We start from the raw sequence: 57,671 nt of genomic DNA on the forward strand, positions 1-57,671 counted from the left end.
GCAGCGCCGCCTGCCCGCCCCAGAACCCATCGGGATCCTCCACCGACGCCCGGTACAGGCGCTCGTAGTCCGCGGCGGTCGTCCCGAAAGAATCGTCGGCGGCGGCACGGGTGCCGGCATCGATGCCCATTGTCACGTCCATTTCCTCCTCTGGCGCGATCCGTGGCGTGCGCCCTGCGGCGCATCTGTTTGCGGCGGATCATACACCCGTTGAGAAAATTCGCTCACAACTATCTGTTTTACGCGTATTTTTTTGTAAATTATTTTCGGGAATACCAGTGAAGCTGAAAACTTCGTGACAACCCAGGCCCCGGCGCGGCGCTTTCCCGCCCCGGCCGGCGACGCTTCGGAACCGTCCCGCCCGATGCGCCGGCGCACGGGGCGGGTGGCGAAGTGAGATTGGCGCGCGCGCCCGGCGCCGGCCGCTAGCGCGGCTCGCCGGCGATCGCGGCGGCCATGCCGTCCGTCAGCATCACCGACAGCCTTGACACCACCGCGGCGCGCCAGCCCGGATCGCCCGCGAGCGGCGCCGGGATCAGGTCCGGCAGCGCGAGCAGCCGGTCGGCGATGTCGCCGGCGCTCGCCGCGCCGGCCAGCCGCTGGCGCAGCGCCTGTTCGCGGGGATCGCGCAGCTCGTAGGAGGTGCCGTCGTCGGCCCGGCCCAGCGCGTAGCGCATCCAGGCGGCGGTGGCGAAGGCGAAGCTGTCCAGCGGCTGGCCGGCGCGCAGCGCGTCGCAGGCGGGCGCCCAGATCCGCTGCGGCAGCTTCTCGGTGCCGTCCATCGCGATCTGCCAGGTCTCGTGCGCCAGATGCGGGTTGGCGAAGCGCTTCAGCAGGTCATCGGCGTAGGTATCCGGATCCACCCCCGGCACCGGGTCCAGGGTGGCGGCGGCGGCCGCCATGTGGCGCGCGACCAGCGCCGCCAGCGCCGCGTCGCCCATCACGTCGCGCACCAGCGCATGGCCGGCCAGGAACCCGGCATAGGCCAGCAGCGAGTGCGCGCCGTTCAGCATCCGCAGCTTCAGCGCCTCGTACGGGCGCACGTCGTCGACGAAGATCGCGCCGCCTGCCTGCCACGCCGGGCGGCCGGTGGGGAAGCGGTCCTCGACCACCCACTGGCGGAACGCCTCGGTCTCGACCGCGGCGGCGTCGTGCACGCCCAGCATCCGCTGCGCCAGCGCCAGCGTGCCGGCGCCGCGCGCCGGGGTGATCCGGTCGACCATGGTCGAGGGGAAGGCGACGTCGCACGCGATGTGGTCGGCAAGCTTGGGCAGCGTGGCGCGGGCGAAATCGACCAGCAGCGCGCGCAGCATCCGCCCGTTCTCGGGCAGGTTGTCGCAGCACAGCACGGTGAACGGCGGCACCCCGGCCGCGCGCCGGTCGGCCAGCGCCCGCACCAGCAGCCCGGCGACGCCCTGCGGGTGCCGCGGGTCCGCCAGGTCCGCGGCGATCGCCGGGTGGGCGCGGTCGATGCCGCCGCCGGCGCGGTCGATGCCGTAGGCCTTCTCGGTGACGGTCAGCGACACGATCCGCGTCGCCGGCGCGCGCAGCGCCGCAAGTACCGCCGCGCGGTCGCGGGACAGCGCCAGCGCGGCGGCCAGCGCGCCGATCACCCGGGCGCGGGTGCCGTCGACGCTGCGTTCGAGCACGGCATAGCGGCAATCCTGCGGCGCCAGCTCCTGCGCCGCGGTCGCGCTGCGCAGGCTGACGCCGGTGATGCGCCAGTCGCCGCCGGAGGCGGCCAGCGCGTCGTCGGTATAGACCGCCTGATGCGCCTTGTGGAACGCGCCGAGGCCGAGGTGGACGATGCCGCTGCCGTGCGCCTGCGGATCGTAGCCGGGCCCGGCGACGCCGTCGGGCAGCTGCGTCGCCGCCGTCAGCCGCCCGGTCACGCGCCGACCCTCGGCGCCAGCGCGGCGATCACGCCGCGCAGTTCGGCCAGCCCCTTCAGGCGCCCGATCGCCGGGTAGCCGGGCTGCGCCTGCCGCTTCAGATCGTCGAGGATGTCCTGACCGTGGTCGGGGCGGAACGGGATCGAGACATCGGCGCGGCCCGCGGCCCGGCGCCGGGCCTCCTCGTGCAGCGCGGCGTCGACCAGCGCCACCATGTCGGTGTCGCCGCCCAGGTGCTCGGCCTCGTAGAACGAGCCGCGGATGTCGCCGGTCTCGCGCGTGACATTGCGCAGGTGCAGGAAATGCACCCGGTCGCCCAGCCGCCGCATCATTCCCGGCAGGTCGTTGTCGGGCCGCGCCCCGAGCGAGCCGGAGCACAGGGTGATGCCGTTGGCGGGGCGGTCGACCGCGTCCATCACCGCCTTGTAATGCGCCTCGGTCGACATGATCCGCGGCAGGCCCAGCAGCGGCACCGGCGGATCGTCCGGGTGGCAGCACAGCCGCAGGCCCAGCGCCTCGGCGTGCGGCACCACCTGCTCGAGGAAGTCGACCAGGTGGGCGCGCAGCTGCTGTTCGGTGATCGCGGCGTATTCGGCCAGATGCGCGCGCACGTCCGCGAGGGTGAAATGCTCGGCCGCGCCGGGCAGGCCGAAGACGACGTTGCGCGCCAGTTGCGACCGGCGCGCGTCGTCCATCGCGGCGAAACGCTCGGCCGCCGCGGCGCGCAGCGCGTCGTCGTAGTCGTCGGCCGCGCCGGGCCGCTCGAGGATGTGCAGGTCGAACGCGGCGAAGTCGGTCAGGTCGAACCGCATGCAGGTGGCGCCGTTCGGCAGCCGCCAGGCAAGGTCGGTGCGGGTCCAGTCCAGCACCGGCATGAAGTTGTAGCAGATCACCTCGATCCCGGCGGCGGCTAGGTTGCTCAGGCTGTCGCGGTAGCTGGCGACATGGGCGCGCCAGTCGCCCTTCTGCTTCTTGATGTCCTCGGACACCGGCAGGCTTTCCACCACCTCCCACGCCAGGCCCGAGGGCGCGCCGTCCGGCAGCCGCGCCACCTCGGCCTGGCGGCGGGCGATCTCGTCCCGGGTCCAGACCGCCCCGGTGGGAACGTGGTGCAGGGCCGAGACGATCCCTTCGACGCCCGCCTGTGCCGTGTCGCGGATCGTCACGTTGTCCTGCGGACCGAACCAGCGCCAAGTCTGTCTCATCTCATTCCCTCCCAGAGTCGCCGACACGCGCCCTGCATAGCACTTCCTGTCGTTGCCGACTAGTATGGAAGTATGGTAATGCCGGTTGCGGGAGGAGGGCGAATCATGACCGGAACAACACAGGCGGGCTGGGCACTGGACCCGGCCGCATCGATCGCCCCGCAGATCTGCCGCATCCTGCGCGAACGCATCATCCACAACGACCTGAAGCCCGGCAACCGGATCTCGGAGTCCGAGATCGCGCGCACCTACCGGGTCAGCCGGCAGCCGGTGCGCGAGGCGTTCATCAAGCTGGCCCAACAGGGGTTGCTGGCGGTGCTGCCGCAGCGCGGCACGATCGTGTCGAAGATCGCCTATGCCGCGGTGCTGGACGCGCGCTTCCTGCGCGAGGCGATCGAGGCGGACATCGCCCGGATCCTGGCGGTGCAGGCCGACCCGGCGCTGGTCGCCGACCTGCGCCGCCAGCTGGACGAGCAGCGCGAGGTCGCGCGCAGCGCGCCGCTGGAGTTCATCCAGCTGGACGACCGCTTTCACCGCACCATGGCCGACGCCGCCAGCAAGGGCGGCGCCTGGAAGCTGATCGAGGGGCTGAAATCCCAGATGGACCGGGTGCGATACCTGTCTCTGGGCAAGTTCCCGGTCGACAAGCTGGTCGACCAGCACGCGGCGGTGGTGGACCGCATCGCCGCCGGCGACATCGCCGGGGTCGACGCCGCGATCCGCACCCACCTGCGCGAGGTCCTGAGCGATCTGCCGCGGATCGTGCAGGCGAACCCGGATTTCTTCGAGCTGCCGGAAGGGGGCGTGCCCCAGCCGGTCAATGCACCTGTCCAAGGAGGAATGGACCGATGACACTCAACTGGAAACGTTCGGCGATCGCCATCGCGGTCGCGGCGGCACTCGGCGCCCCGGTCGCGGCGCAGGAGCTGACGCTGAAGCTGGGCCACCTGGCGAACGAGGACAACCCCTGGCACCTGGCCTCGGTCCGGTTCGGCGAGGAGCTGTCGGCGCTGACCGACGGCCGCATCGCCGTCGAGGTGTTCCCCAACGAATCGCTGGGCAAGGAAATCGACCTGATCAACGGCATGCAGCTGGGCACCGTCGACATGACCATCACCGGCGAGTCGCTGCAGAACTGGGCGCCGATGGCGGCGCTGCTGGCGGTGCCCTACGCCTATGCCTCGATCGAGCACATGGACGAGGTTGCCGGCGGCGAGATCGGCGACCGGATCGAGGCGCAGATCATCGAGAAGGCGCAGATCCGTCCGATCGCCTTCTTCGCCCGCGGCCCGCGCGAGCTGACCTCGAACCGGCCGATCGCCTCGCCGGACGATCTGGCCGGGCTGAAGATGCGGGTGCCCAACGTGCCGCTGTTCGTCGACGTCTGGTCCGCGCTGGGCGCGCAGCCGACGCCGATGGCGTTCTCGGAGGTGTTCACCTCGCTGCAGAACGGCACCATCGACGCGCAGGAGAACCCGCTGGCGCTGATCCGCTCGGCCAGCTTCAACGAGGTGCAGAGCCACGTGAACCTGACCGACCACGTCCGCTCGTGGATCTACCTGACGATCTCGGAGCAGACCTGGGGCCGGCTGTCCGAGGACGACCGCGCCGCCGTCATGGAGGCCGCCGCCCGCGCCCAGGCCTACGAGCGCGAGCTGTTCAACGACAGCATCGAGCAGGACCGCGCCTATCTCGAGGAGCAGGGCATGACCTTCGTCGAGGTCGACGGCCCCGCCTTCGCCGCCAGGGCGAAGGACGCCGTGCTGAACAACGTCAACGACGAGATCAAGCCGATCGTCGAAGAGCTGTTCGCCGCGCAGAACTGACGGCCAGACCGTCGCACCGATCCCCGGCACCGCGCGGCGGCGCGGTGCCGGGCCTTGTCGAATTCCGGAGGGCACCGTGAAGTTTGCCAATCGAGCCATCCAGGTCGTCGTCCTTGCCGCGCGGATCGGAACCGGCGTCTCGTTCGCGGTGCTGATCGGCGCCGTGCTGATCCAGGTGGTCGGCCGCTCGGCCGGCGCCTCGCCGGTCTGGACCGAGGAGCTGACGCGCTTCGCGCTGCTGTTCACCGTCGCCTTCGGCGCCGGGCTGTCGCTGCGCACCGGCGATCTGGTGAACGTCGACGTGATCTGCGAGTCGCTGCCCGGCCGCGCGCCGTGGATGCTGCGCCTGCTGGCCGCCGTCACCACCGCGGCGATCTCGATCTACCTGCTGCCGTTCGCCTGGAAGTTCGTCGCCATCGGCCGGATGCAGACCTCGCCGGCGCTGGGCCTGCGCATGGACTACGCGCATTTCACCATCCTGCTGATGCTGGCGCTGCTGGCGGTGTTCGGCGCGCTGCGCGCGCTGGGAATGCTCGCCGGCGTCGAGGACGGCACCCCCGCAACCCGCGAAGAGGGCTGACCATGGATGTCGCCGTACTGTTCCTGACCTTCGTCGCCGGGCTGGCGCTGGGCATTCCGGTGGCGATCACGCTGGCGGTGTCGTCGCTGGCCTACCTGCTGCTGGCCGGGATCCCGCCGGTGGTCATGCCGCAGAAGATGTACGCCGGCATGGACGTGTTCGTGCTGCTGTCGATCCCCGGCTTCATCCTGGCCGGAAACCTGATGAACCAGGGCGGCATCACCACCCGCATCATCCGCTTCGCGAACTCGCTGGTGGGCTGGATCCGCGGCGGGCTGGGGCTGACCAACATCGCCGCCTCGATGCTGTTCGGCGGCATCACCGGCACCGCGGTGGCCGACGCCGCCTCGATCGGCGGGGTGATGATCCCGGGCATGAAGAAGGCGGGCTACCCGGCCGACTTCTCGGCCGCGGTCACCGCCGCCTCGTCCACCGTCGGGCCGATCATCCCGCCGTCGGTGCCGATGATCATCGTCGGCGCGCTGTCGGGCATCTCGGTCGGGCGGATGTTCCTGGCCGGCGCCGTGCCCGGCATCCTGATGGGCGTGGCGATGATGATCACCTGCTTCGTCATCTCGGCGCGCCGCAACTATCCGCGCCAGGACTGGCAGGGCGCCGGCGAGGTGGTGCGCGCCTTCGGCGGCGCGGTCTGGGCGCTGGCGATGACCTTCCTGATCATCTACGGCCTGCTCAGCGGCCTGGCCACGCCGACCGAGACCGCCGTCGTCGCCTCGGTCTACGCGCTGCTGGTCGGCGCGTTCATCTACCGCGAGCTGCCGCTGCGCAAGGTGCCGACGATCCTGGTCGACAGCGCGGTCTCGGCCGCCGGGATCCTGGCGCTGGTCGGCTTCGCCAACGTCTTCGGCTGGATCCTGGTGTCCGAGCGCATCCCCCAGGCGATCGCCGACGGCGTGCTGTCGTTCACCGACAACAGGTTCCTTGTGATCCTGATCATCAACCTGCTGCTGCTGTTCGTCGGCATGTTCATGGAAACGATCGCCGCGCTGATCATCCTGTTCGTGCCGCTGCTGTCGCTGGCGCAGGCGGTGGGCATCGACCCGCTGCACTTCGCCACCTTCGCCGTGCTGAACCTGATGATCGGCCTGACCACGCCGCCGGTGGGGGTGTGCCTGTTCGTCTGCGCCGGCATCGCCCGGCTGCCGCTGGCGCCGGTGGTGGTGGCGATCCTGCCGTTCCTTCTGACCAACATCCTCGTGCTGCTGCTGGTATCCTACTTCCCGCCGCTGGCGACGTGGCTGCCGTCGGTCCTCGCACCCTAGGAGATCATCGTGGAAACCCGAATCTGCCGCCTGTACGCAGCGAACGACATCCGGATCGAGGCCCAGCCGCTGGCCGACCCCGGCCCCGGCGAGGTGCTGGTGGCGGTCGGCGCGGGCGGGATCTGCGGCTCGGACCTGCACTATTTCCAGGACGGCGGCTTCGGCCCGATACGGGTGCGCGAGCCGATCATCCTGGGGCACGAGGCCGCGGGCCGGGTGCTGGCCTGCGGCGCCGGCGTCGCCGGTCCGGCCCCCGGTACGCTGGTGGCGATCAACCCCAGCCGGCCCTGCGGCGCCTGCCGCTACTGCGCCGAGGGGCTGACGACGCATTGCCTGGAGATGCGGTTCGCGGGCTCGGCGATGCGGCTGCCGCACGAGCAGGGGCTGTTCCGCGAGCGGATCGTCGTCGACGCGGCGCAGTGCCATGCCTTCGGCCCCGGCACCGAACCCCGCGAGGCCGCCTGCGCCGAGCCGCTGGCGGTGTGCCTGCATGCCCGGCGCATGGCCGGGGATCTGCGCGGCAGGCGCGTGCTGGTCACCGGCGCCGGCCCGATCGGCGCGCTGTGCACCGCGGTCGCGGCCGAGGCCGGGGCGCAGGAGGTGGTGACCACCGACCTGCAGGACCTGCCGCTGGACATCGCCCGGCGGATGGGCGCGGGCCGCACCGTCAACGTCGCCCGCGACGGCGCGGCGATGGCGGCGTTCGCCGCCGACAAGGGCCATTTCGACGTGGCGTTCGAATGCTCCGCCGCGGCCCCGGCGATTCGCGGCGCGATCGCCGCGCTGCGCCCGCAGGGCCGGCTGGTGCAGGTCGGCGTCACCGGCGACGTGCCGCTGCCGGTCAACGCGCTGGTCGGCAAGGAGATCACCTACCAGGGCACGCAGCGGTTCCTGCCGGAGGATTTCGCCGAGGCGGTGGCGATGATCGCCGCCCGCCGGATCGACGTCCGCCCGATGGTCACCGGCAGCTACCCGCTGGAGGCCGCGGCAGAGGCGTTCGCCTGCGCCGGCGACCGCAGCCGTGCGGTCAAGGTGCACCTGAGTTTCGGCGCCGACTGACCGCCGCGACCGGGGTCTAGGCCGTGAACGCGCTGCGGAACGCCTCCAGCGCCGCCTCGACATCGCCCGAGGCGAAGGCCTCCATCGCCACCGGACCGTCGTAGCCCATCGCCGCCAGCGCCCGGGCGATGCCGGCATAATTGATCTCGCCGGTGCCGGGCTCGCACCGGCCCGGCACGTCGGCGACCTGGATCTCGCCGATCCACGGCAGGCAGGCCCGGCACAGTTCGATCAGGTTCCCCTCGCCGATCTGCGCGTGATAGAGGTCGAGGTTCAGCCGCAGCCGCGGGCGGTCGACCGCGGCCACCAGCGTCAGCGTCTCTTCGGCGCGGGCGAAAGGCACGCCGGCGTGCTCGACCGGCAGGTTCAGGTTCTCCAGCGTGAACACCACGTCCAGTTCCTCGGCCAGATCGCAGATCCGGTTCAGCGTATCGCGCGCCTTCAGCCACTTGCGCGGCGTCGCGACCTCGGCCAGCACCGGCCGGCCGCCATCGCCAAGGCCGGTGCCGTGCAGGTTTAGCCGGGCGACGCCCAGCCGCCGGCCGACCGCGGCGGTCTCGCGCGCCGAGGCCAGCAGCATCCCCGCGCCCTCGTCATCGGCCAGCCGGCCCTGCAGGTAGCCGTTCATGATCGAGAAGGTCGCGCCGGATCGCTCCAGCTTGTCCAGATCGTGCGCCGGCCAGTTCCACAGGCCGACCTGGAACCCCATGTCGCGCAGCTTCGCGCAGCGCCACTCGATCGGCTTGTCCTGCCAGATCATCTCGGCGCAGGCGGCAAGGGTGAAGGCCATGGCTCAGGCTCCCGTCATGACTGGGGTCAGCTTGACCGGGCGGCCCTCGGCCACCGAGCGGTTCGCGGCCTCGGCCAGCGCCAGCGCGTTCACCCCGTCCTGGACCGTCGCCGGCACCGGCGTGCCGTCGACGCAGGCATCGACGAAGGCCGACCATTCGATCGCATAGGCGCGCATGTAGCGTTCGAGGAAGAAATACACCGGCTTGGCCGACACCACCCCGGCGGCGGTGGACCTGACCACGGTGTTCTCAAGCTCGTTCTCGGCGGCCAGCATGCCGTCCGCGCCCAGCACCTCGACCCGCTGGTCGTAGCCGTAGGGCGCGCGGCGCGAGTTGCGGATCGTGGCCAGGCGGCCGTCGGCGTAGCTCAGCACGACGACGGCGGTGTCGACATCGCCGGCGGCGCCGATCTCGGGATCGACCAGGCACGAGCCGTGCGCCATCACCGTTTCCGGCATCCCGAACAGGAACGCGCACATGTCGAAGTCGTGGATCATCATGTCGCGGTACAGCCCGCCCGAGACCTTGATGTAGCTGACCGGCGGCGGCGCCGGATCGTAGGAAGTGACGGCCAGCAGCTCGCCCCGGCCGATCTCGCCCGCGTCCAGCGCCGCCTTCACCGCCGCGAAGTTCGGATCGAAGCGGCGGTTGAAGCCCATCATCACCGGCTTGTCATGGGACGCCGCGACCGCGCGGACCTGCAGCGCGCGCTCCAGCGACAGGTCGATCGGCTTTTCGCAGAAGATCGCCTTGCCGGCCCTCACCCCGGCCTCGATCAGATCGGCGTGGGTGTTGGTCGACGAGGCGACGAGGATCGCGTCGATGGCCGGATCCTGCAGGATCTCGTCGGCCGTGCGGGCGTCGATGCCATGCTCGCGGGCCAGCGCCGCGGCGGCGTCGGTCATCACGTCGGTGACGGCCACCAGCTCGGACCGCGGGTCCGTCTTGATCGAGGCGGCGTGCACCTTGCCGATGCGGCCCGCGCCGAAGAGAGCGATTTTCATGGGTTTTCCTTTCACAGATACGCGCGCGGACCGATATCGCCGCCGCGGGACCGGGCGGTATCGCCGGCACCTGGACGACATCGAATCCCCGCCATGTGGAATATTTGTTCCATTTTGGTGATGCGCCGTTATAGTGCGCCTGTCAAGGCAGGAGACAGGAATGAGCGACCATCCCCACGCTCAGGAAGCGCCAGGCAGTGTGTCCGAACTGCTCGAAAGACTGGACGGCGCGATCGACAGCTTTCCCAAGCGCCTGAAGCAATGCGCCAGTTTCACCCGGCGCCATCTGCACCTGATCGCGGTATCGACCGTGTCGGAGATGGCGAAGGCCTGCGACGTGGCGCCGTCGGTCTACATGCGGTTCTGCCAGGCGCTCGGGTTCTCGGGCTACGCCGAACTGCAAGGCCTGTTCCGCGCCCGCTTTGCCGAGTTCCGGCCGGACTACGAGGTGCGCCTCGCCAGCCTGCACGAGGACGGCGCGATCGCCACCAGCCGGCTGCTGACGGATTTCGCCGAGGCGGGTCACAAGTCCCTGCTTTCCATTGCAAACACGGTGACGAGCGATGTTCTGGACCGGATCGCGCGCGGCATGGCGTCGGCGCGGGTGGTGCACCTGGTGGGGCTGCGCCGCGCGTTCGCGGTGGTCAGCAACATGTCGTACCTGCTGGACAAGTTGGGGGTGCCGGCGAACCTGCACTACGGCGCCGGAATGCTGAACGCCCACGGCGCGATCTTTCCCGGCGACGTGCTGTTCGCGGTGACCTTCGCGCCGTTCTCGGACGAGACCGTGCGGCTTGCCGAGGCCGCCGCCAAACGTGGCATCACGGTCTACGGGCTGACCGATTCCGAGCATTGCCCGGTGGCCGAATGGGCGACCGAGATGCTGATCGCGCGCGAGGACGAGGTAGCGGGGTTCCGCGCCCTGAACGCCGCGATCACCCTGACCACGACGCTGGCGGTCTCGATCCGCACGCTGCAGCAACAGAGTTGACAGAGGCCGTGATTCGCAAATAATGGAATAAACGTTCCAAAACCTCGGCTCAGGGGCGCTGGAACGCGCGCCCGGCCGAAACCGGGCTCCGCGACGGGGGGCCTGCCCCCGCAAAGAAGGTCAAAGGGAGGTACCATGACCAGATTCTTCAAGACGGCCGCGTTCGCAGCCGCGATCGGCTTCGCAACGCCGGCCCTTGCGCAGAACATCATCGTTGTCAGCCACGGCCAGGCGAACGACCCGTTCTGGTCGGTGGTCAAGAACGGCGTCGACGAGGCCGCCAGGCAGACCGGTGCCGACGTGGACTACCGCGCGCCGGAAACCTTCGACATGGTGGCGATGAGCCAGCTGATCGACGCCGCCGTGAACCAGGAGCCCGACGGGCTGGTGGTGTCGATCCCCGATGCCGACGCGCTCGGGCCCTCGATCGAGCGGGCCGTGTCGGCCGGCATCCCGGTGATCTCGATGAACTCCGGTTCGGACGTCGCCGCCGAACTGGGCGCCGAGCTTCATGTCGGCCAGTCCGAGTTCGACGCGGGCAAGGCCGCCGGCGAGCGGCTTGCCGAAATGGGCGGCACCAACGCCCTGTGCGTGAACCAGGAAGTCGGCAATGTTTCCCTCGACCTGCGCTGCTCGGGCTTCGAGGAAGGCTTCGGCGGCGCCGTGACGGTCCTGCCCACGTCGAACGATCCGAGCGAGATCGAATCCAAGGTCGCGGCGGCGCTCGCCTCGGACGAGAGCGTCGACACGATCATGGCGCTGGGCGCCAGCACCGCCGGCGAGCCTTCGGTTGCCGCGGCGAAGAACTCGGGCCGCGATATCCTTGTCGCGTCGTTCGATCTGTCCGCCAGCTTCCTTGAATCCATCGTCGCGGGCGACGCCGCCTTCGCCATCGACCAGCAGCAGTTCCTGCAGGGCTACCTGCCGGTCGTGTTCCTGGCGATGAACGCGAGATACGGCCTGGTGCCCGGCGGCGACGTGCCCTCCGGCCCCAACCTCGTCACCCAGGAGAAGGCAGAGCAGGTCATCGATCTGTCGGCTCAGGGCATCCGCTAAGCCGCGAGACGATTCGCAGCGAGACTGGGGGGCCGTGGTGTGTGACCGCGCCACGGCCCCTTTGCATCCGCAGGTCCGGGAGAACCAAAATGACGGATACCACGCCTCAAGCCGTCGTCGACGAGCGGCTCAAGTCCGAAAGCTTCGGCGCGCGCCTGATGAAGCGCCCGGAACTGGGCGCCATCGCCGGGGTCATCCTGGTCACGATCTTCTTTCTGATCACCGCCGATCCGGCGATGTTCACCTTGTCGGGGATCATCAACTTCATGACCCCGGCGGCGCAGCTGGGCATCCTGGCGATCGGCGCCGCCATGCTGATGATCGGCGGCGAGTTCGACCTGTCGATCGGATCGATGGTGGCGTTCTCGGGCCTGTTCTTCGCCGCCGCCACCGTGACCTTCGGCATGCCGCTGATCGTGGCGATCCCGGCGACGTTCCTGTTCTCGGCGGCCGTCGGCTCGCTGAACGGTTTCATCGTGATCCGCTCGGGCCTGCCTTCGTTCATCGTCACGCTGGCGTTCCTGTTCATCCTGCGCGGCCTGTCGCTGGTCGGGCTGAAGCTGGCCACCGGCGGCTCGACGCAGCTGCGCGGGGTGCGCGACGCGATCGAGGGCGACTGGCTGGCGCCGATCTTCTCGGGCGACGCGTTCGGCGGGATGTTCGCCTGGCTGGCAGAGAGGGGCCTGGTCGAGACCTTCAACAACGGCGCGCCGAAGGTGCCGGGCCTGCCGATCGAGATCGTCTGGTTCGTGATCATCGCGCTGCTGGCGACCTGGGTGCTGCTGCGCACGCCGGCCGGCAACTGGATCTTCGCCGCCGGCGGGGACGCGAACGCGGCGACCAACTCGGGCGTGCCGGTGCGCAGGGTCAAGATCTCGCTGTTCATGGTCACCGCCTGCTGCGCGGCGCTGGTCGCGATCATCACCGTGATGGACGCGGGCTCGACCGACGCGCGGCGCGGGTTCCAGAAGGAGTTCGAGGCGATCATCGCCGCGGTCATCGGCGGCTGCCTGCTGACCGGCGGCTACGGCTCGGCGGTCGGCGCGTTCTTCGGCGCGATCATCTTCGGCATGGTGGTGATCGGACTGACCTACACCGGTTTCGACCAGGACTGGTTCCAGGTGTTCCTGGGCGGCATGCTGCTGATCGCGGTGCTGTTCAACAACGCCATCCGCAAACGCGTCACCGGGGAGCGCTGAGATGACCGACGACACCAAGTTCCACCACGGCGACGCGCCCGAGACCGCGCCCATCGTCGAGATGAAGAACATCGAGAAGCATTTCGGCAACATCATCGCGCTGGCCGGCGTCAGCTTCGACGTGCGGCCGGGCGAGTGCCACTGCCTGCTGGGCGACAACGGCGCCGGCAAGTCGACCTTCATCAAGACCATGTCCGGCGTGCACAAGCCGACCAAGGGTGAGATCCACTTCGAGGGCAGGCCGATGTCCTTCGACAGCCCGCGCGACGCGATGGAGGCCGGCATCGCCACCGTGTTTCAGGACCTGGCGATGATCCCGCTGATGAGCGTGACCCGGAACTTCTTCATGGGGCGCGAGCCGACGAAAGGTTCGGGGCCGTTCAAGCGCATGGACGTCGACCGGATGAACCAGACCACGATGGACGGGATGCGCAGCATGGGCATCAACCTGCGCGCGCCCGACCAGGCCGTGGGCACGCTGTCGGGCGGCGAGCGGCAGACCGTCGCCATCGCCCGCGCGGTGCATTTCGGCGCCAAGGTGCTGATCCTGGACGAGCCGACCTCGGCGCTGGGGGTGCGGCAGACCTCGAACGTGCTGGCGACCATCGACAAGGTGCGCAAGCAGGGCATCGGCGTGGTCTTCATCAGCCACAACGTGCGCCACGCGCTGGCGGTGGGAGACCGGTTCACCGTGCTGAACCGCGGCAAGACGCTGGGCACGGCGAAGCGCGGCGACATCTCGCCCGAAGAGTTGCAGGACCTGATGGCCGGCGGGCAGGAAATGGCGCAGCTCGAAGGCTCGCTGGGAGGGACCGTGTGATGAGCAGGCCGCTCGATCTGATCACCATCGGCCGCAGCTCCGTGGACCTGTACGGTGCGCAGATCGGCGGCCGGCTCGAGGACATGGGCGCGTTCGACAAGTACATCGGCGGCAGCCCGACCAACATCGCCTGCGGCACCGCGCGGCTGGGGCTGAAGTCGGCGGTGATCACCGGCGTCGGCGACGAGCACATGGGCCGCTTCATCCGCGAGCAGCTGGCGCGCGAGGGCGTCGATACCCGCGGCGTCAAGACCGACCCCGAGCGGCTGACGGCGCTGGTCCTGCTGGGGATCCGCGACCAGGAGCAGTTTCCGCTGATCTTCTATCGCGAGAACTGCGCCGACATGGGCCTGACCGTCGACGACATCGACCCGGAGTTCATCCGCCAGGCGCGTGCCGTGGTCGCCACCGGCACGCATCTGAGCCACCCGCAGGTCGAGACCGCCACCATCAAGGCGCTGGAGATCGCGCGCGCGGCGGGGATGCAGACCGCGCTCGACATCGACTACCGGCCCAACCTGTGGGGCGTCGCCGGTCACGGCGAGGGCGAAAGCCGGTTCGTGGAAAGCGAGCGGGTGACGGCCAAGCTGCAGTCGACGCTGCACCTGTTCGACCTGATCGTCGGCACCGAGGAGGAGTTCCACATCGCCGGCGGCTCGACCGACACGCTGGCGGCGCTGCGCGCGGTGCGCAAGGTCTCGGGCGCGGCGCTGGTCTGCAAGCGCGGCGCCAGGGGCGCGGTGGCGTTCACCGGCGACATCCCCGACAGCCTCGACCGGGGCGAGGCCGGCGAGGGCTTTCCGATCGAGGTGTTCAACGTGCTGGGCGCCGGCGACGGCTTCATGTCGGGGCTGCTGAAGGGCTGGCTCGATGGCGAGGACTGGCCGACGGCGCTGAAATACGCCAACGCCTGCGGTGCCTTCGCCGTCTCGCGCCACGGCTGCACCCCGGCGTATCCGTCCTGGGAGGAGCTGCAGTTCTTCTTCGCGCGCGGCATCACGCGGCCCGACCTGCGCAACGACGCGGAACTGGAACAGGTGCACTGGGCGACGAACCGCACCGGCGACTGGTCGACGATGCGGGTGTTCGCCTTCGACCACCGGGTGCAGATGGAACAGATGGACGGCGCCACCCCCGAGACGATCGGCCGTTTCAAGCAGCTGTGCCTGGACGCTGCGCTGAAGATCGGCGACGGCGCGCCCGGCTACGGCATCCTGTGCGACGGCCGGCTGGGCCGCGATGCGCTGTACAGGGCCGAGGGCACCGGGCTGTGGATCGGCCGGCCGGTCGAATGGCCCGGCTCGCGCCCGCTGACGCTGGAGCCGCAGCTGGGCCCGGACTATGGCGGCCTGCGCGAGTGGCCGCGCGACCAGGTGGTGAAATGCCTGTGCTTCTGCCATCCCGACGACGACGCCGGGATGTGGCAGGCGCAGGAACAGACCGTGCTGCGGCTGTTCCACGCGGCGCGCCGGAACAGCCTCGAGTTCCTGCTCGAGGTCATCCCCTCGAAGTGCGGGCCGGTCGCGGACGACACCACCGCGCGGGTGATCCGGCGGTTCTACGACCTGGGCGTCCGCCCCGACTGGTGGAAGCTGGAGCCGTTCACCACCGACGCCGCCTGGCAGCAGGCGGTCGATGCCATCGAGAGCAACGATCCGCGCACCCGCGGCATCGTGGTGCTGGGTCTCGACGCCTCGGAGGAGGAACTGGCGGCCAGCTTCGCACGCGCCGCCCGGCAGCCGCTGGTCAAGGGCTTTGCCGTCGGCCGCACGATCTTCGGGCAGGCCGCGCGCGACTGGCTGGCGGGCCGGATCAGCGACCGGGACGCCGTGCGGACGATGGGCGACAACTTTGCGCGGCTGTGCCGCATCTGGGACGAGGCCCGGGCGCGGGCCGGGAGGGAAGCGGCATGAGCAACACGATCCGCCTGACTGCCGCGCAGGCGATGGTCAGATGGCTGTCGGTGCAGACGACCGAGGACGGCGCGCGCTACATCGACGGGGTCTGGGCGATCTTCGGTCACGGCAACGTCGCCGGGCTGGGCGAGGCGCTGCACGGCATCGGCGACGCGCTGCCGACCTGGCGCGGCCAGAACGAGCAGACCATGGCCCACGCCGCCATCGCCTATGCCAAGGCCAGCAAGCGGCGCCGGGCGATGGCGGTGACCTCGTCGATCGGCCCCGGCGCCACCAACATGGTCACCGCCGCGGCGCTGGCGCATGTGAACCGCCTGCCGGTGCTGCTGATCCCCGGCGACGTGTTCGCGAACCGCCGCCCCGACCCGGTGCTGCAGCAGGTCGAGGATTTCGACGACGGCATCGTCAGCGCCAACGACTGCTTCCGGCCCGTCAGCCGCTATTTCGACCGGATCTCGCGGCCCGAACACCTGCTGACCGCGCTGCCGCGGGCGCTGCAGACGATGACCGACCCGGCGAAGTGCGGCCCGGTCACCCTTTCATTCTGCCAGGACGTGCAGGCCGAGGCCCATGACTACCCGGAAAGCTTCTTCGCGCCGCAGGTGTGGAAGATCCGCCGCCCGCAGCCGGACTCGGAGGAGCTGGAGGCGGTGCGCGCCGCGCTCGAGGCGGCCGAGCGGCCGGTGATCGTCGCCGGCGGCGGGGCGATCTACTCGGGCGCCGAGCAAACGCTGCTGGACTTCGCGCAGGCGCACAACATCCCGCTGTGCGAGACCCAGGCCGGCAAGGGCGCCGTCGACTGGCAGGCCGAGCTGAACCTCGGCTCGCCCGGCGTGACCGGCGGCGACGCGGCGAACGCGGCGCTGGCCGAGGCCGACCTGGTGCTGGGCGTCGGCACCCGGTTCCAGGACTTCACCACCGGCTCGTGGACCGCGTTCGCCAACCCGAAGCGCACGCTGGTGTCGATCAACGTCACCGGCTACGACGCCGGCAAGCACGGCGCGCTGCCGCTGGTGGCCGACGCGAAGGCGGCGCTGGAACGGCTTGGCGCGGCGCTGGGCGACCGGCGCTGGCCCGGCCGCGACAGCGCCGCCCGCGCCACATGGTACGCGGCGACGGACGCGGTCATGGCCGCGCCCGACACCGCCGGCCTGCCCACCGACGCGCAGGTGATCGGCGCCGTGCAGCGCCAGGCGACGCCGCGGACGGTGGTGATGTGCGCCGCCGGCACGATGCCCGGCGCGCTGCACACGCTGTGGCGGTCGGCGCCGGGCGGCTATCACATGGAGTACGGCTTTTCCTGCATGGGCTACGAGCTTGCCGGCGCGATGGGGATCAAGCTGGCGCGGCCGGACGCCGACGTGGTCTGCTTCGTCGGCGACGGCAGCTACATGATGGCGAACTCGGAACTGGCCACCGCGGTGATGCGCCGGGTGCCGTTCACCGTGGTGCTGACCGACAACCGCGGCTTCGGCTGCATCAACCGGCTGCAGATCGGAACCGGCGGCGCCGAGTTCAACAACATGTACGCGTCCAGCAATGTAAAGGCGCAGCCCGAGATCGACTTCGTGGCGCACGCCGCCGCGATGGGCGCGCACGCGGTGAAGGCCGCCGACATCTCCGACCTGGAAGCGCAGATCGAAAGCGCCCGCGGCCGGGACATTCCGTCGGTCATCGTCATCGACACCGACGCCGGTCCCGGCACCGGCGCCGGCGGGCACTGGTGGGACGTGGCGGTGCCGCAGGTCTCGGACCGGGCGCAGGTGCAGGATGCCCGGGAAACCTATGACCAGCAGACCGCCCTGCAGCGCATCGACTGAGGATCAAATGAGCGTAAAGATCGGCATTTCCCTGATCGCCTGGCAGAACGACGACCTGCCCGACCTGACCGCCGCCTTCACCACCGAGCAGGCGATGGAGGACGCCGCCCGCATCGGCTATGCCGGCGTCGAGCGCGGCCGCCGGATGCCCGCCGACACCGACGGGCTGCGCGCCTATCTCGACCGCTATGGCGTGGCGCTGTGCGGCGGCTGGTGCTCGGGCAGCCTGATGACCGCCACGCTGGAGGACGAGAAGGCCGCCGTTCGCCGCCAGGTCGAGCAGTTCGTGGCGCTGGACGCGCCCTGCGTGGTCTACGCCGAGTGCTCGAACACCGTCCAGGGCGACCTGTCGACGCCGGTCAACGCCCGGCCCAAGCTGTCGCGGGACGAGGTGCAGGCCTATGCCGCCCGGCTGTCGGAGCTGGCCAAATGGATGGCGGACAAGAGCATGACCCTGGCCTACCACCACCACATGGGCTCGATGATCGAGGACCAGGACGACATCGACTGGCTGATGGAGGGCAGCGCCCCCGAGGTCACCCTGCTTTACGACACCGGCCATCTGCACTTCGGCGGCGGCGACGTGCTGGGCACGCTCGACAAGTGGGGCGACCGCGTGCGCCACGTGCATTTCAAGGACGTGCGCGCGCCGGTCGCGCGCGCGGTCCGCGCCGGGAACCGCAGCTTCCTCGACGGCGTGCGCGACGGCGTCTTCACCGTGCCCGGCGATCCGGAAGGCTGCATCGACTTCCAGGCGGTCACCGACAAGCTGAAGCGGATAGGCTATGCCGGCTGGATCGTGGTCGAGGCCGAGCAGGACCCGGCCAAGGCGCCGCCCTTCGCCTACTCGAAGATGGGTTACGACCATATCGTCGAGATCTGCGGCCGCTCCGGCCTTGCCATCGACAACTGAGGAGACCCCGATGCCCGACCTTCTGCGCAAGCCGTTCGGCACCCACGGCAAGGTCCACGAGATCACGCCGCAGAGCGCCGGCTGGCGGCATGTCGGCTTCTCGCTCTACCGGCTGCGCGCGGGCGAGACCGCGGCCGAGGCGACCGGAAGCCGCGAGGTGATCCTGGTCATGGTCGAGGGCAAGGCCGCGATCCGCGGCGCGGGCCGCGACTGGGGCGTGCTGGGCGAGCGCATGGACGTGTTCGAGAAGACGCCGCCGCACTGTCTGTACCTGCCGAACGGCACCGAATGGGACGCCACCGCCGAGACCGATTGCGTGCTGGCGGTGTGTTCCGCCCCCGGCAAGGGCGGCCATTCGGCGCGCGCTATCGGCCCCGGCGGGATCACCCTGACGGAACGCGGCAAGGGCACGAACACGCGCCACATCAACAACATCGCGATGGAACACGAGGACTACGCCGACAGCCTGCTGGTGACCGAAGTGTTCACCCCGGCGGGGCACTGGTCGTCCTATCCCAGCCACCGCCACGACGAGGACGACTACCCGCGCATCACCTACCTGGAGGAGACCTACTACCACCGGCTGAACCCGGCCTCGGGGTTCGGCGTGCAACGGGTCTACACCGACGACGGCGCGCTGGACGAGACCATGGCGGTCGCCGACGGCGACGTCGTGCTGGTGCCCCGCGGCCACCATCCCTGCGGCGCGCCTTACGGCTTCGAGATGTACTATCTCAACGTGATGGCCGGTCCGCTGCGCAAGTGGCGCTTCGTTCCCGCGCCCGAGGTCGCGTGGATCATGGACCGCGACGGCTGATCTTGCCGCGCCGGACCGAGCGGGCCCCGCCCGCCTTCTCCATGGCGTCCGAAATCAAGGTGCTGCACGGCCTGGCAGGGCAGCACCGCGCCTTGCCGCCCTGGGTTCGGCTACTCCGGGCTTTCCGCAGACAAGACGCGGACCGGCAGGGAAGTCGCGATCGGGGCAAACGCTCGCATCATTGACACCGGCACCCCGTCCCGCGGGGACCCCGGCGTTCAGATCCCGGCGGCGCGCAGCAGCTGCGTCAGCCGCATGACCCTTCGGGCCAGCGACCGGGCGGCTTCGCGGTCGAGCCGGTGGGCCAGGTCCGGCGCCGTGCTGCCAAGCCGTTCGGGATCGACCGTCAGCACCTCGGACGGCTCGTCCGCGATCAGCCAGGCGGTCCGCTCGACCGAGGCGTAGTGGGCGATCTCGCCGACAAGGGCGCCGGGGCGGAACCGGGCCACGGTCTGACGGGTGCCGTCGGTGCCGTCGATCTCGGCCCGGAGTTGGCCGGCCAGAAGAATCGAGAGATCGGACGAGGAGCCGCCCTTCTCCACCAGCTCCTCGCCCGGAGCGAGAACGATGCGGCGGACGGCGCGCCCCGGCGCCCGCGACAGCGCTTCGGCCAGCTCGAAGGCTTCGTTGCTGTCGGTGGCCCGGCCCTCCAGCAACTCGGTCTCGAGCTCCTGCAGAGCGGTGTCGAGGTCGGCCCGGAGCACGGGGCGCGCATCGACCGCGGTGGTGCGGAGGTATTGCGCCTCGACCGCCGGGGCGAGGCCGGTAAACATCAGCCCCACCTCGCGCCGCCGCGCGTCCTCAACGATCTTCGCCAGCGAATAGGCCGCCGAGGTGTCCAGCCCGTCGACGCGCGAGAAATCGACGATGATCCGCTCGGGCACCGGCTCGGCCAGGAGTTCCTGCCGTATGCGCTCGCGCAGGCGGTTCGCAGTGCCGAAGAACAGGTAGCCGCTGAGTTCGAGGATTGCCGTGCGGGCGCCGGCCTGCCTCAGAACCTCGTTCTCCGCGTCGGACCGCTCCACACGCGAGCGGCGCGTGGAGGCGACCGACCGCAGCCGGACGACATCCCTGCGGGCGTAGGAGACGATGAAGATCAGGAAGGCCGCCAGCAGACCGAACGCGAGCGCCTGCAGGAAGCCGAGCATCGCCGCCACGAGAAGGATCATGACGACGATGGCGAACTCGTGCGGCAGCATGCGCCGCCACTGGTCGACCAGATATTGCAGCATCAGGTCGAAGCCGAGAAAGGCGATGATCAGCCCCGCCAGACCGGCCGGCACATAGGACAGGAAATCCGCGCCGAACAGGAAGGTGATCGCGCACCCCAGCAGGATCGCCGCCGCCGGCAGGACCGAGGGCAGCCGGAATCTGACCGCAAGCATCGTCACCGACATGTAGGTGTAGCCGGGAAGTCCGCCGCCCGCCACGGCGGCAAGATTGGCCGCGCCGGTGCCGCGAAGTTCGCGGTCGATGTCCACCTCGCGCCCGATGATCTGTTCCAGCCCGGTGGCATGAAGCAGCGTTCCCAGCACCGTGAGACAGGCGACGGCGGCGATCGTGGTGGCCTGACCGGCCACCGCCGACCAGTCGACCGGCGCCGCAGCCACGGCGGTGAAGGCGCTGGCGAAGTTCTCGGCCTCGAACGGGCCGATCAGCAGCCCGGCCTGCTGCGCCTCGCCGAGCGGTATCCGCAGCAAGGCGAGTGCGCCGTAGAACGCCGCGGTGCCGAGCAGAAGCGCGCCGGGCAGCAGCAGGTCGGTCGGACGCGCCCGCGCCAGCAGGATCATCGCCAGCGCCGCCGCGAACCAGGGCACCCAGCGGGCGGGCTGGCCCGGGTCGAAGAGCGTGGCCACGCTCCAGATGGACATGGTCTGCCCCGTCAGGATCGTCAGCGCCCCCATGACGAGCATATAGCCGCCCGAGGCGAGGAAACCCGCAATCACCGGATAGGGCATGAACCTGACGAGGTAGCCCAGTCTCAACGTGCCGATGGTGAGGGTCAGCAGCCCGCCGACCACGGTGCAGACGACGATCAGCGCGACGATGGTCGGAAACATCGCCGCCGGTTCGCCCTGCCATTCCGCCGCGATCTGGCCCGCGCCGACGGCGATCAGCACCACCGTGACATCCTGGGGCAGTATCACCGTGCCCCGGTAACTCGACGCGATCGAGCCCACGACACACAGCAGGATGGCGCCGAGCAGGGCAAAGCCCACGCCCGGGGCGAAGACCGCTTCCGGCGCCTGGGCGTAGATGATGGAGACGAGCGAAAGCGTGAAGCCAACGGCAAGCACCGCCACGATGAACATGCCCGACAGGATGGAAATCAGTCTCACCGGCCGCGGCTCCTTCGGCGGGGAAAGGTTACGCCTCGGACATGTCCGGCCGGGTCTCGCGGATGTGCCGCGGCACGTAGCCGGGATCGTCGGGGTCGGGATGCTCGCTGTGGTGCTTCTCGTAGGTTCCGCAGATCATCTTCGACAGCATCTGGCCCTGGCGAAGCACCTCCTCGTGCAGGCCGGCACCGATGGTCCAGCCGCCGGTGAAATAGAGATTGTTCGTGCCCTGGACGGACTGCAGCGCCGACTGCCCGATGAGGTTGTCGTAGGACAGCGTGTTGTGGCGCAGGAAGGCGCTCGCCATCACCTTTCGCTGCATTCCGCCCCAGTCCCACATCTGCCGGACATCCTCGTTCGGGACCGGCGTGATCGGGCAGAGCGACACGAAGGGCGGCCCGTCGTCGTTGCGGCCCTGGTGCATGTTGGCGACGTAGTTGATGACATAGGGACGCAACTGCTGACGGTCGGGCGGATTGATGACGATGTTGTAGGTCGAGCGCTGGCCCCGGACCGGCATCACGTCCTCGAAGTCGTGCACCACCGAAAGCGAGTCGGAATATCGGAACCTGCTTGCCACGCCCGCCGCCAGGTTGGTCGCGCCACCGGCGATCACGGCGCCGACGCTTTCGGCGTAGACCGCCGAGATCACCACGTCGAAGCTGCCGAAATTCCCGCCCCCGTGCATGGGCAGCACCGTCCAGGTGCCGCCGTCGAACCGGGCCATAGCCTCGGCCCCCGGTCTGAGCTCGACCCTGGCGACGTTCCGCAGATACTGCTCCAGCGCGTGGATCCAGGACGAGGCCCCGTTCTGGAAATACATCCGCGTCGTCGATCGTCCCGCGGTGTCGCGGGCGGCCGCCGTCTCGCGGTCACCCAGACCTTCCTGCAGGTGGTAGTACTTCATCACCCCGTAGATCGGCATGCCGCCGGGCCCGCGGTCGTCGATGTAGTACATGTTCTGGATACGCGCCTTCAGGTTCCACAGCGCGAATTGCTCCGTGAACCCCTGGTCGGCGATGAATTCGTCCACCGTCATCCGGAAATACTTCGGCTCGGTCAGAACCTTGTAGGCCACGTCCTCGAACTGCTTGAACTGGCGCTTGAAACTTTCGAGATAGGGCTTGTCCGGGTTCTCGTCCGGGTTCTGAAGCTCTTTCATCGTGTAGCTGACATCGCTTCCGAAACCGGGCGGGACATAGAAGGTGGTGGTGTCCAGGAGCGGCGCGTACGCCACCGGGTAGTTCCTGGCCTTGAGCTCGGACAGGATCGCGTCGAAGGTCGTGTAGGTCTTCTTGTTGAAGTCGTTGACCCCCAGATCGGCGAACGGCTTTTCCCAGACCTTGTCGCCGAGATAGGCGGTCAGGGCGTTGCCACCGAAATGCTGGTTCTTCTCGAACACCGTGCACTGGCACGTCGACCCGTCGGCGGCCTGTTGCCCCTGCAGGAAATACGCCGCGCCAAGACCGGCAGCCCCGCCGCCGATGATCGCGATTCTCTTCATGGCCATGATCAACGTCCCCCCTGTCTCCTCGGCGCGTCTTTCGCCTTGCGAGACTAAAACCCCCGCTTGCGCAACCTCCGGATGGGAACCAACTGACCCCCGTTGGAAACGTAAATCAAGGACTTAGTCGGCAGGCGCCGCAGGCGGGCGCGGCCGCTCGCGGCGCTTCGGGCGGGTTGCTCGGGGCCTGGAAAAACCGCCCGACCTGCCTGTCTGCCCCGATTTCGCCTGCGGTGCGCGGCGATTGCCGATAAGATCCGCCGGTGGCCGCAGCCTGGTGGCGAAGGTGAAGATGAAGACGCTCGAGCACAATCCGCTTCCCTATGCCTCGGTCGCCGAGCTGCTCGATGGTCTGGGACTGCTTGGCTATGCCGACATCTTTGCGGAAAACGACATCGAGCTCGATATCCTTCCCGAACTGACCGACCGGGATCTGAAGGAACTCGGCATCCGCTCGCTCGGTCACCGGCGCCGGCTTCTGCGGGAAATCGGCGCCGCGTTCGGCACCGGGCCTGCTGTCCCGGACGGCGATGCACCGCCCACCCCCGACGAAGCCGAAAACGCCCCCTGGAAACGCCAGGTCACCGTCCTATTCGCGGATCTTTCCAACTTCACCAAGCTGACCGAGGGCATGGCGGGGGAGGATGCGCTCGCCATGGTGCGCGAATTCTACGGCGTGGTCGATCCGATCGTCGAGCAGTTCGGCGGCAAGGTGGAAAATCACATGGGCGATTGCACGCTCGCGGTGTTCGGCCTTCACAGCACCACCGGACACGACAGCCTGCGCGCGGTTCGCGCCGCGGAACGGATCTCGGCGGCGTTCCGCGGCCGAACCTCGGCCACCGGCGCGCCGCTCGGCGTGCATGTGGGCGTCGCCAGCGGTCACGTGGTGATCCTGGGGTCGCAGGTCGGCAGCCTGAGCGACGGCTCCTACACGCTTACGGGGGCGTCGCTGAACCTTGCCTCGCGGCTCGCCGACGCCGCGGACGACGGCGAAGTGCTCATCTCGGACGACATCTACCGTACCCTCGCCGATCATGTCGACGTCACGGTGCGCGACGGCCTGCGGCTGCGCGGCATCGAGGGGCCGGTCCGGGCCTGGCTGCTGGCGCGGACGACGGACCCTGCCGTGCCGCGCATCTTCGTCGGGCGAAGCGCCGAGCTGCAGTCACTCCGGCGCGCGCTCGACCGCACCAAGCAGGACTCGCGCGGCAAGGTGGTCTGTGTCGCCGGAGAGGCCGGCATGGGCAAGTCGAGCCTGTGCCGATGGTTCCTGAGCGACGGCGCGGCCGGCGGCGTGCCGGTCCACGAGGCCCTGGTGCTGGACTATGGCGCCGGCCACAAGTCGCATGCGGTCCGGGAACTGGCCCGCTCCTTCCTCGGCCGGCCCGACCGGGAGACGATGCAGGACGCGATCGAGACCTGGCTGGAGGCAGGCAAAGCCGAGCCCGAGGTCCGGCTCGGCCTGTACCACCTCGCCGGCGCGGCGTTGCCCGCCCCTCTCGTCAAGCTGGACGACGCGCTCGGCACCGCCGGGCGGGACGCGGCGATGCGCGCCGCGCTTGGGATGCTGGCCGCGCGGCACGCGGATCGCGGCCCGGTCATCGTGTTCCTGGAGGATCTGCACTGGGCCGATGCCCGCGTCCGTGATGCCGTCCGCGATCTTGCGCAGGTGGCCCGGACCCGCCCGCTTCTGCTTCTGCTGACGACACGGTTCCAGCAGAGCCGGATCGACGAGCAGCTGCGCGCCAAGCTGGGCCGGGAGGGCGTCGAGACGCTCGAGCTTTCCGCGCTCGACCAATCCGAGGCCGAAACGCTGGCGCAGTCGCTGGCCGACAGGGTGTCCGCCGACCTGGTCGCCACCTGTCTCGACCGCGCGCAGGGCCACCCGCTGTTCCTGCGCCAGCTGATGGCGCACCTGAGCGCCGGGCCGTCCGACGCGGTGCCGAACTCGATCGAGGGGTTGGTGCAGTCCCGGCTCGACCAGATCCCTGCGGTCGACCGGCAGGCGCTGCGGGCCGCATCGGTGCTTGGCCAACGGTTCTCGGTCGACGCGGTGCGTTGGCTGCTGGGAGACGACGGCTACGCGATGGACGGCCTGGTGGCCGCCGATCTGGTCCAGCCGATGGGCAAGGAATACCTGTTCGCGCACGCGCTGATCCGCGACAGCGCCTACCGGCTGCTGGTGCGGGAACGGCGCCAGGCGCTGCACGCCGCGGCCGCCGTCTGGTTCAAGGACACCGATCCCGACCTGCACGCCGTTCACCTGGACCGCGCCGGCGATCCGGGGGCTGCCGCTGCCTATCTGGAGGCCTGCCGCGCCATGTTCGCCGCCAACCGCCCCGACATGGCGCGCAAGCTTGCGCTGGCGGGCCGGCGTCTCAAGCCCGCCCGCCCGATCCGCGCGGCGCTGGAACTGGAGCTTGGCCGGCTGGCGCTCGACGCCGGCGACGCGAACGCCTCGCTCGGTGCCTTCGGCGAGGCGCTCCGACTTGCCGGGTCGGCCGGCGACGTGGTCACCGCCATGATCGGACAGGTCCAGGCCATGCGCGTGATCGACCGGATCGACCAGGCCCTCGCGGTGCTGGACGACGCCCAGGCGATCGCCGAGGCCGAAGGAATCGACGCCGCGCTGGCACAGATCCACTACCTGCGCGGAAGCCTCTATTTTCCCCGAGGCAACATCGACGGCTGCCGCGCCGAGCATGCCCGCGCCGTGGCCTTCGCCCGCTCCTGCGGCAGCGCGGAATTCGAAGCGCAGGCCCGCAGCGGTCTCGGCGACGCGGCCTACGCCGCGGGCCGCATGCGCACCGCGCACGCCGAGTTCACCCGCTGCCTCGAGCTTGCCCGCCGCCACGAGCTCGGACGGATCGAGGCGGCCAATCTCTTCATGCTCGGCACCGTCCGCATCTACCTGAACGAGACCGAGGCCGCGCTGGCCGACGCGCTGAACTCCGCCGAGATCGCCGTACAGACCCGCGCGCAGCGTCCCGAGATCGTCTCGCGGCTCACCGCGGGCTGGGTCCTGATCTCGATGGGCCGGCTGGCCGAGGCGCACCGCGAGATCACCCGCGGGCTGGAGATATCGGGTGCGCTGGGGGCACGGCGGTTCGATCTCTTCCTGCAGGAAAGCCTCGCACGGGTGCTGTTCCTGCAGGGGGACCGCGCGGCGGCCGGGGCGCTGATCGCCGAGACGGTGGACGGGGCGCTCGACCAGGCGCGGACCTTCATCGGACCCTGGGTGCTCGGCACCGCGGCCAGGCTGAGCCGGGATCCGGACAAGCGCCGGTCCTGGCTGGATCAGGGCGAGACGATCCTCGCGGAGGGATGCGTCGGCCACAATGCATTCCGCTTCCGGCACGCGGCCATCGAGGTCGCGCTGCAGGACCGCGATCCGCAGGCCCTGCATCGACAGGCCGATGCCCTTGCGGCCTACACCCGGGGCGAGCCCGTCCCCTGGTCGGATTTCCACATCGCGCGCGCCCGCGTGCTCGCCAGGGTATTCGAGACGGGCGGCGCGGACGGGGAGACCGCGCAGGAGCTCGGACGTCTGGCCGGCATCGCCCGGTCCGCCCGTTTCGAGGGACTCGCGGCGGACCTCGCGGCCCGGGCGGGGAACTGACGGATCGCGTCGTCAGTCTCGGCGTCTTTCCGTCGTGCGGTTCAGCTCGCATATCGTGCCTGGCGATTGGTGCCATCCCCTTTCACGAAGCGGAAAAATTGCAAGTCGAAACCGGCGAGTATTGGGGTCTGATGCGCGCCTGCGAACTGCAGATGTGGCAGGCGTTATGCGGATCGAGTGAACTGATGCGGTGGATGCCCCCACCCGACGGCATCGAGTGTGCCATAACGGTTTCATAGGAACCAACACGAGGGAGGCATCCATGTCAGAGATTAGCATATTGGCGATTGATCTTGCCAAGGGCAGTTTTCAAGTTTGCGGCGTCAAAGCGGACGGCGCTGTTATTTTTAACAGGTCGGTGTCGCGAACACGGCTATATCAGCTCTTGGCGGAGCAAACGCATTGTGTCGTGGCGATGGAGGCCTGTGCGACGTCCCATCACTGGGGGCGGGTTGCTCAGTCTCATGGGCACGAGGCGCGCCTGATCCCTGCGGCCTATGTGAAGCCGTTCGTGAAACGCCAGAAGAATGACCGCGCTGACGCCGAGGCGATAGCCGAAGCGGCCAGCCGCCCCAGCATGCGTATTGTGGCGGTGAAGAGCGCTGAGAAACAGGGGCGCGCTGTCGCCTTCCGGACGCACCAGTGTTTTGTGCGTCAGCGGACTCAGTTGATCAACGCGTTGAGGGGACATCTGGCCGAGTTCGGCCTCGTGGCACCAAAAGGTCCGGCAAGCTTGAAGCTTCTGGAAAAGGCGCTCGCACAGCCTGATGTGGATTTGCCCGCCCCAGTGCGCGAGATGGGCGTGCTCTACCTTGACCAGATCGGTCGCCTGACCGAGCTTGTCGAGCAGCTGGCTGACGAGCTTGAGCGCGCCTCAAAGACCGATGATGAGTTGCGGCGGCTCTGCACGGTGCCGGGCATTGGGCCGATCACTGCCGGTGCCGTTGCCGCCTTCGCGCCGGATCTTTCGACATTCGACAGCGGGCGCAATTTTGCCGCGTGGCTGGGATTGGTGCCGCGACAACGATCCACCGGGGGCAAGGCCCGGCTCGGAGCTGTCAGCAAGATGGGACAATGCGACATTCGCAAGCTCCTGATTGTTGGCGCCATGAGCGTGATCCGATGGGTCGTGCGCAAGGGTGGCAGCGCCAATCTCTGGCTGGCCAACCTGGTTGCGCGCAAACCTCGGATGGTGGCGGCAGTGGCACTGGCAAACAAGATGGCCCGCATGATTTGGGCGATGACAACGAAACAGAAGAATTACAGAATGGCGTGACCCTGATCTGACAAGACAGGGAAGCGGCATGGCCGCAAGGCCTGGGCAAGGTGATCGACCGACGGAGTAAGCGATACGGACTTCAAAGTTCAAGGTAGGGATACCCAGTCCCGGGGCTCGAGCGTTATAGCTCTCTGAACCGATGTGGGCCTCGCCTTCCGAACAGCATACCGGCCCGTGGCGTCAGACAAGCCACATCATGAGGCCTGACACACGACCGATTGAAACCCAGCCCAACCGTCGAAAAATCAGCTTGCAAAACCGGGGGCATCCACACACGCCCCGGATTTGCCGGAGGCTCCAACTCCTGCGCCTCACGGAAGTCGAGGCCACAACTTCACTCGACCGAAGCAAGAACTCTGGCGCTCCGATTCCGCTCAAACTAGAATGGCTGGCAATGTGACAAGAACGACGGATCTCATCAGATGGATGACGGGTTCCAAGCAGAACCAATGACCGCCCTGGATGTCGAACTCGCGCAGTCGATCTTTCCCATCGCACGGAGCGACAGACGAAAGCACAGCGATCTCTTTCGCAAATTCATCGCGGAGCATCGGCTGAAGGACGACAAGGTCTTCTACGACGCATTGCTGCAAATCATGGCCTCGGGCGATTACGCACCGCTGCGGTCATACGACAGTCGGATGACCCGATCGAAGCACCGGAGCAAGACTTTCGGTTTCCGGGCGCTGCGTTGGCTGCATAATCAATCGAATGGAGAACTGGTCATCGAGCGGATCCTCGATCTGCCGGAAGATCATTTCCCGTTCGGTACCGCGGAGCGCGAGGTGCATATGCTTTATCTCGGTCTCCTCGAGACAGAGACATCCGCGGAGTCCGCCTCGACTGCGGAGGAGGCTCCGGCAGACGCACCACCTGCGTGGACGGAGCTCGCTCACGAGCTGGCCGAGGGCGCGCAAAAGCTGGACCGGCCCGAGGTCGACGCCGCCGAGCGGCTGGTCGCGTTGGCCGAGGCGCTGGCAGAGGCCTGCCGCGCTGCCGCCGAGGCCGAGATGGTGCGGGAGAAGATCGCTGCGCGGGCTGCCAACCTGCGTGACCGCCTTGTCGCGCTCGGCCTGGATCTTTCCGATGCCTGGCTGAAGGATCCCGATACCGAGCGCCTCGACAACATCGATGCGGCGCTTTCGGCACTGGAACGCGCCCGCCAGGCAGCATCGGCGGCAGAGGATGTCTTTGCGGCGGCGGATCGCGAAGTTCGCGCGGCAGCGGAAGCGCAGGACTACATGCGTCTTCAGGACCTTTCGCCGCACGCAGCCGAGGCGAAGTGCCAGTTGCGGGCCGCTGGCGCCGCCGAGGACAAGGCGGTTTCGGCGCTGGCTGCACTTCTGCGCCAGGATGGGACCGACGGCGGCTCGGAAGACATCGGCACAGAACCGACGCCGGCGACGATCGGCGCCGGCACGCAAGACGCGGGCATGGAAGCCGCAACCGGATCGGAGTCGGAAGTGGCGACGGCGGGATACGAACCGGATGTCCCAGTGCAGCAGGCGACCGATCCGGACGGTGATGAGGCTTCCGCTGACGGGTGCGAGCCGGAAATCAGGGAAGAGATGGCTTCGGAGCCCGAAGAAGACTCCCTACGGAACAGCATCGGAGACGGGCACGACGACCGGTCCGCGCCAGATCCGGCCATTTTCCGCGAAGCCGGTTCGGCACAAGATGTCTCGCCGAAGGCGACGCCTTTGTCCCCGGATGGTTCGCCAGACCCAGGGGACGCGGATCCGGAGGCGCTGCTCGCCCAGCACATCGCCGCGGGCGATATCGCCTTCGCCTGGCATCTGGCGCGACTGCGGCAGATGCCGGTGCCGGCACCGATCCTTCGGGCGCTGGCGATACTCTCCGCAGTGCAGCAGGCCGAGGACATGGCCGATCCGAGACGCAGCAGCGCATTGGCCGAGCTGGCGGCCGCCCTGCAAGAGGCCGCCGACCCTGTTGCGGCGGCACGGCTCGCCATGGCTGCGTTGTTGCGCCCGGCGCTGTTCGATCCCGATCATGGGGCCCGCGGACTCCTCGGGAACCTCCTCGGGCAGGCGGGACTCGAGGCGCAGGCCCCGCTCATCGAGGCGCTCGGAAACCTCGGATATGACGTGCGGCTGTCGGCTGGCCTCCTGGCCGAGCTAGCGGGAGCCCGTCCGCCCTTTGCCGAACCGGCGATGCGAGAGCGGGTTGCCGGCTGGCTGGCCGAAGCCCGCCACCGAAAGACCGGGCATCAACCGACCTATGCAATCTTCCATCGCGAACTGCACTCAGAGGGCGAGATCGGCTGCGTCGTGGAAGCGGCTATCGCCGGATCGGCGAATGCGGAAGCACTTGCAAGCGAATTGATAAACCGTCTTTCGCACGATCGGGGCGCTCAGGAGGCCTTCGTTTCTCAAGCCGAACGCAGCAGCGGCCGGCCGCGGCGCGACCGGATCGAGGGGATGGCCCTCGATTGGTTCTGTCGCGGCATACAGGAGGCCTGCGACCAGCTCTCCGACTGGCTTGAGGCCAAGCGTCAGGACGCGCGACAAACGCAGGATCATAGCCGCGAGCCGTTGCTGCGCGAGCTTGGCCTCTTGCGCAAGGCGCTCGATGCCAGCGTCGGAGAACCGCCCCAAGGCGGCGGCCGGCTCGCTGAAGCCGCCTATCTCGCTTTGGCTGCAAAGCTCGATGACCTTCGCGCTCTTGTCGACGGCCGGGCCGAAGTTTCGGTGGCGCCGCGCTTGCGTGACCTGCTCGAGGCGCCTCTGCTGCGGCTTCCCGGCGGCTGCCAGGACTGGACGGAAGAGGGCGACCCCGCTTTCGACGTCGAACGCGCGGCACGCGACACCTCGCTTGCCGCCGCTCTTCTCCGGCCAGCGTGCATTGCGCGGGACGATGCCGCCGCTTTCGACGCGCGGATCTCGGAGCGGGCAACCCTCGCCGCGCACAGCCTGCTGGAACGCCAGAAGCGAAGTGGAAGTGATGCGGGACAGCGGGTCGCCCGTGAGCAGCAGCTAGGTGAAGCGATCGACGCTGCCCGCCAGCAGGCGCGCGAGCGTGTGGCGCGTCTCCGCCAGTCGTTGACGACGATCGGGTATCTGGACCTCGACGCCGCGACCGCGCTGCCCGCCGATCTGTCGCGGCTCGCCATCATCGAGACCGCTCTCGTCGCACCGGTGGGCGGCGACGCGCCGGCCTTGCCGGCGATGAACAGCTTCCGGCTGCCGGACCTGCCGCCCGATTTTCCCGAACTCGATGCCGTTCTTGCCGAGATGGAAGATCGGCGAGACCAGCTGCAGGCGCAAATATCCAGGCGTCAACAGCTTGAGCTGGAACGGTTGACAGCCTCTCCCCACGGCCAGTCGGCGCGCGCGCTTCTCGCGGCGTTCGACCGGCTCGATCCTGTGACCGCCGACGACGCGATCGCCGAGATCAAGGCAGGTCGGGAAGTTCCGATGCCGGAGGCCCAGGCTCCGGACGTATTCTCCCGCTTCTTCCCGGATTTCGTCGCGAAGATCGCCGCTTCTCCCGAGGAGACGAAGCGCGGGCGGATCCTGACGGCCCTGGAAACGCGCGGCGCGGCCGGGCCGCTCGACCTGGAATGCATTGACGAGCGGCGCGCCCGCAGGCTGAAGCAGCTTCTGGAAGCATGGGCCCAGGGCGAGAACAGCCTGCGCCAGAGCCAGCCTCCGCGGCTGCGCGAGACCCTGGCCAAGGTTTTCGAACTGATCGGGTTCAGCGGCATTCGCATCGCTGAAGGTCGCGAAGCACTGCCCGCTCGGCTGCGGCTGTTGACGATGCAATGCGATGTGCCGCGCCGGGCGGACGGCTTTCTTCCTTCCACCTTCGGAAGTGCCCCGCGCGGACGTTACCACCTGCTTGCGGCGCGGGCGGATGTTTCGACCGACCAACTGTTGCGCCAGATCGGCAGCGAGGCCCCCGACGCCCCGTGGATCGTCGTGCTGTTCGGCCGGCTCGACGTCAAGGAGCGCTATCGCCTGGCGCGGCAGATGAGAGCCGAGGCGCGAACGGCTGTGGTTCTCGAAGAAACGCTTCTGCTCTTCGCCGGCCTCGAGAGCGACGATCCGTTCGCGACGTTCTTCGATTGCGCAATGCCATTTGCATGGCAGCAACCGTACACGATCAGTCCGGGTCAGATTCCGCCCGAGATATTTTTCGGCCGCGAGGCCGAGATCGACAAGATCGTTTCCCGTAATGCCGAGGGCTGCCTGATCTACGGCGGCCGGCAATTGGGCAAGTCCGTTCTTCTCAACCATGTCCGCGGTGAACGGAACCGCCCGGAGCGCGGCGAGCTGGCGCTCTATCTCGACATCAGGTCAGTCGGTGGACCCGGTGTACCGCCCGAAGGGGTCTGGCAATCGCTTGCGCATGAACTGCGCGCGACCGGGGCTTTCCATCAGTTGGAGCCTGAGGCCCGGAAACTGCTCGCAACGATCGAGGCCTGGCTTGACAGCGACCCGGCACGACGGCTTCTCGTGATGTTCGACGAGGCTGACAACTTCCTGCGTGCGGAGCATGCCGCCGGCTATCCCCACCTCCTGCCGCTCAAGGGGCTCATGGAGCGGACCGAACGGCGCTTCAAGGTTGTTTTCGCAGGCCTGCACAACGTGCGCCGGATGGCGCACGCGCCAAACTCGCCGCTGCCGCATCTCGGCGAGCCGATCTGCATCGGGCCCATGAACCAGAGCCCTGCGAACCGCGCCGCACTTCGGCGGCTTGCAGTAGAGCCGATGCGGTCTGCCGGCCTCGACTATTCGGATCCCGGCCTGGCGTCGGACATGCTGGCAAGGATGAACTACTATCCGTCCCTGGTGCAGGTCTTTGGTAGGCAGATCGTGGAAAGCTTCGGCCGGCGTCCGCGCGCGGGCGATGACGGGCCGCGCTGGAAACTGGACCGGGAAAGCCTTTTCGAAGGTGCCGCGGCGGAACGCATCGCCGACCAGATCCGCGACCGCTTTCAGCTGACCCTGAACCTCGATGTCCGTTACGACTGCATCGCCCGCTCGATCGCGTTGCATCCCGCATTGCTCGTCACCGATCTACCACCGGAACTGGCAATCCAAGTGGACCCGTTGTCCCTGAGTTGGCGGACCGGCTTGCGCCGGGGCGATCGGGTGATCTGGGCGGAAGAGCATCTTCCGGCAACGCGCGAAGGTTTGGCCGCCGACCTAGCTGTGGCGATCGCCGTCGAACTGTGCGGCTGGCGACTCGACCTTGCGGCGGCATTGGTCCAAGCAGGCCTCGAAGATCTTGCGGCGCCGGTCGCATGGCTATCGCGGCGGGCCGAGGCCCCGATCGCCGGGCTGGAGCCTCCATGCCCATTGGCCGTTCTCGCCGACAATGGATGCAACGACCTCCACCAGCGTTTGTGGAAAGCGCAGCTGGCGGCACTTTTTCCCGAGATCGAGAACCGGCGCCTTGGGATCGTATCGACCCACCGAAGCCGACTGCGGCTTGACGATCACCTGCGCTGCCTGGGTGTCGCCTCGATCGAAGAGATCGAACTGGGCGCGCTCCGCTACCAGTTGCGTCGCTATCTGAACAGGACGGAGTCGGAGCGCCTGGATGCGCTTGCCCGCGCGCGAAATGCACTGGCGCATCGCCAGCCGCTGAACCGAGAAGATATTCTGCTACTGCTGCGCAATTGAGATTGGCTGTTTCCTGCCAGTCACGAGTTTCTTCGCCGCTTCGCTGCTTCCTGTCCGCCGGTCGACAAGATCGGTCCCACCGCATTCGAGCGGCGATATTCTCTCGCCGATGATCCACGCGAGTTAGCCCGGAACCCGGCATGGGGCGGCGGAAGCCCGTGGAACCTTCGCAACCGAGCGACAGTGGCGGATGGGCTGGTGATGGCGTGCAAGCATCTGGAAGAACACGGCTTCACCTGACCCGCAATCCGGGACGGCCGGATGACGCCGAGTCGCGCACAATTCGAGGCGTTGTCCTGGCGCCGGGGGCCGACCCGGAATCCTCCGACGCTTTTCCGGAAGCCTTCGAGGCCAAGGGCTTCACCCTCCGGACTGGTCTGCAGGATGACAGCGTAACCTCGCGCGCCGGCATCTATGCGTAAGGCTCCGGCGGCGGCCGGAAGTTGAGCAGATATTGCCCCTGATCAGAGCCGCTCTGTGCCTTCCGATGCCATTTGAGCCGGTTTTTACGAAAAGGAGCTTTTTTCGGGAACGGCCAGTTTAGCCTTGTAATCCCTATGTTTGCTTGGCTATACGCGTCGGCGGAGACGTGGCCGAGTGGTCGAAGGCGCTCCCCTGCTAAGGGAGTAGACGGCTTAAACCGTCTCGAGGGTTCGAATCCCTTCGTCTCCGCCACTTTCCATAAACCATTGTTATTGCGAGGTTTTTAGAGCGATGTCCGGCGGCTTGTTGTCCAAATTGGACCACAGAAAGGCCGAGAAAGACGACATGCGCTACCTCGTTCAGCCTCGCGGTCCCGGCAAGAGCTGGGTTTTCCGCATGGTGACGCCTCTCGCTCTCGTGGGCGCTCCGAATCCTTGGGACGGGAAACCTCTCGGGAAGGAGATCAAGAAGGGCCTTGGGACACGACACCTCCCGGAAGCCCGCAAGCGCCGCGACATCGCACTGGGCGACATCCGCAAGCTGCAAGATGGCTTAGGTGACGGCGAGGCCTTCCCGCTAGCCTCCGCCGTGTAGTGGCGTGAGACGATCTTGGCTGAGCAGGCAGAGGTGGAGGCACATGGCGATGGCTTCAACGTCGCGTCTGAGTTCGTCCTTTCCGACAAGCTAGAGCAAGCCGAAACGCGTGGTGTCCCTCAAGATCAGCTCAAACGGTTCGCTCGTGTCGCCACCGGTAGAGGCTTCCCTCTTGACCTCGCCCACGCCCAATACGTCGATGCCCGACGCGCCGGCAATCCGTACGGCTTCAACCCGCTGAAGCGAGCGACGGTTGCCAACCTCGACACGGCGATGAAGCACCTTCGCGCCTTCCTCAATGATGAGCTACTCCCCATTCGTTGGACAGTTTCCTACGCGATTTAAGCTACTCTCTGCCCCTGCTGGTCGGTTTCGATCTGGTTGAAGTAGACCACGGCGGGCGGCCGTCCGCCATGGGCGGCGTGGGGCCGCTGGTGATTGTAGAAGGTGATCCACCTGCCAACGCCGGCCTTCGCCTGTGAGCCGGTCTCCCAGGCGTGCAGATAGACGCACTCGTATTTTAGGGACCGCCAGAGGCGTTCGATGAAGATGTTGTCGAGACAGCGGCCTTTGCCGTCCATCGAGATCCGGGTGCCGATCCGCTTCAGCCGGTCGGTCCGGCGAGCGGCACCACCCGGGCGATGTAGCGATCGGAGAATCCTTCGGTTCCGGCGATCTCGCGCAGCGAGCGCCCGACCCTCAGGGCCTGCGCCCAGCGATGCGCGTTGCGAAGCCCGCGCAGGAGCACCGCATCGGGCACTGTCAGAGCAACTCGGCTTGATGCGGGGCGGGGGGCTCGCCAGCGTCCGCAGATGACGAAAACGTAGCCCCTTCAGATACTTCAGGACCAGCCCCGAGATCATCCGCCTGGCGGTCCTGCTCTACGTCCGGTTCCCGCTCTCGCGCTGGAATATCTAGAACCTGCTGCACGAGCGCGGGATCGACGTGAGCCACGCGGCGGTCCGGTACTGGTGGCACCGCTTCGGTCCCGTGTTCGCGGCCGAGATCCGGAAGCGGCGCACCGAGGGCATGCGCTCAAGTCGCTGGCGGTGGCACCTCGACGAGATGTTCGTGAAGATCAACGGCGAGACGCATTGCCTGTGGCGCGCGGTGGACCACGAGGGCGAGGTGCTGGAAAGCTTTGTCACCAGGACACGCGACAGGAAAGCGGCGCGGAAATTCCTCAGGAAAGCGCTGCGCCGGCACGGCGGGTCGGAGGCCATGGTTGCCGACAAGCTCCGATCCTGCGGAGGTGCACTGAGGGAGATCGGTGCCGCCTGCCGGCAGGAGACCGGCCGCTGGGCCAACAATCGGGCGGAGAATTCCCACCTGCCATTCCGACGACGGGAGAGGGCCATGCTGCGGTTCCGGCGCATGCGAAGTCCGCAGAAATTCGTTGCCGTCCACGCCGCCGTCTCCAACCGCTTCAACCGGGAACGCAGCCTCTGCACCCGCGCAAGCTTCAAGCAGAACCGAACCGCCGCTCTCGCTGAGTGGCGCCAGCTCTGCACGGCCTGATTGTCAGCGTACTGCGGTCAGCTGAGACTGGTTCGCATTCGTCTGGCAGCACCCGCATGAGGCCAGATATCATCCGACGGATTCTCCCGAAGGCCGGAGGGAAGTCGGGTCTCAGGTCAGCGCGGGCCGCAGATTTTCAGCGACTTGCCCAGAGTATGTGTGACCTTGGCCGAGGGTCCGGGATCAGAGCGTACCGAGTTTCCTGCGCAGGTTCCTGCGGTGCGCTTCCATCTGGCTTGGGAAGCGGGATCTGCCGATCCCCACGACCTCGAGCGCGTGTTCCGCGGAATGGTGCTGGGTCAGGAACCTGACGGCCCAGTTGAAGTGGGCGACGCTGGCCTGTGCATCGGACAGCGAGGACGAGACGAGGGCGAACGCGCCGCCGGCATCGCCCGCGACCGCCGCGACCAGGGACCGGGCGAGGCCGGTCTCGACGGCGTGACGCGGCGACGCGGCCAGCGTGTCGATCACCTTGCCCGCCCGCCCGATACGGCCCTTGCGGACGAGCAGCTCGACCAGCGGCAACGCGCCGCTCAGCACCGGGCCGGAGGCATCCATGCACCTGGCAAGGAACGCGGCCCGCTTGTGCCCCGCGCCGACCGCCAGTTCCTGCCAGACCTGCGGGCAGGCGTTGTGTGCCGGCGGGTTGCGTCGCAGCTTTGCAAGTCGCTCGTGCCGGCCGGTCCTGCGGTAAAGGCCGATCAGTTCCGCGAACAGCCAGGCCGGCAACTGCGCGGGATCGGGGACCCATGCTTCGAGAGTCGCGATCACCCCTTCGGTATCGCCGGCCAGGGCCAGGCGCTTGGCCCGGTTGACCATGTCCAGAAGCCGCGGGTCCAACCGACCGGGCACCTGGCGCGCGGCGATGGCGGAGCCGTCGACGATCCGTTCGAGGCACCGCGTCACATCGTCGGTCGTTTCCGAGTTGATGAGCAGGCCGTGGTGCGTGTCGAACGGGTAGTCGCGGACCGGGCCCACCGTCAGCAGGGACCACATGTCGGCGCAGTCCGGGCCGCAGAACGGGAACCGGCGCTGCGCGGTGATGACGTGGCACTCGGCCTCGATCGGGCCGACCGGGTGCAGCCGGAACTGCCGCATGAACCGCGCGTAGGCCGTGCCGCCGTGCCTGTCCTCGGGAGCGATCCAGATCGCCGGGCTGGTGCCGTCGATGGTGATCACCATGCCGACCGGCACCGACTGCCGCGCGGCCTGGGCGGCGATGTGGGCGCCAAGGATGCCCCCGAACGAAAACCCCACCAGGATTGGCGGCGCGGATGCGTCCAGCGCCACCAGATCGTCCAGCATGGACCGGAGCAGCCCGGCGAAATGCCGTTCCTCCAGCGCCGGGGTGTCGGGAAAGTCGAAGGTCATCGCGTAGAGCGGGTTGCGCGCACCGAGACGGCCGATGATCTCGATGGACCAGGCGGCGCTGCCTTCGTTCAGTGGCAGAATCACGATCGGCGCCAGCTGCGGATTGCCTGCCCTCAGCACGCGCAGGTGCCGCAGGCCGGTTTCGGTCCGCGCCGGGCTGAGCGAGATCATGAAGCGGAGCCGCCGCAGCGTCGGCTCGCCCGCGAGGGCGGAAAAATCGATCTGGACCCCGAACGTCTCCTCGACTTCCAGGATCATGCGCACCAGCGACAGCGACGTGCCGCCCAGTGCATAGAAATCCTGATCCTCGGGGATGCTGCCCCGCTTCAGGGTTCTTCGCCAGATTTCGGTCAGCGGATCCTCGCCGGATGGCGCGGCGCCGGCCTCGGGTGACACCGGCGCCGCGGCCCGTTCAAGCGCCTGCACATCGGCCTTGCCGTTGGCGGTCAGCGGGATGGCGTCGACCCGGACATAGCGGGTCGGCTGCACCGGGCGCGGCAGCTGCGTCGCCATGAACCGCCGCAGGTCGCGTTCGCTTGCCCGGGCACCGTGCACCAGGTCGAAATACGCCACGATCCCCACGGTCGGCCCCTGCCCGTCGCCCCGGTCCGGCAGCACGGCGGCGCGGCCGACCGCCGGGTGCCCCATCAGCACGCCCTCGATCTCGCTCGGTTCGATCCGGTAGCCGTGCAGCTTGAACTGGCTGTCGCGGCGGCCCAGGAACTCAAGCTGCCCGGCGTCGGTCCAGCGGACCCTGTCGCCCGAGCGGTACAGGGTGATCATGCCGTCGTGGTCCAGCCCGAGGTCGCGGGCCCGCAGCCGCACGAACCGTTCGCGGGACAGGTCCGGGCGGTTTTCGTAGCCGCGGGCGAGGCCGGGCCCGCCGATCAGCAGCTCGCCCGCGAAGCCGTCGGGGACCGGGCGCAGCGCGGCGGACAGCACGAAAGTGACGTTGTCCGGCAACGGGCGGCCGATCGGGACCGTCGGGGCTGCGGGATCGGTCACCCGGAAGGCGGTGGTCAGCGCGCAATTCTCGGTCGGGCCGTAGACGTTGAACAGCTTCAGCTGCGGGTGCGCCGCCAGCGCCGCGCGGCAGTGTGCGGCCGATGCCGCCTCGCCGCCGATCGACAGATGCGTCAACGAGCGCAGCGCCGCGACCTCGGTGTCGACGATCATGTTGAACAGGCTCGTCGTCATGAACGCCGCCGTCGGGCGCAGCCGGCGCAGTTCGGCCGCCAGCCCGCCGTCGGCGAGAATCGGCTTTTCGCACAGCACCAGGGCCGCGCCGGTCAGCCAGGCGCCCCAGACCTCGATGAAGCTGCCGTCGAAGCCGGAGGAGGCCAGCTGGATCATCCGGTCGCCCGGCTGCAGCGGCAGGTGCGGGACGTCCGTCGCCAGTCTCAGGATCCCCGCGTGCGGGACCGGAATGCTTTTCGGGCGGCCGGTGGTGCCCGAGGTGAACATCACGAACGCCTCGCGCCCCGCCGCCGCGTCCGGTCGCGGCAGCGGACCGCGATCCACCCCGGCCAGTGCGGGTCCGCCCGGAAGCTGCAGCTGCCGCGCCGCGGCGGGATGCGCTTCGCACGGCGTACCGGTCGGGACCGCCAGCGCCGCGCAGCCGGATTCGCGCAGGATGTGGTCGACCCGCGCCGCAGGCAGGTCCGGATCCACCGGGACCACCACCAGCCCCGCCTTGAGCGCCGCCAGCCAGCACCGGAACACCTCGCCGCCGCGCGGCGCCATCACCGCCAGCCGGTCGCCGGTCGACAGCCCCTGTCCCAGCAGCCAGCGGGCCAGCGCGTTGGTCGCGGTGTCCAGTTCGGCGTAGGTCAGGCTGTGGTCCGGCGTCGCCAGCGCGGTTGCCTGCGGGTTCCGCGCGGCGACTTCCGCGAACCGGCCGGGGATGTCGCCGCACGTCGCGGACGGCGCAAGCCGCACGGAACGATCGGCCTGCGCGCGGGCCTGCCGCGCGAATGTCAGGGCGATATCGGCCAGCGGAATGTCCGGCGTCCGGATCACCTGCTCCAGGATGCGGCGGTACGTTGCGGCCAGCGATTCCAGCTGGCGCCGGTCGAAGTACCTGCGCTGCCCCTCGAAGGTGATCCGCACACCCCCGGCGCCCGGCTGCAGCCCGAGCCGGAGGTTGCCGGACACGGCGCGCGGCGGCACCGGCCGCTCCTGCACCGCCAGCGCCCCGGCGTCGGCGGCAAGATCGGGCGCGTTGTAGTAGCCGATCACCGCACGCCCCAGGTGGATCGGATCGCTGCGGTCGCGTTGCGCCGACTGCATGCTCCGGGTCATCGCCCTGATCACGTCGGCGAACGCGGTGTGGTCCGACAGGTCGAGCCCGACCTGGATGTTCCGGACCAGCAGGCCGAGGCAATCCTGCGATCCCGACGCGAAACGGTCGGCGGCCGAGATCGAAACGCTCAGCGCCGGTTGGTCGCAGTACCGGCCGAGCAGCAACTGGTACGCCGAGACGAAGAACGTGAACGGGGTGCAGGAATGCAGCCGCGCCACCGCCTTCAGCGCCTCGAAATCCGCGGGTGGCAGGACGGCCTCGACCGTCTCGCCCAGCACCGCCTCGTGGTCGGCCAGGTCACGCCGCGCGGCCGGCCAGTCGACCTCGGGCCAGGCCGGATCCACGCTCACCTCGGACTGCGCCGTGGCCTGCGCAAGATAGCTGCGAAAGCTTCCCGGGTCGGGCAGATCCGGGGCCGCGGCCGGCCCGGCCCGGTACAGCGCGAACAGGTCGCGCGCCAGGATCCGCCACGTCCAGTCGTCGCAGATCAGGTGGTGCATCGCGACGGCCAGCACGTGCAGATCCGGCGCGATCCGGAACAGGCGTGCCGTCCACAGCCGGTCCCCGTCCGGCGGCAGATCCTCGAGGCTCAGGCGCGCCACTGCGGCGGCGGTCTGCGCCAGACGCTGCTCGGACTCGTGCCCGCCGACCGCCTCGCAGGGCAGCGAGACCTGCATCCGGCCGGCGAAGCGCGCCATGGGCCGGCCGCTGCCCGGCGCGATGGACATGCGCAGCGCGTCGTGCCGGTGCGCCAGCGCCTGCAACGCCCGCTCCAGCGCCGCCGGGTCGAGCGCGCCGGTCAGCGCCCAGCTTCGGGTGACGGTGCCGACCGCATGGCCGTCGTGCAGCGCCTGCGCCGCCAGCAGCGTCTGCTGCGCCGCCGAGACCGGCGTCTCGGCCGGCGGCGGCGTGGCGGCGCCGGTGGCGGCGTTCTGGCGCAGACGCGCCAGCAACAGCTGGCCGCGCGTGCCGTCGGTCGGCAGGGGTATTGTCAAGCTGGATCCCTTCGCTCGATGATGTCGACCAGGCATGGGCCGGCCCCGGAAAGCACCGCCGGGGCGATGCCCCGCCAGTCCTCCAGGCTGCCGACGCTGTACCCGGTGCCGCCGAAGGCGCGCATGATCCCGGCGTGATCCGTGGCGGCGGAATAGCGCACCGCCCGCGGATCGGCGCCGGCCATCTGCCCGCCAGCGGCGGCGATGCCGAAATTGTTCGCGACCAGAACCTTCACCGGCAACGCGTAGCGCAGCAGAGTCTCGAGGTCCGCCAGCGACAGGCCCAGGCTGAAATCACCGACCACCGCGACCGCCTGCCCGAACCGCCCCGAGCGGACCGCGCCGATGGAGTGGCCGATCCCGGCGCCAAGATGGCCCTCGATTCCGGGGGTAAACCTGGCCCAGCATTTGTCCGGCAGCACCACCCGGCCGGCGAACACCAGCGCGCTGCTGCCGTCGACCACGAACGCGGCATTCGCCGGAAAGGCGTCGGCAATGGCGCGCAGCACCTGATCGGTCAGCGACTGCGCCTGCCGGCGCCGCACGATGGGGGCGGGTCTGGCGTCTGAAGCATCGCGCGCCGGCAGGTGACGCAGAAGCTGCGCCAGGTTCGCGCCGATATCGCCCGGCACCGCTAGATCCGGCCGCCGCCCGCCGGGCGCACCGGCCCGGCGGCACAACTGCACGATGCGGGCCGAGGGCGCCAGCGCCGCTCCGAAACGCAAGGTCCAGTCGAGATCGGCGCCGAGCAGCAGCACCGCGTCCGCCGCAGCCAGCGTGTGGTGGGCGAGTTCCTGCGGGACCACGTCCAGATCGTTGCCGCCGAACCCGCCGGTCAACCCGGTCGGGCACAGCGGCGCGTCCAGCCGCGCCGCAAGCTCTGCCAGGGCCGAGACCGGAACCGACCACCGCGCCGCGTGACCGACGACCACCACCGGGCGGCGGGCGCCGCCAAGAAGCGCCACCGTGCGCGGCAGCCATGCCGGCTCGCCTGTGTGTGCCGCTGCGCGCCCCTTCGGCGCCGCGATCGCGCCGCGTACGACGCCGTCGAGCACGCCGCGTTCGATCTCGATCACCGCGGCGCCGAAATCCGGCGCCAGCACGGATTGCACGGCGACCGGCGCATCGGTCGTCAGCCCTTCGGGCGAGGCCACCCGCAGGCACAGGGTTCCCGGCAGGCCGGCGGGGTCCACGCCGCCGCCCTGGAAGGCGCCGCGCGCTTCCTCGGTGCGCGGTTCGGTCACCGTCAGCAGCAGGATCGGCGTGCCGTGCGCGCGAACCGCGGACAGCGCCGCCACCGCGTTCTTCGCCGCCGGACCGCGAGAGACGACCACCGCGCTCGCCGGCACGCCGCACGCAAGGCTGTCCGCCGCCGAGGCGAACACCGCCGTGGCCTGGGACCGGCAGGAACAGATGGAAATCCCGGCCTGCTCGAGCGCGCGCAGCAGCCCGTAGATCAGATCGCCCGGCACCGTATAGACGCGCCGGATGCCGGCGTCCGACAACAGCCGGGCGATGGCCCGGCACGCGCCCGGTTCTGCGCCCGGTTCTACGCCCGGTTCCGTGCCCGGTGCGGCGGCCCGGGCTGCATCCGCAGGCCCTTCGGTCACGTCCGAGCGGCCGGGTGACCCGGTGCCGCGTCCAGAAGCGCGTCGATCCGGTCCCGGATCCGGCCCCCGTCAAGCGTCTCGATATGGCTGGCAAGCTCTGCCGGGGTGGAATACCGGAACAGCATCTCGGGCGATATCGCCGTGCCCAGCAGGATGTTGAGCTGCGTGACCAGGCCGGTTCCGGACAGCGAATCCCCGCCCGCCAGGAAAAAGTCGTCATGACGGCCCGCCGGCGTCTCGAGCACCTCCTCGAACAGCGCCGCGACCATGTCCTCGGTCGGCGAGCGCGGCTGCTCGAACCCGCCACGCAGCGCGTCCGCGAACAGGTGCTGCATGTCCAGACGCCGCGGCTTGCCGGTCGGGCCCTTGGGGATCTCGTCCAGAAGCAGGATCCGGCTGGGCACCTTGTAATCCGAGATCAGGTCCAGAAGCTGCGCGCGCAGTTGCCTGGGGTCGCACGGCGCGTCCGCGGCGATCACCACGGCGGCGGCCACGTCCTGTTCCAGCGTCGGGTGCGGCACGCCGAAAGCGATCGCGTCGGCGACTCCGGGCTGGGCCAGCAGCGCGTCCTCGATCTCGAGCGGCGAGATCTGCGCGCCGCCGCGCTTGATCATCTCTTTCGCGCGCCCGACCAGGGTCAGCGAGCTGTCCGGGTTCAGCCGCCCGATGTCGCCGGTCCGCATCCAACCGTCGATAAAGGTCGCCGCATCCGCCGCCGGGTTGTCGACATAGCTTTCGATCACGGTGTCGCTTCTGACCGCCACCTCGCCGGTCTGCCCCTGTGGCAGCGGCGCGCCGCCGGCGTCCTGAATGCGCAGCGTTCCGGGCGGCGGATGCCCGACATCGCCGTGCGCGGCCGGTGCGTCCGGGCGTTGCGCGCTCATCTGATGCGTCGCCTCGGTCATGCCGTAGGCTTCGACCACCGGGCAGGCGAACACCCCGGCAAGCCCGGCGCGCACCTCCTGCGGCATCGCCGACGAGGACGAGCGGATCAGCCGGAACCGGCAGGCCGCGGCCAGATCGGGCCGCGCGCGCGCGGCCCGCTGGATCGCCCGGTGCATCGTCGGCACCGCAGTGTACCAGCTGGCGCCGTGATCCGCGGAAAGCTCGAGCAGGCGTTGCGGATCCGGGCTGCCGGCGACGACGACCGCGCCGCCGCTCAGCACCGGCGCCAGCAGACCGGCCACGAGACCATGGATGTGATGCAGCGGCATGATCTCGACGCTCAGGTCGGACGGCCCCAGACCCAGCGTCGCCGCCACCCTGCCCGCACCGCTGGCCAGCCGGGCCGCGTCCAGCGCCACCATCTTCGGCGTTCCCGTCGTCCCCGACGTCGTCAGGACCACCCCCTGACCCGCGATCCGGCGCCGGCCATGCGCGGCTGGCGGGTCGCCAGCGGCGCGGCCGAACCGGATTCCACCGTCCGCGTCCGCATCGGCCGCGATGACGGGAAGGCCCGACGCGGCGGCGATCCGCGCGCTTGCGGACGCCGGGTCGCTGACAACCACCACCGACGGGTTCACCAGCCGCAAAAGACCCTCGATTTCCGCGTCGGTGGCATGGGCCGGGATCGGAAACACCGGGGCATGGGCGCCGAGCAGCAGGAACAGCTGCGCCGCGCGGAACTCCGAGCCGGCGGAGAAGGCGATCACCGCATCGCGCGGGACGCCCAGTGCCGCAAGCGCGCCCGACGCCGCCCGGATCTGGTCCGACAGCTGCGCAAAGCTCAGCGACACCTGCTCGTCCGCGCCGTGCAGGGCTGTCCGGGATCCCGCGTTCCGGGCCACGTCGTGCAGCGTGCGCTCGACTTCGCCTACATCGTTCATTCCGGTTCCGCCTCACGCATCACTTGCCCGTCCGAGGGTTTTTCCATTTCGCGACTTCGCAAGCAAGACATTGCCGGGCCAAGGTGCCTGGGAATTTGCGCCGATGCCCGGTCCCTCGCGTACGCACCCGGACCGGCACTGCCGGCGGATCGGGCCGGCGGCGTCAGCGGGGCGCCGCAGCGCCGAACCGGCTGGCGAGCGACTCCCCGATGGCGCGCGGCGCGACGCCGGCCTCGGCCAGCCCCGGCCGATCCGGCGACGCGACCTTGTCCTGCTGCATCAACGCGACCTGGTCCCGGGTCAGCGGCGGCCCCGGCAACAACTCGGCGCCGCGCGCGGCGGCGTGCCACAGCGCGAACGGCACCGGCACCAGACGCGGATTGCGCCCCGCGGCCGCGGCGACCTGCTGCACGATGGCGCGGTAGGTCTTGATCTCGGGGCCGGCGCATTCGAACACCGCCGGCTCCGTGCTCCGTGTCAGCCGGCAGATGGCCTCGGCGGCGTCGCTGGCGTGCACCGGCTGCAGCCGGGTCTCGCCGCGCCCGAACAGCGGAAACACCGGCGATCGCTGCAGCACGTCCAGCACCTGCCGGACCAGCCCGCCATGGGCGGAGAACAGCACCGAGAGGCGGACGATCACCGCCCGGTCATGCACCGCGCGCACCGCCTGCTCGCCGGCGCCGCGGGCGCGCACATACCGCTGCACGGATTGCGGATCCGCGCCGATCCCCGACACGTGCACCAGCGTCGCCCCGAACCGCGCGGCCGCAACGGCCACGTTCCGCGCCCCCGAGACGTGAACATCCGCGTACCCGAGGCTGCGCGTCGGCGCATAGAGGCTGACCGCGTTCACCACGGCGGCCGAGCCCTCCACCGCCCGCGCGACGGTCTCGGAATCGGTGACGTCCGCCTGCATCCGCTCCGCTCCGAACCCGGGCGGCGCGGCATCGGGGTGGCGCGCGGCGATGCGCACGCAAGTGCCGTCCTGCCCGCCGAGCGCGCGGACGATCCGCCGGCCCAGGTAGCCCGAGCCGCCGAAGACGGTGACCCGCTCCATGCCGGCCGCTGCCTCAGGCTGCGGCCTGCGGGTTCACCACGTCCTCGGCAAGCCGCGACAGCCGCGCGTCGGCGGCCTTGTGCTGCTCCAGGATCTCGGCGAACGCGCTGGCGTCCTGCTCGTGGCCGAGCCGCCGCGCCCAGCTGGCCAGCGTGCCCAGCACCGCCATCTCGTAATGCTCGATGCGCTGCAGCGACGCGATCAGCGCGGCATCGCCAAGACCGTCCCGGCCGACCATCCCGGTCCATTTCCGCGTCTCGTCCAGGATCGCGCGCATCGACCCGTCGCTGTGGCGCTCGCCGCCGGTGTCGTGCGCCCGGAACAGCTGTTCCAGCCGGGCGCGGTGGCTTTCGGTTTCCCCGGCGTGGGTGTCCATCGCCGTCGCCAGCGGCCGGGTCGTCGCGCGCGCAGCCAGGTCGCGCAGGGTCCCGGCGACCTGCGCCTCGGCGGAAAGCAGTTCCTCGAACTCGGCGAGGTACAGCTTGCGGAAATTGTCGATATCCATATCGAACGCTCCGGTTTCTGTGGCTAGAGTCCGTTCAACAGCCCCAGGTCCGCAATGTTCCCCGGCGCGGGGGGCACGAACCCCGCCAGGGTCGCGCCGAAAGGCCGTGGCTGGGTCGGCCTGCCGACGGTTGCGGACGACACTCTCGGCGGATCGCCCCGAAGCGGCTAGACTGGCGCGACCGTGACAGTGGGGAGGATCGGATGGGGTGGAGACTTGCGGAGATACTCGGGGCGCTGTCGCTGGCGACCGACCTGTCGGCGGGAAATCCACCCGGCACGTCGCTGTCGGCGACCGTCATCGCGGTGCGGATCGGGCACAGGATGGGGCTGTCGCCCGAGGACCTCTCGGCGCTCTACTACGCCGGCCTGCTGCGGTTCATCGGCTGCACCTCGACCTCGTCCGAGACGGCCGAGATCGCACTCGGCGACGAGCTGACCGGCTATCTTGCGCTGACCCGCGCGGATCTTGCGGATCCTGCCAGCGCCCGTGCCGAACTCGAGGCGATCTTCGCACCGGACCGGCCGATGGAGGAGAAACAGGCGCTGATCGACATGATCGTGGGGATGGGCCCCGAGGTCATGGCGCTGGGCATGCCGCATTGCCGTCAGGCGGTCGCGATTGCCCGGCGGCTGCCGGTGCCGGCGGCGGTGACGGCGATCCTGCAGCACCTGGAATCGCGCTGGGACGGCCAGCACCCGGTGCATCCGGCCGGCCCCGACCTTCTGCCGCAGACCCGGCTGATCGAATTCGCCGTCGTCGCCGAGCTGCACCGGCGCGCCGGCGGCGCGGTATCGATGATCGAGTGCGCCCGCGCCCGCCGCGGCGGGCAGTTCGACCCCGAGGTTGTGGACCGGTTCCTGGCCGACCCCGCGCAGATCCTCGCCGGCCTCGGCCCGGCGCAGGAATGGGACAGCTTTCTTGCCGCCGAGCCGGGCGCGCCGCGCCTGACCGGCCGGCGCGGGCTGCGGCAGGCATCCGAGGCGCTGGCCGATTTCACCGACCTGAAAAGCCCCTGGTTCACCGGCCATTCGCGCCGCGTCGCCGGGCTGGCGCTGCGCGCGGCGACGGCGGCGCAGGACGACGAGGATGCGTGCCAGGCGGTCTTCGACGCCGGGCTGCTGCACGACATCGGCAAGAACGCGATCCCGAACGGCATCTGGGACAAGCCGGGGCCGCTGACCCGCTTCGAGGAGGCGCAGGCGCTGAACTGCACCCTCTACACCGAGCAGATCCTGCGCATGACGCCGGTGTTCGATCCGGTGTGCGAAGCCGCCTGCTCGGTCCACGAGCGGCGCGACGGCTCGGGCAGCCACCGCCGGATGCGGCTGCCCGACGGCGGCGCCGCGGTGCTGGCGGCGGCGAACCTCTACGACGATCTGACCAACGACAAGCCCACCGGCCCGGCGCACACGCCGGGGGACGCGGCCGAGATCCTGCTGCGCGAGGTGCACGCCGGCAGGCTGCCGCACCGCGAGACGCGCATCGTGCTGGACAATGCCGGGCTGGCGTCCCGCGCCACGCCGGTCTGGCCGGACGGGATGACCGACCGCGAGGCCGACGTGCTGCGCGAGCTGGCACGCGGCCGCAGCAACAAGGATATCGCGCGCAGCTTGGGCATCTCGCCCAAGACCGTCGACAACCACCTGCAGAACCTCTACCCGAAGATCGGCGCCGAGACACGGACGGCGGCGGCGCTCTACGCGATGCAGAACGGTCTCTTCTCGATCTAGGGCATCTTCCCTATGGGGACCGGGCCGCGCCCTGCGTAGCGTTGTTCGCGTGCAAGAAGATGCACGCCGACGCAAGGACAGGAGCAACCCATGCGGAATTCGTTAGCATTTTCAGCCTCGATCGCCGGCGCGATCGCGCTTGCCGCCGTTTCCGCAACCGCCATGGAGGACAACCTGATGAAACGCACGTCGATCAACCCGGTCAGCTGGGGCGCGAGCTATGCCATGGACCAGGGCGAGATCACCGAAGGCGCCAGCCGGGTGTTGCGGACCTCGGGGCAGGTCGCGTTCAAGGACGATCCCGAAAGCGAGTTCGGCGTCGCGATCACCAATGCCGGCAACCTGCGCGGTCAGATCGAGGACTCGCTGGCCAACATCGACGCCGTCCTGCAGGAAGCCGGGATGGGCCGCGAGGACATCGTCCACATCCATTTCTTCACCACCGATGTCGACGGCTTTCTGGAGAATTACGACGTCTACATGGGCTGGATCGATCCCGCCGGCATCCGCCCGCCGCAATCGCTGCTCGGGGTCAGCCGGCTGGTGTTCCCCGATCTGCTGGTCGAGATCGAAGTGACGGCCGCGAAATAGCGCCGTTCCGGCTGCGATGCGCCCCGGGCGCGCGGCTCGCCCGCGGCCGGGGCATCGCCGCGGCCGGCGGCAGCGGTCAGTCCGCGTCCTCGACCGGGTAGTCGGCGGCGCGCCATGCCTTCCAGCTTCCGGGCACGTTCCTGACGTCGAACCCGTTCGCCGCCAGGATGCTTGCGCCGATGCTCGCGCGGAACCCGCTGGCGCAGTAGGTGGCGTAGCGCGCTTTCCGGTCGAGCCGGTCCAGCGTCTCGGGCAGCTCGCCCAGAAACGCGTGCCGCGCGCCCGGCACATGGCCGTCGTTCCACTCGTCGGGCTTGCGCACGTCGAGCGGCACGACGCCGCCGGCGTCCTTCAGTTCGTGTACCGGCATCTGCGGGATCTGCGCCAGCCTGCGGCCGGCCTCGCGCCAGGCGCCGATCCCGCCGGCGAGGTAGCCGCCGAAGCGGGTGAAGCCGGTGCGCCACAGCAGGCAGGACACCTCGGGCAGGTTGCTGTCGTCGTTCATCACCAGATGGATCGGCCGCTCGGGGTCGAGCAGCCAGCCGGCCCAGACCGACAGCTCGGGACGGGCGGCGATGTTCAGGCTGCCCGGCACATGGCCCGCGCCGAAGGCCAGCATGTCGCGCACGTCGAGTATCTGCGCGCCGTCCGCGGCGATCCCGGCCAGCGCGTCCACCGACAGCGGCGGCACCTTCGGCAGGTTGCCCAGCACTTCGGGGCCGCCGGCGTTAACCTTCTTCAGGCGTGGATAGTGGGTCGGCACCGGCGGCGCGTTCTCGGTCATGACGCGCTTGAACTCGTCCAGATCGCCGATCCGGGCATAATCGTTGACCTGCCGCTCGTAGCCGATCGTGCTGGACATCCGGTCGCCTATGTCGGGCCCGCAGTCCGAGCCCGCGCCGTGGCAGGGATACAGGATCACGTCGTCGTCCAGGCCCAGGAACTTGTCCCGCACGGTGTGGAACAGCCGTTCGGTCAGCTCCTCGGTGCGCTCGTCGCCCAGCAGGTCGGGGCGGCCGACGCTGTCGACGAAGAAGGCATCGCCGCTGAGCACCCCCCAGGGCTTTTCCCGATCGCCGTCGAACAGCAGATAGGACAGGTGTTCGGGCGTGTGACCGGGGGTGAACAGCGCACGCATCCGCAGCCCGCCGAAGGCGAACTCGTCGCCGTCGCGCACCGGCTGATGCGCAAAGCCGTAGTCGGCGCCGCCCTCGACGCTGACGCACAACTTCGCCTGCCCGCCCAGCCGGTCGACCAACTCGCGCGCGCCGCTCAGGAAATCGGCGTGGATGTGGGTCTCGAAGACATGGGTGATTGCCATCCCGAAACGCCGGGCGGTTTGCAGGTAGATCTCGACGTCGGGCCGCGGGTCGACCACCGCGCACACATGCGCGGCGTCATCGCCCAGCAGATAGGAACATTCCGACACCCCGTCGGCGAGGATCTGTTCGAAACGCAAGGTCATGGCATCGCCTCCTGCCTCCCGAACGCCGCGGGAGACGGGTTGTTCCGCCGCCCCGCCCGCCGGTCAGCCGCTCGACCGGTCGCCGGGGATCAGCACGATCTGGCACCTGAAGCCCTCGCGCGGGTAATCGAAGCGGACCTCGCCGCCGAGGTCCATCCCCAGGACGAGGCGGATCATCCGCGTGCCGAAGCCTTCGCGCGTCGGCGGCGAAACCTCGGGGCCGCCGCACTCGACCCAGCCGATGCGCAGGCGTCTTTCGGGCCCCTGGCCTTCCCAGTCGCAGCGCACCTCGACCTGGCCTGCGGGCCGGGACAGCGCCCCGTACTTCAGGGCGTTGGTGACCATCTCGTGCAGCGCCATCGACAGGGCGGTGGCCTGCCGCGCCGACAGCTCGATGTCCGGCGCGGCATAGCGGAAGCGGTCGCCGCCGCCCGCTTCGCGCTTGGCGAAATCGAGCAACTGGCGCAGCCCCGCGCCGGTCCATTCCGACCGCGACAGCGCGTCGTTGGCCTGCGCCAGCGCCTGAAGCCGGGCGATGAAGACCTGGCCGTGGTCGACCGGCAGCGTTTGCCGGGCGATGCCGCTGACCATGGTCAGGACATTGTTCACGCGGTGCCGCATTTCGCCGACCATCACTTCCAGGCGCCGCTCGGCCGCCTTGCGTTCGGTGACGTCGCGCAGCACCACGGACCAGTCCGGTCGCGCGTGCGGCTGGTCGCGCCGGAATATCGGCGCAAGCGTCACCTCGAACTCGCTGCCGGTGGCGTACCGCGCTTCGAAGGTGGTCTCGGCCCGCGCGTCCCGCGCCTGCCGGAACCAGTCGGTCATGCCCTCGAAGGGAATGACGTCCGCGACCGCGCGCTCGAGAACGCTCGACGCCGGATGCCCGAACTGCCGCTCGGCCCCGGGATTCCAGTTCGTGATCCGGCCGGCGGGGTCGGTGCGCAGGATGGCGTTGGGCGAGCTGCGCACGATCGCCGCCAGCTCGTCCGCCTCGCGCGTGGCGTTGCGCAACTCCTCCTCGTAGCGGTGACGCTCGCGCGCGTCGAAGATGGTGTAGTCGAACCGGGTCGCCGCGCCGGCCGCGTCGAACCGCCCCACCCCGCTCAGCAGCACGGGCCGCGGCGGGCCGCCTGCGACCTGCAGCCTGCACGAGATCTCGCGCACATGCCCCTGCAGGCGCATCATCGGCGCCATGTGGGTCTCGTAGAACAGCCGCAGCGCCGGGGTGAACAGGTCCGTCAGCCGCAGGCTCAGCAGCTCCGTCGCCTCCCGCCCGAGCCAGCGCTCCAGCGTGCTGTTGACGTATTGCAGGCGGCCGTCGGGGTCGGTAACCGCGATGCCGCAGGGGGCATCGTGAACAAGGTCCGCGGCAACCCTGTCGCGCGGGCCGACACCTTCCGCCGTCATGCAGCTTGCCGCAGATATTCCTGCATTGCGGCCACCACGTCGTCGGGAACGGTCATGTGCGGACAGTGCCCGGTTGCGCGCAGCACCTTCAGCGTCGCGCCGGGAACATGGCGCTGCATCCACTCCGCCACCTGCATCGGGACCAGCGCGTCATCGTCGCAATGCAGGATCAGCGCCGGGCGAGCGGCGCCGGCCATGTCGTCGATGCAGTCGGCGAAGAAGGTGACGCGGCCGAAATGCGCGGCGATCTCGGGGTCGGTGCGGCAGAAGCTCTGCGTCAGCTCGACGGCTGCGGACCCGTCGGCGGGCTGGCCGGCGACGGTCGGCGCCATCTGCGCCGACCAGCCGAGGTGGTTTTCCTGGAGCAGATCGATCAACCCCTCCAGATCCTTCCGGCTGAACCCGCCGCGGTAACCCCGTTCCGGGTGGTCCAGGAACGACGGGGTGGGCGAGACCAGCACGGTGCGGGCGATCCTGTCGGGCGCGCGGTTCGCCGCGAGCACGGCGATGCTGGCCCCGATCGAGTGGCCGACCAGCGTCACGTCCGACAGCTCCAGGGCGCCGATGATCTGCAGCAGATCGTCGGCGTGTGCCTGCAACTCGGCGTATTTCCGAAAGTCATAGGCCGACAGATCCGACCGGCCCATACCGGTCAGATCATAGGTCACGACCCTTTCGAACGACGGGGTGACCCGCCGCCACATGGTCTGGTCGCAACCGTAGCCATGAACGAACACCAGCGGAGGCTTTCCCTCCGGACCGGAATCCACAACGCAATTTCGGTCCAGAATCGTCATTCCGCCCCCCGGGATGTCGCGGTGCAACCTTAGGGCAGCAAGTCCGGCGGAACCACTGCAATTGGCATCCCCGGTGCGCGGCGCGTCGTCATCTGTCGAACCGGCCACATATGCTGGCACGGTCGCGCCGGAAGTCGCGCCCGCGCGTCCCAATCTTCGGCGGCAATGTACGGCTGGCGTTCCATGCTGCCGCAATGTATACGTTATGAAATTATCTGGCGCACGCCTCCTCGGAAACCGGCGGCCCGAATGGGCTTCCGGGCTTCACGACCGGAACCGACGGCCTGGCGCCGGTGGAGATATAACGCCATGGGACACCAGATGAAAATCGCACTGATCAGGGGTGACGGCATAGGTGTCGACGTGGCCGACGCGGCGATGGCCGTCGTGGCGGCGGCGCTGGTGAAATCCGGCGCGCCCGCGCTGCGCCTCGACGAGATCGCCGCCGGCGCCGGCTGCTTCGCGGAAACCGGCCGCGACATCGAGCCGGGCGGCGAAGAGCGCGCCGGCGCGGCGGATGCGATCTTCCTGGGCGCGATCGGGCTGCCGTCGATCCGCCATGCCGACGGGACCGAGATCAGCCCGCACCTGCGCCTGCGCGACCGGTTCGGGCTGTACGCGGGGGTGCGCCCGGTCAGGGCCTATCCCAACGCGCCGCAACGCCTGGCCGATCCGCGCGCGGCGGGCATCGACATGGTGATCCTCCGCGAATCGACCGAAGGGCTGTTCTATTCCGCCGCTGCCCATGGCCGCAGCGACATCCGCGGCGACGACGAGGTCCGCGACACCCTGCGCATCACGCGCGCCACGACCGAGAAGCTGCACCGCTTCGCCTTTGGTCTGGCGCGCAAGCGCAAGGCGCGCGGCCGGCCGGGACGCGTGACCTGCGTCGACAAGGCGAACGTGTTCGCCTCGATGGCGTTCTTCCGCAAGATCTTCGACGAGATCGCGCCGCAGTTCCCGGACATCGCCGCGGCCCATGCCTATGTCGACGCGCAGGCGCTGAACCTGATCCGCGCGCCGTGGGAGGCGGACGTGCTGGTGATGGAAAACATGTTCGGGGACATCCTGTCGGATCTGGCCGGCGGCCTGGTCGGCGGCATGGGCATGGCCGCCTGCGCCGAGATCGGCGACACCACCGGCCTGTTCCAGCCGGCGCACGGCTCGGCCCCCGACATCATCGGGCAGGACAAGGCCAATCCGCTGGCCGCGATCCTGTCGGGCGCGCTGATGCTGGACTATCTCGCCGAGAAATCCGGCGACGGCAGCCATGCCGCCGCGGCCGCCCGGATCGAGCGCGCGGTCGAGGCCGGCTTCGCGGCCGATCGCCTGCGCCCGGTGGAGTTCGGCGGCGACATGGGCACGCTGGCGGTGACCGCCGAGGTGCTCCGGCTGGTCGACGCCGGCGCGGCCGCGGAGACCGCGTGATCCCGCGTGGTCGTGCGGCGCGCTTCGCGAAACATCGGCGGATGCTGCGACTTGGGGCTTTATCCGTCCGCCGATCCGGCTAAAAGGGGGCGCTATCGCCAACGGCAGAACAAAGAGCGGCCGATGACATCGTTGGACACGGATCAGCTGGGACAGGGCCGCAGGCAGGGACGCACGCTCGCCGACCAGGCCTACGAGCGGATCCTGGCGATGATCGTCGAGAAGAAAGTCGCGATCGGCGACAAGCTTCCGACCGAGAAGGAGCTTTGCGCCGAGCTCGAGGTCTCGCGCCCGGTGCTGCGGCGCGCAATGGACCGGCTGCGCGAGGACGGGGTCATCGTCTCGCGTCAGGGTTCCGGCTCGTTCGTCAACCGCCGCCCCGACGAGGCGGCGCTGAGGTTCGCCCCCGCCGGCTCCATCGCCGACATCCAGCGCGTGTTCGAGTTCCGCGCCGCCATAGAGAGCGAGGCGGCCTTTCTGGCCGCCCAGCGCCGCACCGAGGCCGAGCTGAAGGATCTGAAGACGGCGCTGGCGGCGCTCGACAGGTGCATCGAGACCGGCGCGCTGGGCGTGGCCGAGGACGACACCTTCCACCGCCTGATCTGCGTGGCCGGCGACAACCAGTTCCTGACCGCGGCGCGCAATTCGATGAAGGCCAACATCCTGACCGGCATCAACCTGACCCGGAACCTGTCGCTGACCAAGACCGCCGAGCGGCTGCAGCTGGTCCAGGCCGAGCACTACGCGATCGTCGACGCGATCGAGCGCCGCGAACCCGAGGCCGCGCGGCAGGCGATGCGCGCGCACATCGAGAACGCCCGCCGCCGGATGTTCGGCGGAACGCCCTGACGCGCCGCCGCATTTTGTGCTTTTCCGTCACTTCCGAACCTACTAAATAGTAACAAGTTCATTCCTGCCCCGCGCCTGCCCCGCAGGCGGCCGGCCGCGTGCGCGGCGCGGCCGGGGGCCTGCCTGCGAGGATCCACCATGACCGAGACCAGCCACGACACCGGTGCGCGGGCGGCCATCGCGCTGTTCGTGACCGAGCCCGTCCGCCGCAAGATGTTTCCCGCGCCGGCGCTCGAGCGGGTCGGCGTGCTGGGCGAGCTGCGCGAGGTTCCGGTGGACGCGATGACGCCCGAGGCCGCGCTCGACGCCATCGCCGGTTGCGACGCGGTGCTGTCCGGGTGGCGCTCGCCGGCGCTGACCGAGGCGTTTCTGGCCGCCCATGACCGGCCGCGCTTTGTCGGCTACATCGGCGCCAGCATCCGCCACATGATGCCCACCGCGGCCATCGAATCCGGCCGCCTGACGGTCAGCCACGCCGCCATTCCCATCGCCGCGGCGGTCGCCGAGTTCACCCTCGCGCAGATGCTGGAACATCTGAAGCGCACCCGCGCGCAGGACCAGCAGATGCGCAGCCGGCGCGACTGGTTCGAGTTGCGCGAGGCCTACGTCGGCCGCCAGCTGGGCGCGCAGACCGTGGGCATCGTCGGCGCCGGCTATGTCGGCCGGCTGGTGATCCGGCTGCTCGCCGCGTTCGGCTGCGACATCCTGGTCTACGATCCGTACCTGCCGGAGGACCGGGCGCGCGAGCTGGGCGTCCGGCCGGGAACCCTGGACGAGGTGATGGCGGGCAGCGACATCGTCTCGCTGCACGCGCCGGTGCTGCCCGAGACGCGGCACATGATCGACGCCGGCCGGATCGCGCTGCTGCGCGACGGCGGCCTGCTGATCAACACCGCGCGCGCCGCGATCGTGGACGAGGCGGCGCTGGCCGAGGCGCTGCGCACGCGCGACATCACCGCGGCGATCGACGTGTTCGCCGACGAGCCGCTGCCGCCCGACAGCCCGTTCCGCACCCTGCCGAACGCGATCCTGTCGCCCCACACCGCCGGCCACACCTGGGAGACCTATCTGCAGCAGGGGAACATGGTGGTGGACGAGCTGGAACGTTTCCTCTCCGGTCAGCCGCTGCGCCACCAGGTGACGCCGGCGATGCTGAAGACCATGGCCTGAGACGAAAAAGACCGGCCCCGGGGGGGCCGGCCCAGTGGACCGGTCGGTCCTGGGAGAACTCAGGAAAACAGCGTGCCGCCGTTGATGTCGACGCAGGTGCCGGTGATGAAGGCCGCCTCGTCCGAGGCCAGATAGCAGGCCAGGTTGGCGACGTCTTCCGAAGTGCCCTCGCGCTTCAGCGGGGTGTTGCCGGCGACCGCCTTGCGCACCTCGGGCTTGGTGAAGATGTTGTGGAAATCGGTGTCGATCATGCCGGGGCACAGCGCGTTGACGCGGATCTTCGGCCCCAGTTCCTTCGCCATGCCGCGGGTCATCGTCATCACCGCGCCCTTGGCCGCGCCATAGGCGATCGCACCCGGCCCGGCACCGTCGCGACCCGCCTGCGAGGCCAGGTTCACGATCGCCCCGCCCTCGCCCAGATGCGGCAGCGCCGCCTGCACCAGCAGCAGCGTCGAGGTCACGTTGACCGCCATGACGGCGTTCCAGTGCTCCAGCGTCATCTCGGGGATGGTCTTGCGCGCCAGGATGCCGCCGGTGTTGTTGATGACGATATCGACCGAACCGAACTCGGCCACCGCCGCATCGACCAGCGCCTTGACGGCGTCGGGGTCGGTCATGTCGCCGGCCCTGGCGATGGCCTTGCCACCGGCGTCCCGGATCAGCCGAACCGCCGTCTCGGCGCCGTCGGCGGACTTGTGGTAGTTCAGCACCACGTTCGCGCCCGCCCTGGCCAGGCGTATCGCGCAGGCGGCGCCGATATCGCGCCCTGCCCCGGTGACGATGGCGGTCTTGCCTGAAAGGTCCATGGAATTCTCCTGTTTTGTCGGAAGGTTGCCGGTTCAGGCCTTGGCCAGCTTCTGAACCACGATCTTGAAGCTGCGCTCATCCGCATCGGTGAAATAGAGGTCGCAGTCGTAGCCCTGGTCGTCGAGGAAGTGGAACACGCGGCGCGGCGCGGCCAGTGAATACGGCACCAGCAGCGTCGCGATCCGGTGGCGGGTGGCCGCCGGGTAGGACGCCGTCAGGCAGGTGCTGACCGGCAGCCCCTCGTATTCCGATGGCTCGACGCCGGGAAAGCCGGTCTCCTGGCTGAGCTTCGCCGCCCCGCCCTCGGACCACAGCACCTGACCGTAGAAGCCCGCCTTCTGCCCGGTGTAGCGGAACGAGGTCTCGCCGAGGCTGAACCGGTCGTTGGCGTGCAGCAGCCAGTCGACGGTCACCGGCGTCTCGGCATCGACGCTGTCGACGATCACAAAGTACTGGTCATGGACGAAATAGACCTCGCGCTCGGCGCGCGTCACCCCGGGGGTCAGCGAGCGGTAGGCGGCGGTCGCGTCGTCCTTGATGTAGATGTGGTCGTCGCGTTCCTCGGCGGTCAGGATCCGGCCGGTCGCCTGCATCGCGCGGGCCTTGTCCTTGTCGGCGTACTGGCCCTTGCCGTCGATCAGGATCGCGTTCTTGGACCGGGTCTGCCGCCGCCATCCCTGATGCATCGAGCTGTTGAAGGCGACGTAGTGCCCCGACTGGATCGCCAGATCCTCGCCGAACCCGGCCAGGCAGAACGCGTTCTGGTCGCCGTGGCTGTGGCTGATCGAGCCATAGGGCGAGGCCTTCATCACGAACTGGATGTGCTGATCCGGATCGTCCATACGGTGCTGGATCGCGGCCCATCCGATGCCTTTGAACCAGCGCAGCTTGTCCATCCGGGCGGGCGGCACCTCGTCGATCAGCGGCCAGTCGTGGCGGTAGGTCATCTCGTCGAAGTTCAGATCCCACCAGCCGTAGTTGTAGAACGCCATCTCGGTGCCGGGATCGTTGCGCTTCACCTCTTCGTAGTACCACTGGTACGCGGTATTGCCGGTGACACCGGCGAACTGGCGCAGGTTGTAGCCGACCTTCAGGCAGGGCAGATCGCCCATGGTGCTGTCGTCGCCAAAGGTCGCGCGGCGGGTGTCCGGCGCCTTGGTGTACAGCGGAAAATCCCCGGTCTTCTGGAAGAACGGCCGCTCGTACAGGTTCAGCCCGGTGAAGGTCTTCAGCAGGTTGGCGGCCTCGACCAGATAGGCCATGCCGGTCATCCAGTAGTGCGGCCCCTCGGCCCAGCCGCCGTCGGCGTCGCCCCAGGGCGAGTACACGGTGAACAGGAACTCGATCGAGTAATCCAGCCACTCCCGCGCCTCGGGTTCTTCGCCCAGCATGGCGATGCAGCACGTCGCGGTCCTTGGGCGCGACCCGGTTCATCACCCGATCGCCGATGGTCAGCGTCCCGTCCGAGATCTCCTCCAGCCCGGCGATCATCCGCAGGGTGGTGGATTTGCCGCAGCCCGACGGGCCGACGAGCACGACGAATTCGCGCGGCTTCACTTCCAGGTCGATGGCGTGCACGACCTGGATCGCGCCATAGCGCTTGACGATCTTGTCCAGTCTGAGACCCGACATCTTTCCTCCCGTTTTGTTGTTGCCCCG

39 protein-coding genes, 1 tRNA gene and 3 pseudogenes are annotated in these 57,671 nt (G+C 69.2%); 24 read left to right on the forward strand and 19 right to left on the reverse strand.

The annotated features are described in order from the left end of the window. Nucleotides 1-425: 425 nt before the first annotated feature. Together GE300_RS14085 and uxuA are read right to left on the reverse strand one after the other, a co-directional pair. Nucleotides 426-1,892: a mannitol dehydrogenase family protein gene (locus GE300_RS14085; RefSeq protein ID WP_325063241.1), complete on the reverse strand. Its 1,467-nt coding sequence runs from the start codon at nucleotides 1,890-1,892 to the stop codon at nucleotides 426-428. Then, entirely contained in the window at nucleotides 1,889-3,097 is a 1,209-nt protein-coding gene (gene uxuA / locus GE300_RS14090; protein ID WP_154447212.1) for a mannonate dehydratase, read from the reverse strand. Before uxuA ends, GE300_RS14085 begins: the two co-directional genes overlap by 4 nt. Before the next feature lie 105 nt (nucleotides 3,098-3,202). Between uxuA and GE300_RS14095 the strand changes: the two genes are divergently transcribed. The 5 genes from GE300_RS14095 to GE300_RS14115 all read left to right on the forward strand — a co-directional run bounded on the left by GE300_RS14095 (nucleotide 3,203) and on the right by GE300_RS14115 (nucleotide 7,842). Then, a complete protein-coding gene (locus GE300_RS14095; RefSeq protein WP_154447213.1) occupies nucleotides 3,203-3,949 on the forward strand; it encodes a GntR family transcriptional regulator in 747 nt (248 codons plus the stop codon). Next, the gene (locus GE300_RS14100; RefSeq protein WP_154447214.1) at nucleotides 3,946-4,923 is read left to right on the forward strand and encodes a TRAP transporter substrate-binding protein; all 978 of its coding nucleotides are present in this window, start codon (nucleotides 3,946-3,948) and stop codon (nucleotides 4,921-4,923) included. Before GE300_RS14095 ends, GE300_RS14100 begins: the two co-directional genes overlap by 4 nt. 76 nt (nucleotides 4,924-4,999) lie before the next feature. Then, on the forward strand, nucleotides 5,000-5,503 hold the full coding sequence (locus GE300_RS14105) for a TRAP transporter small permease (protein ID WP_325063242.1): 504 nt from the start codon (nucleotides 5,000-5,002) through the stop codon (nucleotides 5,501-5,503). A 2-nt stretch (nucleotides 5,504-5,505) separates the two neighbouring features. Further along, the gene (locus tag GE300_RS14110) at nucleotides 5,506-6,783 is read left to right on the forward strand and encodes a TRAP transporter large permease (RefSeq protein ID WP_154447215.1); all 1,278 of its coding nucleotides are present in this window, start codon (nucleotides 5,506-5,508) and stop codon (nucleotides 6,781-6,783) included. A 9-nt stretch (nucleotides 6,784-6,792) separates the two neighbouring features. Then, the gene (locus GE300_RS14115) at nucleotides 6,793-7,842 is read left to right on the forward strand and encodes an L-idonate 5-dehydrogenase (RefSeq protein ID WP_325063243.1); all 1,050 of its coding nucleotides are present in this window, start codon (nucleotides 6,793-6,795) and stop codon (nucleotides 7,840-7,842) included. A 16-nt stretch (nucleotides 7,843-7,858) separates the two neighbouring features. On the opposite strand, the gene GE300_RS14120 is transcribed toward GE300_RS14115, so the two are convergent. Together GE300_RS14120 and iolG are read right to left on the reverse strand one after the other, a co-directional pair. Further along, on the reverse strand, nucleotides 7,859-8,632 hold the full coding sequence (locus GE300_RS14120) for a TIM barrel protein (protein ID WP_154447216.1): 774 nt from the start codon (nucleotides 8,630-8,632) through the stop codon (nucleotides 7,859-7,861). Nucleotides 8,633-8,635: 3 nt separating this feature from the next. Next, nucleotides 8,636-9,637 carry an inositol 2-dehydrogenase gene (gene iolG, locus GE300_RS14125; RefSeq protein ID WP_154447217.1) on the reverse strand — a complete coding sequence of 334 codons (1,002 nt, stop codon included), beginning with the start codon at nucleotides 9,635-9,637 and terminating at the stop codon, nucleotides 8,636-8,638. 160 nt (nucleotides 9,638-9,797) lie between these two features. Here iolG and GE300_RS14130 point away from each other — a divergent pair, with 160 nt between their 5' ends. From GE300_RS14130 to iolB, 8 genes are all read left to right on the forward strand, one after another. After that, on the forward strand, nucleotides 9,798-10,628 hold the full coding sequence (locus tag GE300_RS14130; RefSeq protein WP_154447218.1) for a MurR/RpiR family transcriptional regulator: 831 nt from the start codon (nucleotides 9,798-9,800) through the stop codon (nucleotides 10,626-10,628). 135 nt (nucleotides 10,629-10,763) lie between these two features. Next, complete coding sequence (locus GE300_RS14135; protein ID WP_154447219.1) at nucleotides 10,764-11,684, forward strand: sugar ABC transporter substrate-binding protein; 921 nt, start codon at nucleotides 10,764-10,766, stop codon at nucleotides 11,682-11,684. An 89-nt stretch (nucleotides 11,685-11,773) separates the two neighbouring features. Then, complete coding sequence (locus GE300_RS14140; RefSeq protein ID WP_154447220.1) at nucleotides 11,774-12,883, forward strand: ABC transporter permease; 1,110 nt, start codon at nucleotides 11,774-11,776, stop codon at nucleotides 12,881-12,883. 1 nt (nucleotide 12,884) lies between these two features. Next, entirely contained in the window at nucleotides 12,885-13,703 is an 819-nt protein-coding gene (locus GE300_RS14145) for an ATP-binding cassette domain-containing protein (protein WP_154447221.1), read from the forward strand. Continuing rightward, a complete protein-coding gene (locus GE300_RS14150; RefSeq protein ID WP_154447222.1) occupies nucleotides 13,703-15,616 on the forward strand; it encodes a bifunctional 5-dehydro-2-deoxygluconokinase/5-dehydro-2-deoxyphosphogluconate aldolase in 1,914 nt (637 codons plus the stop codon). The genes GE300_RS14145 and GE300_RS14150 overlap by 1 nt, the downstream gene beginning before the upstream one ends. Beyond that, nucleotides 15,613-17,439: a 3D-(3,5/4)-trihydroxycyclohexane-1,2-dione acylhydrolase (decyclizing) gene (iolD, locus tag GE300_RS14155; RefSeq protein WP_154447223.1), complete on the forward strand. Its 1,827-nt coding sequence runs from the start codon at nucleotides 15,613-15,615 to the stop codon at nucleotides 17,437-17,439. Before GE300_RS14150 ends, iolD begins: the two co-directional genes overlap by 4 nt. Nucleotides 17,440-17,446: 7 nt before the next feature. Continuing rightward, entirely contained in the window at nucleotides 17,447-18,352 is a 906-nt protein-coding gene (gene iolE / locus GE300_RS14160; protein WP_154447224.1) for a myo-inosose-2 dehydratase, read from the forward strand. Between the two features lie 10 nt (nucleotides 18,353-18,362). Beyond that, nucleotides 18,363-19,169, forward strand: a complete 807-nt coding sequence (gene iolB, locus GE300_RS14165; protein ID WP_154447225.1) for a 5-deoxy-glucuronate isomerase — start codon at nucleotides 18,363-18,365, stop codon at nucleotides 19,167-19,169. Nucleotides 19,170-19,387: 218 nt separating this feature from the next. Here the strand turns inward: iolB and GE300_RS14170 are convergent, their stop codons facing one another. Then, nucleotides 19,388-21,508 (reverse strand): SLC26A/SulP transporter family protein, encoded by a 2,121-nt coding sequence (locus tag GE300_RS14170; protein WP_154447226.1) that lies wholly within the window; start codon nucleotides 21,506-21,508, stop codon nucleotides 19,388-19,390. Nucleotides 21,509-21,536: 28 nt separating this feature from the next. Next, entirely contained in the window at nucleotides 21,537-23,018 is a 1,482-nt protein-coding gene (locus tag GE300_RS14175) for an NAD(P)-binding protein (protein WP_154447227.1), read from the reverse strand. 286 nt (nucleotides 23,019-23,304) lie between these two features. Between GE300_RS14175 and GE300_RS14180 the strand changes: the two genes are divergently transcribed. The 5 genes from GE300_RS14180 to GE300_RS14200 all read left to right on the forward strand — a co-directional run bounded on the left by GE300_RS14180 (nucleotide 23,305) and on the right by GE300_RS14200 (nucleotide 34,923). Beyond that, entirely contained in the window at nucleotides 23,305-26,634 is a 3,330-nt protein-coding gene (locus GE300_RS14180) for an AAA family ATPase (RefSeq protein WP_233417043.1), read from the forward strand. Nucleotides 26,635-26,896: 262 nt separating this feature from the next. Further along, the gene (locus GE300_RS14185; RefSeq protein WP_154447229.1) at nucleotides 26,897-27,910 is read left to right on the forward strand and encodes an IS110 family RNA-guided transposase; all 1,014 of its coding nucleotides are present in this window, start codon (nucleotides 26,897-26,899) and stop codon (nucleotides 27,908-27,910) included. Nucleotides 27,911-28,362: 452 nt separating this feature from the next. Beyond that, nucleotides 28,363-33,561, forward strand: a complete 5,199-nt coding sequence (locus GE300_RS14190; RefSeq protein ID WP_233417033.1) for an ICP22 family protein — start codon at nucleotides 28,363-28,365, stop codon at nucleotides 33,559-33,561. Between the two features lie 583 nt (nucleotides 33,562-34,144). Continuing rightward, nucleotides 34,145-34,236 (forward strand) — tRNA-Ser (locus GE300_RS14195). Between the two features lie 357 nt (nucleotides 34,237-34,593). Beyond that, nucleotides 34,594-34,923: a hypothetical protein gene (locus tag GE300_RS14200; RefSeq protein WP_154447231.1), complete on the forward strand. Its 330-nt coding sequence runs from the start codon at nucleotides 34,594-34,596 to the stop codon at nucleotides 34,921-34,923. On the opposite strand, the pseudogene GE300_RS14205 reads toward GE300_RS14200, so the two are convergent. Next, nucleotides 34,920-35,201, reverse strand: a pseudogene (locus tag GE300_RS14205) (integrase core domain-containing protein); the annotation flags it as partial. The gene GE300_RS14200 and the pseudogene GE300_RS14205 overlap by 4 nt on opposite strands. Continuing rightward, on the reverse strand, nucleotides 35,183-35,338 hold the full coding sequence (locus GE300_RS23075; protein WP_233417045.1) for a hypothetical protein: 156 nt from the start codon (nucleotides 35,336-35,338) through the stop codon (nucleotides 35,183-35,185). The gene GE300_RS23075 and the pseudogene GE300_RS14205, both read right to left, overlap by 19 nt. Before the next feature lie 98 nt (nucleotides 35,339-35,436). On the opposite strand from GE300_RS23075, the pseudogene GE300_RS14210 reads away from it, so the two are divergent. Further along, nucleotides 35,437-36,096 (forward strand): annotated as a pseudogene (locus GE300_RS14210) (IS6 family transposase). A gap of 183 nt (nucleotides 36,097-36,279) precedes the next feature. On the opposite strand, the gene GE300_RS14215 reads toward GE300_RS14210, so the two are convergent. The 5 genes from GE300_RS14215 to GE300_RS14235 all read right to left on the reverse strand — a co-directional run bounded on the left by GE300_RS14215 (nucleotide 36,280) and on the right by GE300_RS14235 (nucleotide 45,762). Then, complete coding sequence (locus GE300_RS14215; RefSeq protein WP_233417034.1) at nucleotides 36,280-40,764, reverse strand: non-ribosomal peptide synthetase; 4,485 nt, start codon at nucleotides 40,762-40,764, stop codon at nucleotides 36,280-36,282. Next, nucleotides 40,761-42,374 (reverse strand): thiamine pyrophosphate-binding protein, encoded by a 1,614-nt coding sequence (locus GE300_RS23715; RefSeq protein WP_154447233.1) that lies wholly within the window; start codon nucleotides 42,372-42,374, stop codon nucleotides 40,761-40,763. The genes GE300_RS14215 and GE300_RS23715 overlap by 4 nt, the downstream gene beginning before the upstream one ends. Next, nucleotides 42,371-44,200 (reverse strand): non-ribosomal peptide synthetase, encoded by a 1,830-nt coding sequence (locus GE300_RS14225; protein ID WP_154447234.1) that lies wholly within the window; start codon nucleotides 44,198-44,200, stop codon nucleotides 42,371-42,373. The genes GE300_RS23715 and GE300_RS14225 overlap by 4 nt, the downstream gene beginning before the upstream one ends. Nucleotides 44,201-44,363: 163 nt before the next feature. After that, the gene (locus GE300_RS14230; RefSeq protein WP_154447235.1) at nucleotides 44,364-45,257 is read right to left on the reverse strand and encodes a sugar nucleotide-binding protein; all 894 of its coding nucleotides are present in this window, start codon (nucleotides 45,255-45,257) and stop codon (nucleotides 44,364-44,366) included. Nucleotides 45,258-45,270: 13 nt separating this feature from the next. Then, nucleotides 45,271-45,762, reverse strand: a complete 492-nt coding sequence (locus GE300_RS14235; protein ID WP_154447236.1) for a YciE/YciF ferroxidase family protein — start codon at nucleotides 45,760-45,762, stop codon at nucleotides 45,271-45,273. 203 nt (nucleotides 45,763-45,965) lie between these two features. Between GE300_RS14235 and GE300_RS14240 the strand changes: the two genes are divergently transcribed. Beyond that, nucleotides 45,966-47,495, forward strand: a complete 1,530-nt coding sequence (locus GE300_RS14240; RefSeq protein ID WP_154447237.1) for an HD domain-containing phosphohydrolase — start codon at nucleotides 45,966-45,968, stop codon at nucleotides 47,493-47,495. Between the two features lie 90 nt (nucleotides 47,496-47,585). After that, nucleotides 47,586-48,086, forward strand: a complete 501-nt coding sequence (locus GE300_RS14245) for a RidA family protein (protein WP_154447238.1) — start codon at nucleotides 47,586-47,588, stop codon at nucleotides 48,084-48,086. A gap of 76 nt (nucleotides 48,087-48,162) precedes the next feature. On the opposite strand, the gene GE300_RS14250 is transcribed toward GE300_RS14245, so the two are convergent. The 3 genes from GE300_RS14250 to GE300_RS14260 all read right to left on the reverse strand — a co-directional run bounded on the left by GE300_RS14250 (nucleotide 48,163) and on the right by GE300_RS14260 (nucleotide 51,698). Beyond that, complete coding sequence (locus GE300_RS14250; protein WP_154447239.1) at nucleotides 48,163-49,551, reverse strand: MBL fold metallo-hydrolase; 1,389 nt, start codon at nucleotides 49,549-49,551, stop codon at nucleotides 48,163-48,165. 63 nt (nucleotides 49,552-49,614) lie between these two features. Continuing rightward, on the reverse strand, nucleotides 49,615-50,961 hold the full coding sequence (locus GE300_RS14255; RefSeq protein ID WP_154447240.1) for a sensor histidine kinase: 1,347 nt from the start codon (nucleotides 50,959-50,961) through the stop codon (nucleotides 49,615-49,617). Further along, a complete protein-coding gene (locus GE300_RS14260; protein WP_325063244.1) occupies nucleotides 50,958-51,698 on the reverse strand; it encodes an alpha/beta fold hydrolase in 741 nt (246 codons plus the stop codon). Before GE300_RS14260 ends, GE300_RS14255 begins: the two co-directional genes overlap by 4 nt. Nucleotides 51,699-52,079: 381 nt before the next feature. On the opposite strand from GE300_RS14260, the gene GE300_RS14265 reads away from it, so the two are divergent. From GE300_RS14265 to GE300_RS14275, 3 genes are all read left to right on the forward strand, one after another. Continuing rightward, nucleotides 52,080-53,186 (forward strand): isocitrate/isopropylmalate dehydrogenase family protein, encoded by a 1,107-nt coding sequence (locus GE300_RS14265; protein ID WP_154447241.1) that lies wholly within the window; start codon nucleotides 52,080-52,082, stop codon nucleotides 53,184-53,186. A 123-nt stretch (nucleotides 53,187-53,309) separates the two neighbouring features. After that, on the forward strand, nucleotides 53,310-54,035 hold the full coding sequence (locus GE300_RS14270; RefSeq protein ID WP_154447242.1) for a FadR/GntR family transcriptional regulator: 726 nt from the start codon (nucleotides 53,310-53,312) through the stop codon (nucleotides 54,033-54,035). Between the two features lie 138 nt (nucleotides 54,036-54,173). Then, nucleotides 54,174-55,205 carry a hydroxyacid dehydrogenase gene (locus tag GE300_RS14275; protein WP_154447243.1) on the forward strand — a complete coding sequence of 344 codons (1,032 nt, stop codon included), beginning with the start codon at nucleotides 54,174-54,176 and terminating at the stop codon, nucleotides 55,203-55,205. Nucleotides 55,206-55,264: 59 nt separating this feature from the next. Here GE300_RS14275 and GE300_RS14280 read toward each other — a convergent pair whose 3' ends face one another. The 3 genes and pseudogenes from GE300_RS14280 to GE300_RS23080 all read right to left on the reverse strand — a co-directional run. After that, on the reverse strand, nucleotides 55,265-56,011 hold the full coding sequence (locus GE300_RS14280) for an SDR family NAD(P)-dependent oxidoreductase (RefSeq protein ID WP_154447244.1): 747 nt from the start codon (nucleotides 56,009-56,011) through the stop codon (nucleotides 55,265-55,267). Between the two features lie 33 nt (nucleotides 56,012-56,044). Continuing rightward, nucleotides 56,045-57,403: a heparinase II/III domain-containing protein gene (locus tag GE300_RS14285; protein ID WP_325063245.1), complete on the reverse strand. Its 1,359-nt coding sequence runs from the start codon at nucleotides 57,401-57,403 to the stop codon at nucleotides 56,045-56,047. A 10-nt stretch (nucleotides 57,404-57,413) separates the two neighbouring features. Further along, nucleotides 57,414-57,644: pseudogene (locus tag GE300_RS23080) on the reverse strand (ATP-binding cassette domain-containing protein); the annotation flags it as partial. Nucleotides 57,645-57,671 lie beyond the last annotated feature (27 nt).

Source organism: Halovulum marinum (assembly GCF_009697225.1).
In the GTDB taxonomy this organism is placed as follows: domain Bacteria; phylum Pseudomonadota; class Alphaproteobacteria; order Rhodobacterales; family Rhodobacteraceae; genus Halovulum; species Halovulum marinum.

Bases quoted from the DNA above. Each gene is read 5' to 3' on its own strand.
- uxuA (WP_154447212.1), bottom strand. From the start codon at position 3,097: ATGAGACAGACTTGGCGCTGGTTCGGTCCGCAGGACAACGTGACGATC.
- GE300_RS14095 (WP_154447213.1), top strand. From the start codon at position 3,203: ATGACCGGAACAACACAGGCGGGCTGGGCACTGGACCCGGCCGCATCG.
- GE300_RS14100 (WP_154447214.1), top strand. From the start codon at position 3,946: ATGACACTCAACTGGAAACGTTCGGCGATCGCCATCGCGGTCGCGGCG.
- GE300_RS14110 (WP_154447215.1), top strand. From the start codon at position 5,506: ATGGATGTCGCCGTACTGTTCCTGACCTTCGTCGCCGGGCTGGCGCTG.
- GE300_RS14120 (WP_154447216.1), bottom strand. From the start codon at position 8,632: ATGGCCTTCACCCTTGCCGCCTGCGCCGAGATGATCTGGCAGGACAAG.
- iolG (WP_154447217.1), bottom strand. From the start codon at position 9,637: ATGAAAATCGCTCTCTTCGGCGCGGGCCGCATCGGCAAGGTGCACGCC.
- GE300_RS14130 (WP_154447218.1), top strand. From the start codon at position 9,798: ATGAGCGACCATCCCCACGCTCAGGAAGCGCCAGGCAGTGTGTCCGAA.
- GE300_RS14135 (WP_154447219.1), top strand. From the start codon at position 10,764: ATGACCAGATTCTTCAAGACGGCCGCGTTCGCAGCCGCGATCGGCTTC.
- GE300_RS14140 (WP_154447220.1), top strand. From the start codon at position 11,774: ATGACGGATACCACGCCTCAAGCCGTCGTCGACGAGCGGCTCAAGTCC.
- GE300_RS14145 (WP_154447221.1), top strand. From the start codon at position 12,885: ATGACCGACGACACCAAGTTCCACCACGGCGACGCGCCCGAGACCGCG.
- GE300_RS14150 (WP_154447222.1), top strand. From the start codon at position 13,703: ATGAGCAGGCCGCTCGATCTGATCACCATCGGCCGCAGCTCCGTGGAC.
- iolD (WP_154447223.1), top strand. From the start codon at position 15,613: ATGAGCAACACGATCCGCCTGACTGCCGCGCAGGCGATGGTCAGATGG.
- iolE (WP_154447224.1), top strand. From the start codon at position 17,447: ATGAGCGTAAAGATCGGCATTTCCCTGATCGCCTGGCAGAACGACGAC.
- iolB (WP_154447225.1), top strand. From the start codon at position 18,363: ATGCCCGACCTTCTGCGCAAGCCGTTCGGCACCCACGGCAAGGTCCAC.
- GE300_RS14175 (WP_154447227.1), bottom strand. From the start codon at position 23,018: ATGGCCATGAAGAGAATCGCGATCATCGGCGGCGGGGCTGCCGGTCTT.
- GE300_RS14180 (WP_233417043.1), top strand. From the start codon at position 23,305: ATGAAGACGCTCGAGCACAATCCGCTTCCCTATGCCTCGGTCGCCGAG.
- GE300_RS14185 (WP_154447229.1), top strand. From the start codon at position 26,897: ATGTCAGAGATTAGCATATTGGCGATTGATCTTGCCAAGGGCAGTTTT.
- GE300_RS14190 (WP_233417033.1), top strand. From the start codon at position 28,363: ATGACCGCCCTGGATGTCGAACTCGCGCAGTCGATCTTTCCCATCGCA.
- GE300_RS14225 (WP_154447234.1), bottom strand. From the start codon at position 44,200: ATGAACGATGTAGGCGAAGTCGAGCGCACGCTGCACGACGTGGCCCGG.
- GE300_RS14230 (WP_154447235.1), bottom strand. From the start codon at position 45,257: ATGGAGCGGGTCACCGTCTTCGGCGGCTCGGGCTACCTGGGCCGGCGG.
- GE300_RS14235 (WP_154447236.1), bottom strand. From the start codon at position 45,762: ATGGATATCGACAATTTCCGCAAGCTGTACCTCGCCGAGTTCGAGGAA.
- GE300_RS14240 (WP_154447237.1), top strand. From the start codon at position 45,966: ATGGGGTGGAGACTTGCGGAGATACTCGGGGCGCTGTCGCTGGCGACC.
- GE300_RS14245 (WP_154447238.1), top strand. From the start codon at position 47,586: ATGCGGAATTCGTTAGCATTTTCAGCCTCGATCGCCGGCGCGATCGCG.
- GE300_RS14250 (WP_154447239.1), bottom strand. From the start codon at position 49,551: ATGACCTTGCGTTTCGAACAGATCCTCGCCGACGGGGTGTCGGAATGT.
- GE300_RS14255 (WP_154447240.1), bottom strand. From the start codon at position 50,961: ATGACGGCGGAAGGTGTCGGCCCGCGCGACAGGGTTGCCGCGGACCTT.
- GE300_RS14265 (WP_154447241.1), top strand. From the start codon at position 52,080: ATGAAAATCGCACTGATCAGGGGTGACGGCATAGGTGTCGACGTGGCC.
- GE300_RS14270 (WP_154447242.1), top strand. From the start codon at position 53,310: ATGACATCGTTGGACACGGATCAGCTGGGACAGGGCCGCAGGCAGGGA.
- GE300_RS14275 (WP_154447243.1), top strand. From the start codon at position 54,174: ATGACCGAGACCAGCCACGACACCGGTGCGCGGGCGGCCATCGCGCTG.
- GE300_RS14280 (WP_154447244.1), bottom strand. From the start codon at position 56,011: ATGGACCTTTCAGGCAAGACCGCCATCGTCACCGGGGCAGGGCGCGAT.
- GE300_RS14285 (WP_325063245.1), bottom strand. From the start codon at position 57,403: ATGCTGGGCGAAGAACCCGAGGCGCGGGAGTGGCTGGATTACTCGATC.